The sequence below is a fragment of the Pelagibius sp. genome (genome assembly GCF_028281305.1).
Taxonomy (GTDB): Bacteria; Pseudomonadota; Alphaproteobacteria; order Kiloniellales; family Kiloniellaceae; genus Pelagibius.
Window position 1 is genome coordinate 1 of sequence record NZ_JANQKD010000011.1, and the last position, 56270, is coordinate 56270.

The 56270-nt window shown below is 64.5% G+C and carries 58 protein-coding genes (1 of these 58 running past the window's edge); 32 read left to right on the top strand and 26 right to left on the bottom strand.

Annotated elements, in window-relative coordinates; genetic code table 11:
- The 5 genes from Q0982_RS01865 to Q0982_RS01885 form a co-directional block, all read left to right on the top strand.
- On the top strand, nt 1-199 hold a 199-nt coding region (locus Q0982_RS01865; RefSeq protein ID WP_299391228.1), incomplete at its 5' end, for a flagellin.
- 104 nt (nt 200-303) lie between these two features.
- Nucleotides 304-693, top strand: coding sequence for a flagellar protein FlaG (locus tag Q0982_RS01870; RefSeq protein ID WP_299391229.1), 390 nt, complete (start codon nt 304-306; stop codon nt 691-693).
- 80 nt (nt 694-773) lie between these two features.
- On the top strand, nt 774-2498 hold the full coding sequence (gene fliD, locus Q0982_RS01875; RefSeq protein WP_299391230.1) for a flagellar filament capping protein FliD: 1725 nt from the start codon (nt 774-776) through the stop codon (nt 2496-2498).
- A gap of 52 nt (nt 2499-2550) precedes the next feature.
- A complete protein-coding gene (gene fliS, locus Q0982_RS01880; RefSeq protein WP_299391231.1) occupies nt 2551-3030 on the top strand; it encodes a flagellar export chaperone FliS in 480 nt (159 codons plus the stop codon).
- 220 nt (nt 3031-3250) lie between these two features.
- The gene (locus Q0982_RS01885) at nt 3251-5425 is read left to right on the top strand and encodes a tetratricopeptide repeat protein (protein WP_299391232.1); all 2175 of its coding nucleotides are present in this window, start codon (nt 3251-3253) and stop codon (nt 5423-5425) included.
- Nucleotides 5426-5556: 131 nt separating this feature from the next.
- Here Q0982_RS01885 and fliW read toward each other — a convergent pair whose 3' ends face one another.
- The 6 genes from fliW to Q0982_RS01915 all read right to left on the bottom strand — a co-directional run bounded on the left by fliW (nt 5557) and on the right by Q0982_RS01915 (nt 10904).
- Nucleotides 5557-6069: a flagellar assembly protein FliW gene (fliW, locus tag Q0982_RS01890; protein WP_299391233.1), complete on the bottom strand. Its 513-nt coding sequence runs from the start codon at nt 6067-6069 to the stop codon at nt 5557-5559.
- 56 nt (nt 6070-6125) lie between these two features.
- Nucleotides 6126-7046 (bottom strand): flagellin, encoded by a 921-nt coding sequence (locus Q0982_RS01895; RefSeq protein ID WP_299391235.1) that lies wholly within the window; start codon nt 7044-7046, stop codon nt 6126-6128.
- Between the two features lie 16 nt (nt 7047-7062).
- Nucleotides 7063-8946 (bottom strand): flagellar hook-associated protein FlgK, encoded by a 1884-nt coding sequence (gene flgK, locus Q0982_RS01900; protein ID WP_299391236.1) that lies wholly within the window; start codon nt 8944-8946, stop codon nt 7063-7065.
- Nucleotides 8947-8992: 46 nt separating this feature from the next.
- Entirely contained in the window at nt 8993-9454 is a 462-nt protein-coding gene (locus Q0982_RS01905) for a hypothetical protein (RefSeq protein ID WP_299391237.1), read from the bottom strand.
- A complete protein-coding gene (locus Q0982_RS01910; RefSeq protein WP_299391238.1) occupies nt 9451-9714 on the bottom strand; it encodes a rod-binding protein in 264 nt (87 codons plus the stop codon). Before Q0982_RS01910 ends, Q0982_RS01905 begins: the two co-directional genes overlap by 4 nt.
- An 80-nt stretch (nt 9715-9794) precedes the next feature.
- Complete coding sequence (locus Q0982_RS01915; protein WP_299391317.1) at nt 9795-10904, bottom strand: flagellar basal body P-ring protein FlgI; 1110 nt, start codon at nt 10902-10904, stop codon at nt 9795-9797.
- Between the two features lie 344 nt (nt 10905-11248).
- On the opposite strand from Q0982_RS01915, the gene Q0982_RS01920 reads away from it, so the two are divergent.
- Together Q0982_RS01920 and dksA are read left to right on the top strand one after the other, a co-directional pair.
- Nucleotides 11249-11662, top strand: a complete 414-nt coding sequence (locus Q0982_RS01920; RefSeq protein ID WP_299391239.1) for a flagellar assembly protein FliX — start codon at nt 11249-11251, stop codon at nt 11660-11662.
- 152 nt (nt 11663-11814) lie between these two features.
- Nucleotides 11815-12231 carry an RNA polymerase-binding protein DksA gene (gene dksA, locus Q0982_RS01925; RefSeq protein ID WP_299391240.1) on the top strand — a complete coding sequence of 139 codons (417 nt, stop codon included), beginning with the start codon at nt 11815-11817 and terminating at the stop codon, nt 12229-12231.
- A gap of 75 nt (nt 12232-12306) precedes the next feature.
- On the opposite strand, the gene Q0982_RS01930 is transcribed toward dksA, so the two are convergent.
- From Q0982_RS01930 to flgF, 5 genes are all read right to left on the bottom strand, one after another.
- Complete coding sequence (locus Q0982_RS01930) at nt 12307-13491, bottom strand: hypothetical protein (RefSeq protein ID WP_299391241.1); 1185 nt, start codon at nt 13489-13491, stop codon at nt 12307-12309.
- 134 nt (nt 13492-13625) lie between these two features.
- A complete protein-coding gene (gene flgH / locus Q0982_RS01935; RefSeq protein WP_299391242.1) occupies nt 13626-14408 on the bottom strand; it encodes a flagellar basal body L-ring protein FlgH in 783 nt (260 codons plus the stop codon).
- Between the two features lie 14 nt (nt 14409-14422).
- Nucleotides 14423-15457, bottom strand: coding sequence for a flagellar basal body P-ring formation chaperone FlgA (gene flgA, locus Q0982_RS01940; RefSeq protein ID WP_299391243.1), 1035 nt, complete (start codon nt 15455-15457; stop codon nt 14423-14425).
- Nucleotides 15458-15471: 14 nt separating this feature from the next.
- On the bottom strand, nt 15472-16257 hold the full coding sequence (gene flgG / locus Q0982_RS01945) for a flagellar basal-body rod protein FlgG (protein WP_299391244.1): 786 nt from the start codon (nt 16255-16257) through the stop codon (nt 15472-15474).
- Between the two features lie 14 nt (nt 16258-16271).
- Nucleotides 16272-17000: a flagellar basal-body rod protein FlgF gene (gene flgF / locus Q0982_RS01950; RefSeq protein ID WP_299391245.1), complete on the bottom strand. Its 729-nt coding sequence runs from the start codon at nt 16998-17000 to the stop codon at nt 16272-16274.
- 306 nt (nt 17001-17306) lie between these two features.
- Between flgF and Q0982_RS01955 the strand changes: the two genes are divergently transcribed.
- From Q0982_RS01955 to Q0982_RS01995, 9 genes are all read left to right on the top strand, one after another.
- A complete protein-coding gene (locus Q0982_RS01955; RefSeq protein ID WP_299391246.1) occupies nt 17307-17831 on the top strand; it encodes a flagellar basal body-associated FliL family protein in 525 nt (174 codons plus the stop codon).
- A gap of 56 nt (nt 17832-17887) precedes the next feature.
- Nucleotides 17888-18955 (top strand): flagellar motor switch protein FliM, encoded by a 1068-nt coding sequence (gene fliM, locus Q0982_RS01960; RefSeq protein ID WP_299391247.1) that lies wholly within the window; start codon nt 17888-17890, stop codon nt 18953-18955.
- Complete coding sequence (locus Q0982_RS01965; RefSeq protein ID WP_299391248.1) at nt 18956-19525, top strand: DUF6468 domain-containing protein; 570 nt, start codon at nt 18956-18958, stop codon at nt 19523-19525. It abuts the gene before it with no gap.
- 27 nt (nt 19526-19552) lie between these two features.
- A complete protein-coding gene (locus tag Q0982_RS01970; protein WP_299391250.1) occupies nt 19553-20242 on the top strand; it encodes a MotE family protein in 690 nt (229 codons plus the stop codon).
- A gap of 111 nt (nt 20243-20353) precedes the next feature.
- A complete protein-coding gene (locus Q0982_RS01975) occupies nt 20354-20743 on the top strand; it encodes a response regulator (protein WP_299391251.1) in 390 nt (129 codons plus the stop codon).
- Nucleotides 20744-20775: 32 nt separating this feature from the next.
- Complete coding sequence (locus tag Q0982_RS01980) at nt 20776-21435, top strand: protein phosphatase CheZ (RefSeq protein WP_299391253.1); 660 nt, start codon at nt 20776-20778, stop codon at nt 21433-21435.
- Nucleotides 21436-21492: 57 nt separating this feature from the next.
- On the top strand, nt 21493-22119 hold the full coding sequence (locus Q0982_RS01985) for a hypothetical protein (RefSeq protein ID WP_299391254.1): 627 nt from the start codon (nt 21493-21495) through the stop codon (nt 22117-22119).
- Nucleotides 22120-22123: 4 nt separating this feature from the next.
- Nucleotides 22124-22891 (top strand): flagellar motor protein MotB, encoded by a 768-nt coding sequence (locus Q0982_RS01990; protein ID WP_299391256.1) that lies wholly within the window; start codon nt 22124-22126, stop codon nt 22889-22891.
- 2 nt (nt 22892-22893) lie between these two features.
- Nucleotides 22894-26415 (top strand): hypothetical protein, encoded by a 3522-nt coding sequence (locus Q0982_RS01995; protein ID WP_299391257.1) that lies wholly within the window; start codon nt 22894-22896, stop codon nt 26413-26415.
- A gap of 12 nt (nt 26416-26427) precedes the next feature.
- Here Q0982_RS01995 and Q0982_RS02000 read toward each other — a convergent pair whose 3' ends face one another.
- The 6 genes from Q0982_RS02000 to csrA all read right to left on the bottom strand — a co-directional run bounded on the left by Q0982_RS02000 (nt 26428) and on the right by csrA (nt 29372).
- The gene (locus Q0982_RS02000) at nt 26428-26880 is read right to left on the bottom strand and encodes a hypothetical protein (RefSeq protein WP_299391259.1); all 453 of its coding nucleotides are present in this window, start codon (nt 26878-26880) and stop codon (nt 26428-26430) included.
- 75 nt (nt 26881-26955) lie between these two features.
- A complete protein-coding gene (gene fliP, locus Q0982_RS02005) occupies nt 26956-27717 on the bottom strand; it encodes a flagellar type III secretion system pore protein FliP (RefSeq protein WP_322096930.1) in 762 nt (253 codons plus the stop codon).
- Nucleotides 27714-28094 (bottom strand): flagellar biosynthetic protein FliO, encoded by a 381-nt coding sequence (locus Q0982_RS02010; protein ID WP_299391260.1) that lies wholly within the window; start codon nt 28092-28094, stop codon nt 27714-27716. Before Q0982_RS02010 ends, fliP begins: the two co-directional genes overlap by 4 nt.
- 24 nt (nt 28095-28118) lie before the next feature.
- Nucleotides 28119-28460, bottom strand: a complete 342-nt coding sequence (locus Q0982_RS02015; protein WP_299391262.1) for a hypothetical protein — start codon at nt 28458-28460, stop codon at nt 28119-28121.
- Nucleotides 28457-28924, bottom strand: a complete 468-nt coding sequence (locus Q0982_RS02020; RefSeq protein WP_299391263.1) for an EscU/YscU/HrcU family type III secretion system export apparatus switch protein — start codon at nt 28922-28924, stop codon at nt 28457-28459. The genes Q0982_RS02015 and Q0982_RS02020 overlap by 4 nt, the downstream gene beginning before the upstream one ends.
- 175 nt (nt 28925-29099) lie before the next feature.
- On the bottom strand, nt 29100-29372 hold the full coding sequence (csrA, locus tag Q0982_RS02025; RefSeq protein WP_299391265.1) for a carbon storage regulator CsrA: 273 nt from the start codon (nt 29370-29372) through the stop codon (nt 29100-29102).
- Nucleotides 29373-29533: 161 nt separating this feature from the next.
- Between csrA and flgB the strand changes: the two genes are divergently transcribed.
- The 8 genes from flgB (at nt 29534) to recA (ending at nt 36974) form a co-directional block, all read left to right on the top strand.
- The gene (gene flgB / locus Q0982_RS02030) at nt 29534-29941 is read left to right on the top strand and encodes a flagellar basal body rod protein FlgB (protein WP_299391266.1); all 408 of its coding nucleotides are present in this window, start codon (nt 29534-29536) and stop codon (nt 29939-29941) included.
- A 50-nt stretch (nt 29942-29991) separates the two neighbouring features.
- Nucleotides 29992-30399 carry a flagellar basal body rod protein FlgC gene (flgC, locus tag Q0982_RS02035; protein ID WP_299391268.1) on the top strand — a complete coding sequence of 136 codons (408 nt, stop codon included), beginning with the start codon at nt 29992-29994 and terminating at the stop codon, nt 30397-30399.
- A gap of 91 nt (nt 30400-30490) precedes the next feature.
- Nucleotides 30491-30799, top strand: coding sequence for a flagellar hook-basal body complex protein FliE (fliE, locus tag Q0982_RS02040; protein WP_299391269.1), 309 nt, complete (start codon nt 30491-30493; stop codon nt 30797-30799).
- A 55-nt stretch (nt 30800-30854) separates the two neighbouring features.
- Nucleotides 30855-31121: a flagellar biosynthesis protein FliQ gene (gene fliQ / locus Q0982_RS02045; RefSeq protein ID WP_299391271.1), complete on the top strand. Its 267-nt coding sequence runs from the start codon at nt 30855-30857 to the stop codon at nt 31119-31121.
- Between the two features lie 6 nt (nt 31122-31127).
- The gene (fliR, locus tag Q0982_RS02050) at nt 31128-31892 is read left to right on the top strand and encodes a flagellar biosynthetic protein FliR (protein WP_299391272.1); all 765 of its coding nucleotides are present in this window, start codon (nt 31128-31130) and stop codon (nt 31890-31892) included.
- Nucleotides 31893-31904: 12 nt separating this feature from the next.
- Nucleotides 31905-32987, top strand: coding sequence for a flagellar biosynthesis protein FlhB (gene flhB / locus Q0982_RS02055; protein ID WP_299391274.1), 1083 nt, complete (start codon nt 31905-31907; stop codon nt 32985-32987).
- 240 nt (nt 32988-33227) lie between these two features.
- A complete protein-coding gene (locus Q0982_RS02060; RefSeq protein ID WP_299391276.1) occupies nt 33228-35648 on the top strand; it encodes a PAS domain-containing sensor histidine kinase in 2421 nt (806 codons plus the stop codon).
- A 222-nt stretch (nt 35649-35870) separates the two neighbouring features.
- Nucleotides 35871-36974, top strand: coding sequence for a recombinase RecA (gene recA / locus Q0982_RS02065; protein ID WP_299391277.1), 1104 nt, complete (start codon nt 35871-35873; stop codon nt 36972-36974).
- A 229-nt stretch (nt 36975-37203) separates the two neighbouring features.
- Here recA and Q0982_RS02070 read toward each other — a convergent pair whose 3' ends face one another.
- Nucleotides 37204-37908: an invasion associated locus B family protein gene (locus tag Q0982_RS02070; protein WP_299391279.1), complete on the bottom strand. Its 705-nt coding sequence runs from the start codon at nt 37906-37908 to the stop codon at nt 37204-37206.
- 295 nt (nt 37909-38203) lie between these two features.
- On the opposite strand from Q0982_RS02070, the gene alaS reads away from it, so the two are divergent.
- Entirely contained in the window at nt 38204-40861 is a 2658-nt protein-coding gene (alaS, locus tag Q0982_RS02075; protein ID WP_299391280.1) for an alanine--tRNA ligase, read from the top strand.
- Nucleotides 40862-40872: 11 nt separating this feature from the next.
- Here alaS and Q0982_RS02080 read toward each other — a convergent pair whose 3' ends face one another.
- From Q0982_RS02080 to Q0982_RS02095, 4 genes are all read right to left on the bottom strand, one after another.
- A complete protein-coding gene (locus Q0982_RS02080) occupies nt 40873-41751 on the bottom strand; it encodes a mechanosensitive ion channel family protein (RefSeq protein WP_299391282.1) in 879 nt (292 codons plus the stop codon).
- 52 nt (nt 41752-41803) lie between these two features.
- Nucleotides 41804-42319: a peptidylprolyl isomerase gene (locus tag Q0982_RS02085; RefSeq protein ID WP_299391284.1), complete on the bottom strand. Its 516-nt coding sequence runs from the start codon at nt 42317-42319 to the stop codon at nt 41804-41806.
- A 75-nt stretch (nt 42320-42394) separates the two neighbouring features.
- Nucleotides 42395-43609 carry an NADP-dependent isocitrate dehydrogenase gene (locus Q0982_RS02090; protein WP_299391285.1) on the bottom strand — a complete coding sequence of 405 codons (1215 nt, stop codon included), beginning with the start codon at nt 43607-43609 and terminating at the stop codon, nt 42395-42397.
- A 200-nt stretch (nt 43610-43809) separates the two neighbouring features.
- Entirely contained in the window at nt 43810-44394 is a 585-nt protein-coding gene (locus tag Q0982_RS02095) for a TIGR00730 family Rossman fold protein (RefSeq protein WP_299391287.1), read from the bottom strand.
- Between the two features lie 221 nt (nt 44395-44615).
- Here Q0982_RS02095 and Q0982_RS02100 point away from each other — a divergent pair, with 221 nt between their 5' ends.
- From Q0982_RS02100 to Q0982_RS02110, 3 genes are all read left to right on the top strand, one after another.
- Nucleotides 44616-45161: a cytochrome c gene (locus Q0982_RS02100; RefSeq protein WP_299391288.1), complete on the top strand. Its 546-nt coding sequence runs from the start codon at nt 44616-44618 to the stop codon at nt 45159-45161.
- 261 nt (nt 45162-45422) lie between these two features.
- Nucleotides 45423-46250, top strand: a complete 828-nt coding sequence (locus Q0982_RS02105) for a cytochrome c (RefSeq protein ID WP_299391290.1) — start codon at nt 45423-45425, stop codon at nt 46248-46250.
- Between the two features lie 355 nt (nt 46251-46605).
- Nucleotides 46606-47523 (top strand): LysM peptidoglycan-binding domain-containing protein, encoded by a 918-nt coding sequence (locus Q0982_RS02110; protein WP_299391291.1) that lies wholly within the window; start codon nt 46606-46608, stop codon nt 47521-47523.
- Between the two features lie 58 nt (nt 47524-47581).
- Here Q0982_RS02110 and Q0982_RS02115 read toward each other — a convergent pair whose 3' ends face one another.
- Nucleotides 47582-48232, bottom strand: a complete 651-nt coding sequence (locus Q0982_RS02115; RefSeq protein WP_299391293.1) for a hypothetical protein — start codon at nt 48230-48232, stop codon at nt 47582-47584.
- 152 nt (nt 48233-48384) lie between these two features.
- On the opposite strand from Q0982_RS02115, the gene Q0982_RS02120 reads away from it, so the two are divergent.
- Complete coding sequence (locus tag Q0982_RS02120; RefSeq protein WP_322096931.1) at nt 48385-49071, top strand: phosphatidylserine decarboxylase; 687 nt, start codon at nt 48385-48387, stop codon at nt 49069-49071.
- 1 nt (nt 49072) lies between these two features.
- Nucleotides 49073-49888, top strand: coding sequence for a CDP-diacylglycerol--serine O-phosphatidyltransferase (pssA, locus tag Q0982_RS02125; protein ID WP_299391294.1), 816 nt, complete (start codon nt 49073-49075; stop codon nt 49886-49888).
- Between the two features lie 57 nt (nt 49889-49945).
- Here the strand turns inward: pssA and Q0982_RS02130 are convergent, their stop codons facing one another.
- From Q0982_RS02130 to Q0982_RS02140, 3 genes are all read right to left on the bottom strand, one after another.
- A complete protein-coding gene (locus tag Q0982_RS02130; RefSeq protein WP_299391296.1) occupies nt 49946-53182 on the bottom strand; it encodes an efflux RND transporter permease subunit in 3237 nt (1078 codons plus the stop codon).
- Nucleotides 53179-54282 (bottom strand): efflux RND transporter periplasmic adaptor subunit, encoded by a 1104-nt coding sequence (locus Q0982_RS02135; RefSeq protein ID WP_299391297.1) that lies wholly within the window; start codon nt 54280-54282, stop codon nt 53179-53181. Before Q0982_RS02135 ends, Q0982_RS02130 begins: the two co-directional genes overlap by 4 nt.
- Nucleotides 54283-54411: 129 nt before the next feature.
- Complete coding sequence (locus tag Q0982_RS02140) at nt 54412-54957, bottom strand: PadR family transcriptional regulator (RefSeq protein ID WP_299391299.1); 546 nt, start codon at nt 54955-54957, stop codon at nt 54412-54414.
- Between the two features lie 244 nt (nt 54958-55201).
- Between Q0982_RS02140 and Q0982_RS02145 the strand changes: the two genes are divergently transcribed.
- Both Q0982_RS02145 and Q0982_RS02150 read left to right on the top strand, forming a co-directional pair.
- Nucleotides 55202-55600: a flagellar basal body rod protein FlgC gene (locus Q0982_RS02145; RefSeq protein ID WP_299391300.1), complete on the top strand. Its 399-nt coding sequence runs from the start codon at nt 55202-55204 to the stop codon at nt 55598-55600.
- A 251-nt stretch (nt 55601-55851) separates the two neighbouring features.
- On the top strand, nt 55852-56270 hold the beginning of the coding sequence (locus Q0982_RS02150; protein ID WP_299391302.1) for a methyl-accepting chemotaxis protein. It continues 1645 nt past the right edge of the window; only the first 419 of its 2064 coding nucleotides appear in the window; its start codon is at nt 55852-55854; the stop codon falls past the right edge of the window.

Genomic DNA, 56270 nt, shown 5'->3' on the forward strand with positions numbered 1-56270 from the left:
CTCCCGTTTCGAGTTCCGCGGTCAGCAGATCGCCACCTCGCTGGAGAACATCGACGCGGCCAAGTCTGCGATCATGGACGTCGATCTGGCGGCTGAACAGAGCAAGCTGGTGTCCAGCCAGGTGCTGGTTCAGGCGGCAGTCTCGGCCGTGTCGCAGGCCAACCAGATCCCGCAGTCACTCCTGCGGGTCCTGCAGTAGGCCCCGAACCGGGTCCGGACCAGGACGGTCGGGGTGGCGCTCCAGGGTGCTCCCCCGACTGTTCCGGGACGGACGCCGAGCCCGCGTAAGGAGGGCTTAGGACAATGGACACGAAACTTTTGGTTTCCACCGCGCTGGTTGCACCGCAACGCAGTACTCCGGCATCCAGCGGCGACAAGAGCCCGAAGACCACAGCCGTTGGCACCACGAACCAGCCGGCGACTGTTGAAGCGCCCGGAACGGCACCGCGTAGTGATGCGGTGGAGCCGGCGGCTGGGACGACAGCCGCCAGCAAGGCGGTGCTGCGCCAGAGCGCACCGGACTCGGCCCTGACGACCTACCGCGATCAGGACAGCGGCCGGCTGATTGTTCGGGTTTATGATCGTGAAAGTGGTGATGTCGTGGTTGAATTTCCACCGGAGAAGGCATTCCGGTCAATCGAAGAGGCGCTGCCGAGCGCCGCGCCTGGCCGTAAATCGTCCGTGATTGTATAGTTTAACGTATTGATAACCAATAATTCTTAACGAATTTTGAGCGATTGGGGCAGTAGCATTGGACCGTTAGGAGGAGTCTGATGGTTGCAGGTACCCAAGGCACGGTTTCCTTTATCGGAAACTCACCGCTCCTGACCGGGTCATTCTCCGGTCTGGACACGGCGGCCATTATTGAGGCCTCGCTTGCGGTCAAGCGTATCCCCATCGACCGGCTCAACAACCGGATTTCCGACAACGATACGCGCGTCGCCGCCTTCAACGAATTCACGGCGCTGCTGGAAACGCTGCAGTCGAGCGTCAACGCTCTGCGCAATCCGCCCGGCTCCACCGGCATTCTGAGCAACATCTTCGAGCAGAAGTCCGCCTTCATCACATCGGACACTGCCACGCCGGCGACGGAAATCCTTGGTGCGACAGCGACGAACAACGCGTCGCCCGGGACCTATGAGATCGAGGTCCTGCAGATCGCCGAGGCTCACAAGATATCGGGCAGCACCCTGACCGATGTGACCACCGCCCTGGGCGTGACCGAGACTCTGACGATCAACCTGGCGGGCGCTGCGGCCGAGGAGACCGCGACCATCGACATCACGGCGGATATGACAGCGACGGACATCGTCTTTGCCATCAACGCAGTGACTGGAACCACCGGTGTCCGGGCTTCGGCGCTGAAGATCGCCGACAACGATTTCCGCATCGTCTTCACGGCGGAGGAGACCAACAAGGATATCGAGATCACCGGCGACAACGGTGGCGCCACGCTGAACGCCCTGGGTGTCTCTGCCGACAACGGCACGACCTATACGACTGTTCTGCAGCCCTCCCAGCCGGCGCAGCTTCGGCTGGATGACATCGCCACGATCATCGAGCGCGACTCCAACGAGATCGACGATCTGATCGACAACGTGACCCTTGATCTGTTCAAGGAAAGCGCGTCGTCCGGGACGACGATCACCCTGGAGATCGAGCCTGATCTTTCCGGCGTGAAGGCGCAGATCGAGTCCTTTGTGACGGCCTACAACGACGTCAAGATGTTCCTGAAATCTCAGCAGGTCGTCTCCGAGGAAGGGGAGGTCGATGCATCGGCGATCCTGTTCGGTGACAACCTGCTGCGCTCCCTGGGGCGGGACCTCGGGACCGATCTTGCCGATCTGGTGGACGGTGTAGATTCCACCGCGCTCGCGACCCTGCGCGGCGTTGGCATTGAGATTGCCGAAGACGGGACTCTGACCATCGACAACGGTACGCTGGACGCCAACCTGGTCGACAAGCTGGACGAGGTGCGCGGCGTTTTCGAATTCGGTTTTCAGTCGAGCTCCCCCGATATCCGCCTGATCGCCCGCAACGAACTGCTGAATGTCGGTGACTTCACCATCACCGTTCCGGCGGGCCCCATCGACGGCACCAACTTGCAGGTTGGCGGCGTCGATGCCTTCGAGGTCGACGGCGGCCTGCTGCGCGGGCTTGCCGGCACGGTCTACGAAGGCATGACTTTGGCCTTTAACCGCAATCCCGCCGAGCCGGCGGAGACGATCACTATCTCCACCTCGACCGGGGTCGCCGAGCGGCTCTATCAGCGTCTTGACAGCTACGTCAACCAGGGCGACGGGCTGATCACCGAGGAGGTGAACCGCCTGCAGGCCCAGAACGAGGATTTCGTCGATCAGATCGAATCCCTGGAGGCGCGGCTGGTGATCTTTCAGAACAAGCTGATCGAGAAGTACGCAGCCATGGAGCGTGCCGTAGCCGCCGCCGAGGCTGCCTCGAGCCAGCTTGAGGCTTTCCTCAAGGGCGGCGACGACTAGGCCGGCTTCGCAGAGGCTTTCCCATTCCTGATCATGCTTGAGGTTCGGTGACTTGACGCAGTCTTTCAACGCCCTTTCCGCATACCAGACCGCTTCCAAGATGGTCTCGTCCCTGGGCGCAGTGGTGCTGCTCTATGACGCGATGATCAAGGAGGTGGCCAACGCGAAAACGGCCATCGAAGAGGGGCGTATCGAGGACCGTTTCAACGCCACACAGAAGGCCTGCAAGATCCTGGTCGGCCTGCAATCGCACCTGGACTTCGAGAAAGGCGGGAACGTCTCGCTGATGCTCGACCAGTTCTATCATACGATCTTCCGCGATCTGCAGCAGGTCAACATGAAGAACTCGGTGCCGATCTGTGACGGTATCATCACCGCACTCAGCGAGGTGAGGGCGAGCTGGGCCGAGCTGGCCCAGAACGAGCAGCGCACCGGGTCGCCGGACGGCAAGCAACAGGCGGCGAAACCCGCCAAGCCTGCGCAGGAGCCCGAGCGTCCGCCAGAGGCATCCTCGCTCACGATTTCCATCTGACGCTCTGCCCCCCCCCGGTCGCCGCAACCGCCGGCAACGCCAAGAACCGAGTGGCTTTCCACCTGCCATGCATCTCGGAGCCGTCTTTCGCGACCGGAAAGTTAACGGCCGGAAAGGTTCTTTTAGTGAATCGGGGCTTAACTTGCCTGTTCACCCGGCGGTAACCGTGACCCGGCCCGCTTGGTAGTCGCAATTCTAGGCATCCGAAGAGCAGGACATCATGAGCTACGAGCAGGCAGCGCCAGACGCCAGTGCGGAGGTCAGTGAAGGACCCAAGGCCAAGGGCGCCGCCAAGAAGCGCCGGCGGGGCGAAGGCAAGGGTTCCCGGCCGCTGCGCAACGCTGAGAAGATGATCGATGCGGCGCGCGAGAAGATCGAGGCGAAGCGCTGGAAGGATGCCGCGAACCTCTTGAAGCGCGCCCTCAATGCCGACCGCGGCAACGGTGTCGTCATGGCGCTGCTGTCCCATGTGCACCTGAACCAGCGTAAGCTCGCCGACGTTCGCAAGCTGATGAAGCGAGCGCTCGAGGCGGCGCCGATGGAGCCGGAGGTTCATCGGCTTCACGGCAAGATGCTTCATGCCATCAACGAGATGGATGCTGCCGCCAACGCTTTCAGCCATGCCTTGCAACTCAATCCAGAGTACAGCGATGCCTACCGCGACCTGGCGGTCCTGCTGATCGACGCCGGCGTCCTCGACCAGGCGACCGAAGCCCTTATAATGACGGTCAAGCTGAACCCGCAGGATGCCGTCGCTTTCTACCATCTCGGCCTGATCAAGAAGATGCAGGGGCAGGAAAGCGAGGCCATCGACGCCTACAGCATGGCTGTTGCCCTCAAGCCCAACTACGCCGAGGCCCACATCAACCTCGGAAAGATCGCGATCGACCACGGCAAGCATGAGCTGGGGGAAAGGGCCTGCCGCAAAGCCATCGAAGCGGATCCAAGCATTGCCCAGGCCTATGTGAACCTGGGGATGGTCCTGCGCGAGCAGAAGAAACTCGAGGAAGCGCTGGAGTATGCCCGTAAAGGCGTCGAACTGGACCCGCGCAGCGGAGCGTCCCAGTCGAACCTCGGCAACGTCTACATGGACCTGCAACGCTACCGCGAAGCTTTGGCTTGCTTCCGCAAGGCGATGGAGTTCCAGCCCAGCTTCGCCACCAGCTATTTCAACTTCGGCAACGCCCTGCGTCTGCTCCACGATCTCGACAAGGCCCATGCGTCCTATGACCAGGCTCTGGCGTTGGAGGATGAGCGCGGCGAATTTCATCACAACAAGGGTCTGGTCTATCAGGAGCAGGGGCTGCACAAGGAGGCGCTGGAGAAGTTCCGCCTTGCCCACAAGCTGAAACCGGAACACATGGGCCTTGAGTTCTCGCTCGCCCGGTCTCTGTGGAACAACGGTTTCTTCGAGGAGTCCTGGGAGCACTTCGATGCCGGCCTGACCGGCGAGCTGCGTCTGCCGAACCGCCGGTTCCAGGTTCCCCGCTGGCACGGCGAAGACATCCATGACAAACGGATCCTCGTCTGGCGCGAGCAGGGTGTCGGCGATGAGATCGACTTTGCGCGCCGGTTCCAGCAGATTATCGACAAGGCGGGGGAAGTCATCATCGAGGCAGACAAGCGGCTCGTCGATGTGTTCCAGCGCAGTTTTCCGAAGGCCAAGTTCCTGCCGGAGCGTCTGGACGGCAAGAACGATTGGGAGCGGGAGGATTGCGACCTGCATTTGCCCGCCGGCAACCTGATGCAGTACTTCCCTCTCACCCAGCAAGAGATCGGTGTTGCCGGCACCTACCCGGAGGACGATATCGAAGCGGCTTTCGCCTGCCGGGAGCGGGGCAAGGACAGTAAAGGCTATCTGGTCCCGAACCCCGAGAGGTTCGATGAAATGACCGAGCGCCTTGCCGACATGCCGGAGGGGCCGAAGATCGGCATTTGCTGGCGCAGTAAGTTTTCCCACCGCGATCGCGACATCCACTATACCGACCTGGAGATGTGGGAGCCGATCCTGCGGATTCCCGGGGTGAACTTCGTCAATGTGCACTACGATCCTAACGAGGAGGAAGTGCGTGGTGTCGAGGAACAGTTCGGCATCAAGATTCACCGCTGGGACGATCTCGATCTGAGGATGGATCTCGACGGCGCCTTCGCCTTGACGGCGCAGCTCGACATGGTCGTTTCGACCTCTACCTCGCCGAACCGCATCGCCGATGCGGTGGGCACCGAGGTCTGGCTCATGATGGCTGGTGGTCGCTGCCTCGAGCAGCCGGTGACCGGCGACTACGGGCTGCCAAACCGCATGGTCTGGCAGCGCCACTGGACAGAAGAGTGGTCCGTCCTGATCGAACGCATTGCCCGGGCGCTCAAGGCGCGGGTCGAGGCGAAAGCCTACTGATCTTCCACCCGGCTGTAGCGTCGGACCCCGGGCTTCGGCGATGAACTGAGCTTCGGCGAAAAAGCGAAAGGGCCCGCAGTGAAGCGGGCCCTTTGGTCTTGTTCTGCCGGCCGGGCGGCGGGTGCGCCCGCTTAGAGCGTATGGCGCACGTCGTAGCGGTCGTTCGGCAGGATGTACTGCCAGGCAAGGCGGTTCGCCGTGTCGATGAAGATCGGCGCGCGCATGTTGACCGAGGTCTCGAAGCTGCTGCCGATCTTGCGGAAGGTCGCGATCAGCATGATCGCGCAATCGCCTGGTGCAATGCCGAGATGCTGCTGCGCGCTTTCGACATCCTTCGGCTCGATCAGGGCCGCGCCGGGATCGTAGGGCAGCACGATGAAGGACAGATCGGTCGGTTCCAGCGCCTGAAGCAGCATGAAGCTGGATTGGGTTTCGCTGGGGACCATCGCCAGACCGAAGGTCTGGTAGCCGACGAATCCGGGAATCGCCTTCGGGAAGGTCAAGGCCTGGGCCAGATCGAACTCGATGGTCCCGAAACGGGTATCGATCGTTTTCTTGTCATTCCCCGCGGACAGCGGTGCCGAGGCCATCGCTCCAGGGGACTCTGGTGCTGCCTTCTTGGCTGCCATGTGTTCGTGGGGCATGGTTAACTCCTTACTCGTGACGACGCTATTATCGCCGCCTTGTGGTTACGAAATCGCTATCTAAGGTAGTTTAAAAGACTTAAATCGCTGATCCTGGAGATCGCCAGATAGGAGCCCTGAAGCTGGACTTCGTCCTGGGCCAGGCGGGTCGTCGCCTCGGCGACGTCGACGTCCTCCAGCGTGGATACCAGGTTGGTGGCATAGGTCAGGTAGTCGTCGTGGCCGCTGCTGGCCGCCTCCAGAACCTTGCTGCTGGCACCGATCCGTCCGCGGATGTCGCTGAGGCCGTCGACCGCGGATTTCATCATCGTATAGGCCTGTTCCAGAACCGCGCCGTCCAGGTTGGCGCCGGCATAGTCCATGTAGGAGAGGGCCCGCAGCATCTCCTCGAATGCCGGCTCATCGGCGGTGATGCCGTAGCTCGTCTCGAAGGTTTCGTCGGCCCGCACCGACAGGTTCAGGTTGTCGCCCTGATAATAGTCGAAGTCTGCGGTGAAGACGCCCGGCAGGCCCGCCTGCGGGGTGTAGGCGACATCGGCCAGATCGACAGCGGGGGCGTCGGTCTGCGATCCGGCGAAGAGGTAGCGGTCTTCGTGCGAGGTGTTGAGCAGCGATTCCGCCTCGGCCAGGAAGGTCGCGGAGAACTCCTGCAGCGGGACGTCGTTGATGTTCTCGCCGGAGATCGCCGAACTCATAATTGCCAGCACCTCGGTGGCCCGTTCCACCATGATGGCAACCGAGGACTCCATGATGCCGAGCCGGGTCAGGGCCTGATCAATGTTGCGGTTGAACTGCTCCGTCCGGGCGACAGAGCGTTCGATGTTGACCAGTTCGCTGGCATCGGTGGAGATGCTGGAATACTGCTGCGCACGCTTGCCGCTGGCGATCTCGATCTGCCGTTCGGCGACGCTGCTCTGGGTGCGCATCGTATAGGACAGCGTCAGCTGGTACTGGGCGAAGTCTGCAACGCGAAACATCAGCGGGCTCCCATCCTTAGGTCAGGTTCAGAAGCGTTTCGAGCATTTCATCGACCACCTGTACGACCCGGGCCGAAGCGTTGTAGGCGTTCTGGAAGATGGTCATGTTGGCCAGTTCTTCGTCCATGTTGACCCCGGCCTCCGAGAGAAACTTGGCCTGGAGGTCCTCGAAGAAGAAGGTCTGGAAGTCCAGAGTGTCCTCCGCCGCCGCGGTGGCCGACGCGTTGAACGAGAGGACCACCCCCGCGTAGCCGGAAAAGGTCGTGCTGGTGGACGAGGGGCCGTTGGCAACGCTGTTGTAAGTGAAGTTCTCCCCGAAGGCGTTGGCCAACTGCTGGGCGATCTCGTTGTCGCCGGTCCCCAGGGAGAGGGCCGGAGGCGTGCCGCGCAGCATGCCCCGGGAGAGGTAAGCAGGATCGTCGACAAGCGACTGGCGAACCGCAATGGTGCTGGAGATCCCGGTTTGGCTGCCCTGGTTGGCGGCGGCGGGAATGCCGGTGCTCAGTTCCGGCGTTTCGAACATGTCGTTGAGGCCGAAGAAGTTGGAGAAGCCCAGGTAGGTTTCCTGCGCGGCGTCTCCGTCGGCGTCGAACTGGATGGTCGCGTCGCCGAAGTCGGCGGCCGGCCCGTTGTCGAGAATGGCCAGGCGAAAGCCCGGCTCCATCTTGATCTCCATGCGGTTGGCGTTCCAGGCGGCGGTGCCGTAGCCGGGTGCCGCCGTCAAATGGCCGTTGATCGCAGCGATGATCGCATTGGGCGTGGTGGCGCCGGCGGCGATGGTCAGCGGCGCGCTGACGGCGTTGCCGTTGGCGTCGAGGATGGCAAAGTTGACGTCCGAACCCAATGTCAGCGGGTCGGTCGGTGTGTTGATGACCCTGGTGCCGTACATCGCTGCCGGGTCGGCGGCGCCGGTGCCCTGGCCCATCGGTGTGTTGGCCCCGCGGTTGTGGACGCGGTTCAGGGCATCGCGCATCTGGCCGGCGAGCTGATCGAGCTGCTCTGTCATCGCCGGCAGGACGTTGTCGCGCATGTCGATCAGGGCTTCCAGCTTGCCGCCGCGGATTTCCGTGGTGATGTCGCTGGTCGGCGGCGGCGTGGCGCCGCCGTTCAGATAGATGCCGCTGATGGTCGTCGGGTAAGTCTCGTTGGCCGTCATGAAGGGCGTGACGGTGTAGGAGAGGGCTCCGAAGGAGGTTCCGGAGACCAGCGAACGGCCGGAGGACGTGAACAGCCGGATCTGGCCGAAGGAGTCCGTGAACTCCTGCAGTTCCATGTACTCCGAGATGGTCTTGACCGCCACGTCGCGCCGGTCCTGGAGGTCGCCGACCGGCAGGCCCTTGGTCGTGTTGTTCGCGATCTGGGCGTTGAGATCGGCAATGATTTCCAGCTCGGCGTTGATGATGTCGACCGCGGCATTGATCTCCGCGTCGGCCTGTGTCCGCAGGTTCTGGACGTTGGTGCCCATGTTGTTGAAGTACTGGGCCATCTCGACCGCTTCGTTGACGGCGTCGAAACGGTGGGCCGCCACCTCCGGGCTGTTGGCCACGTTTTCGATCGCAAGCGCGAGGTCGGTGATGGAGTTGCCCAGGGCGTTGTTGTTGCCCAGCGACCCGAACATGGCCTGCATGCGGTTGTAGTAGTCAGCCGTGACTTCTGCGTTGCCGAGCACCGTGGTCTCGGTCATCAGGTCGCGGCGCAGGAACTGATCGATGCGCCTGACGATCTGGGCGGTTTCGACGCCGTTGCCCTGGCCGCCGAGGACCCGGTTCTGCTGCTGGTGAACCTTGCGGGCATAGTCCGGCGTGTTCACGTTGGCCACGTTGCCGGAGGTGACCTGCAAGGCGGTCTGATTCACCTGAAGCCCTGCCAGGGCGCTGGAAAGAGCAATACTCAGCGACATCTTTGGCGTCTCTCTCTTTTGGTCTGCTGCGTGCCTTGGCTGATGTCTAAAGCTGCTGGTCGATCTGCACCGAAACCGGCGGCTGGCTGGTCGTGCGGCTGGCGCCGCCCTTGTTGGAATAGCCGCTCGCTTCGCTCTGGTAGCTTTGCACGGCGTTGACGATGGCCGTGGCGATGCGCTGGTTGGCGGCCCGCGCGGCATTGATGGCGGTTTCGTTCTCCGACATCACGGCGTGCATGCGCTCCATGACGTCGGTCAGCTCTTCGCGCAGGCGCGGGTCGATCAGCTCGGCAAAGGCGGGGTTGCTGCGCAGCGACTCGGTCTGTTTTTCATAGCTCTGGACCAGCGCAAGCTTGTGGTCCTGAAGTTCGCCGAAGTCACGGACCCGCATAGCCCGCAACAGCTCGACCTCGCGACTCATCACGGCCGTCAGGTCTTCGACCAGTTGGATGACCTGGCGCAGTTCCGCCGGCGATGGCGGCTGTGCGTCGGACTGCTGCTCGATCATGACTGCATCTCCTGCATCTTGAGGATTTCGCGCTGCACCGTTTCAGCGATGCCAACGCCACCGGCCTTGGCCACGGCCTTGCCGTACTCCTGAACCATCATCGATCGGTAGATCTCCTCGCCGGAGCCACCGCCGAAAAGGCCGTCGGTCTTCAGATCCTTGAACACCGGCGCCAGCATTTCCGAGATGAAGAGGGCCTCGAATTCCTCGCCGGCCTTCTTCGCCGCGCGCTGGGCCGCCTCCATGGTTTTCCCGGGCATCGTCTGGGCAGACGCGCCGCCTTGGGGCCTCGTGGCCTCCAAGCCGGCGGTGAAGGGACTTACGGGAGCCGGCAGCATGGTCAGAGCACCTCGATTTCGGCTTGCAGGGCGCCGGCGGCCTTGATCGCCTGGAGGATAGAAATCATGTCCCGCGGTCCAATGCCGAGGGCGTTCAGCCCGTTGACCAGCTCCTGCAGGCTGACACCGGCGGGCACGACCGCGAGGCGGTTGTCGGCGTCCTCGTCGATCTCAATCTCTGTGCGGTCCACGACTTCGGTGTTGCCGGTATTGGAAAAGGCGTTGGGCTGGCTGACCTGCGGCGTCTCGGTGATACGGATGGTCAGGTTGCCCTGGGCGATCGCCACGGTGCTGATACGCACGTTCTCGCCCATGACGATGATCCCGGAAGCCTCGTCGATGATCACCCGTGCCGGCTGATCCACCCGGATCGGCAGTTGCTCGATATCGGTCATCATGGCGACGGTGTCGCCGTTGTAGCGTGAGGGTATCGACACCCGCACCGTCATCGGATCGAGGGAGCGGGCAGCGGTCTCACCGGCGAAGCTGTTGATCGCCTCGGCGATGCGGCGCGCGGTCGTGAGATCGGGATTGCGCAGAGCAAGCTTGATGGAGCGCATCTGCTCCATCTCGAAGCCCAGTTCGCGCTCGACGATGGCTCCGTTAGCGATGCGTCCCGCCGTGGGGACGCCGCGTACGATGGTCTCGCCGTTGCCCGCGGCGCTGAAGCCGGCCACCGCGATGCCGCCCTGGGCGACGGCGTAGACTTCGCCGTCTGCGGCCAGCAGCGGCGTGACGAGGAGGGTGCCGCCCAGGAGGCTCTCGGAATCACCGATGGCGGAAACATGAATGTCGATGCGTGTGCCCTGACGGGCAAAAGGCGGCAGATTCGCCGTCACCATCACCGCCGCGACGTTATCGGTATCGAGATCGTCGTCCCGGGCGTTTACACCCATGCGTTGCAGCATGCCGATCAGGCTCTCACGGGTGAAGACGGCGCTGTCCAGGTTGTCGCCGGTGCCGTTGAGGCCGACCACCAAGCCGTAGCCCACAAGCTGGTTGTCGCGGATTCCTTCGAAGTCCACCAGATCCTTGATCCGCGACTGTGCCTGGGCCCCGGTAACGCCCGCAACCAGCAGAACGCAGACCGCCAGGCCGAGGCACCGCAGCATCCGTGCGGCAGCGCTGGCCGGCTGGGTCTTCGGCGACCGGGTCCCGTACAGGAGCGGGGACAGGAGCAGGGACAGGACTGGCTTCATCAGGTCGATCCGCGTCATGGGTTCTTTGTTCGGTCTAGGGAATGCGAATGCCGTGCCAACTGCCGGCCCCCTGGGATGCCGCCGGAAAATGGCGGAATTCCTGGGTTCTGCACCGCCGGCAGCGCGATGAGGCTGGCCGCCCGGCAAAAAGTGGACACCCTGGCCTGGGAAAATATTGCCGGTTTTTCAGTGGGTTAACCCGTTGTTAACCGCACCGGCGCAGTGTCGCAGCAGGATCAGCCAGTGTTGGACAGGCCATGAAGATTGACCGCCTCTCGGGGCCCCGCAGCGCGGCAAAGCGCAAAAGCACCGGCACCACTTCCGCCAGCGAGGGCGGCTTTGCCCGGGCCCTTGAGGGCTCCGCGCAGGAGGCCAGTGGGACCAGCGGCGGCGGGCCCGTTCAGGCGGTCAACGCGCTTCTCGCGATTCAGGAGGTATCGGACGCCACAGCAGGGCCCAGCCGCGGCCGGCGCCGGGCGGAAGATATTCTCGACCAGCTGGAAGACCTGCGCCTCGCGCTGATGTTCGGCGAGGTTCCGATAGCCCAACTGGAGCAGCTTGGCACCCTGCTGGCGCAGCGGGAAGGGGCGATCGAGGACCCAAAACTGGCTGAAATCGTTAACGAAATCGAGATCCGCGCGGCGGTCGAACTGGCCAAGCGCGGGCGCTGACCGCTTGGCGGGAAACCGCAAGAAAGCAGTGGTCGACGGCCCCCTGCCGGGACGTCCCGCCACAAGAAGATTTGATGCCTTCAAAGGCTTGCCGGGCAAGGCAAATTCCATATACTCCCGGCGCGATTTGGTACTCATTAACGGGACCAGGGATGACTGTAAAGCTGCCGAAGAATTATCGTCCCAGCGAGGGCGAGACGTTCATGAACCCGAAAATGCGTGAGTATTTCCGTCAGAAACTGCTGGCCTGGAAGGATGAACTGCAGCGCGAATCCGGCGAGACGTTGCAGCACCTGCAGGAAGTCTCTTTACACGAACCCGATATTGCCGACCGCGCCTCTCTGGAAACCGATCGTTCGCTGGAACTGCGGACACGCGACCGGGAGCGCAAACTGATCTCCAAGATCGATGCTGCACTGCGCCGCATCGAGGAAGACTCCTATGGCTATTGCGAGGAGACCGGCGAGCCGATCTCGCTGCGGCGCCTGGAAGCCCGTCCGATCGCGACCTTGTCCATCGAGTCTCAGGAGCGCCACGAACGCATGGAGCGGACCCATCGAGACGACTGAGGTCGCTGGCCGCTGAGGCGAAGTCAAAAGGGCCGCGTCGCTGACGCGGCCCTTTTTCTTTCAGCACCGCCGGTGTCACTCCGGCGTTGCGGCACCGGAAACCGGTGGTTTGCAGCCGTCGCCGAAGTTCGAGTGGCCATGGCCCGTCGAGGGCGTTGGACCCGCGGGTCTGGGGGCCACCGCCAGGACGAAGGGGTGGGAAACGGCCTCCTGTTTCGGGCAGCTGTTGTCGCGCACCCCAACCCGTCCGGTAACATGCCAACTGCCGCTGAGGGCATTGTAGCGGGCACCTGAGAAGTGGACCGTGCCCGTTGCTGTCGTTCGACGCCCGAAGTAGACCGCCACCAACACCTCTTTCGTGAAGTCGACCTGGGCCAGCGTCGAACGCAACTGGTTCTCGGTGAGCGCACGAGACAGCCAGGAAGCGCGGGCCTGGTCTTCTTTCGCAAATGTACGGCTTCCTGATCTTGCGGGACCATTGAGGCCAGTGAAGACTTGTTTCACGCCATCCTCCAACTCGGGAGGAAGACCGGCGAGAACCGACTGCTTGCCGGACAGCGCACGCTGATGGCTGCCTACCTCTCGTGCGATCCTGCTCATCTCCCGATAGAGGACGGTGAAGCGCGCAAAGTCCTCTGACTTCGCCGGAATGCCGCCGGGGTGACGCGACTGGATTTCCTTGGCTTCCCGCTCGAGGGTGGCGTAGCGCGGATTGACGGCCAGTGCGGCGTAGTCCTTGAGCTGCGCAAGCCTGTGCTCTGTGGTCTCCCGCGCGACCTCGGCATAGAGAGCATGGCGTTCGCTGGACCTGTACTCCCAACCGGGGTTGTAGCCCGGGTGAAACTCAGGGTTCCAGCTCTCCAGCTGCTGGAAGACCTGCGCTACAGCAGCCTGATCGCTGTACAACCGCCGGGGACCGGCCCCGCCCAGTCTTTGATAGATGACGCGATAGAGCTCAGCCACCGCAAGCTGGTCCTTATCGCCGAGTGGCTGCAGGAGCCGCATGTCTGTCTGACTGCGGATCTGGCCGGCGATCTGCAGAAACAGGGCATCGAACTCTCTGCCCTGCTCGGCACAGTCTGCTGCGGAGCTGAAAAGCTGAGGCCCGTTCAGTCTCTCCGATTCTTTGACCGCGGCGTTGCAGGGGATCAAAGCGTCATCCCAAAGGCCGCCCTGCCGCACGTCAGCTTGTGCGCAGAAGCCGGCAAGCCCGATCAACACTGCAAGAACCAGGGCGGCGGGGTTCCGGCGAGCGGCCATGAGGTTTCTCCCAAGGGTTGAGATCCTCGCAGTCTTGCTTGGCACAGCGGATAATGGAACAGGAAAAGGGGGCCGCGCCAGGACGCGGCCCCCTTTGTTGCGATCTGCGCAGTCGGTGCGAGGACAGGCAGCTATCAGAACGGCCAGATGATGTCGAAGACCTGCTGGCCGTAGCGCGGCTGCTGGACGTCCGAGATCTGACCACGGCCGCCGTAGGCGATGCGCGCCTCGGCGATCTGATCGTAGCCGATGGTGTTCTGCGAGGTGATGTCCTCCGGCCGGATGATGCCCGCCACCTGCAGTTCGCGCTTTTCGAAGTTGACCCGGACCTCCTGGCGGCCGGCCAGAACCAGGTTGCCGTTGGGCAGCACCTGGGTGATCAATGCGGCGACACGCAGGTTGATCGACTCGGTGCGGTTGACCCCGCCGCTGCCTTCGGAGGAGGAGGTGCTGTCGAGGTCGACCAGATCGGTCGGATCGACGGCTTCCGGCAGGATGTCGGCGAGGCTGGCCTCATAGCCCAGGAAGGCGCTGGCAGAGGAGTCCTCGGCGTTGGTGCGGCTTCGGGTCGTCGTGTTGTTGATCGCCGCGTTGTCCTGGATCTCGATGATCACGGTCAGGATGTCGCCCACGGTCCCCGCCCGCTGGTCCTTTAGAAAGGCGCGTGACCCCGGGCGCCAGAGCGAGTTGGGCTGGCGTTCCACCTCAATCGGTGCCGGCATCGGCAGGGAGACCGCATCAGGTCCGGCCAACGGCGCCGGGCTTTCGATGGCCGAGAGCTGCGGTTCTTCGCCGACTTCGGACAGCCGGGTCAGCATGTTGCAGGCGCTGAGCGACAGGCCGGCCAGGCCGAGCAGCAAGGCGCGGCCCAACAGCGCGGCAAGGCCCCGTCGGCGGGTGTTGGGGTTGGAGATCATGCTCTGCGCTCCCGTCAATTGCTCTGCGCGGTGGCCGCGGGGGTGACGACGACGTTCCCGGTGTCGATCACCACGGCGTTCACCACGCTGTTGGATTTGGTGTTCATGACCCTGACAACGTCGCCCTGGGCGCCGTTCTCCAGGGCGCGGCCCTGTACCGTGAGCTGCATGCGCTGGGTCTGAAGGCGGATCGTCACCAGGCTGTTCTTGGCAACGACCACGGGCGTCTGCAGGTCGGTGGTGCGGATCAGTTGTTGCGAGCGGATCGGCCGGCGCGGGCTCATGCCGAGCAGCGAGTCCTGGGAGCTGACCGTGCCGCGGGTCAGCCGATTCACAGGCATCGAGATCCACTCGATGTCGCTGGTCCGGATGACGTCACCCGGCCGAAGGTCGCGGCGCAGCACCGGGACGTCCGTCAGCATCACGGCCCGCCCGGTCACCGAAGCGCGGGCCACGGGCTCGCCATTGGCCGGCGCGATCACATGGGCAATGAAACGCCCGCTGGCGGAATCCAGCGACAGCCCGGTCACGGCGATGCTCGGGTCATCGGAACTGGGCAGTTGAAGCTCCAGGCTGGGGTTGTCCAGCGCCAGCTCCAACTGGCCGCTGAGACCGCGGTCGGCAAGGGCCACGCGCAGGGCCGTCTCGATCTGCTCGGTGCCGATGCGGTGGCTGGCGCGCCGCAGCGTGATGCGGTCGTAGCGCGAGCGTGGCTGCCAGTTGAGATCGTGAGCCCGGGCCACGGCCAGCAGCCAGCGTGCACCGATGTCCACCGTCGCGCCCGGGCTGGGTGCCCGGGCGACCGGGGTTTCCGCCAGCGCAGGCTCGGCGATGCCCTCGAAGAGGTCGCCCAGGCGCACCACCCGGTCGTGGATCATGGCCTCGACCTTGAGGGTGACCAGGTCTGCGACCGCATCTTCTGCAGCCCCATGTTCTGAGATAGGGGCCCGATCGGCCGCCCGGCTTTCGGGTACGGCCAGGATGGCCAGGGCGGCGAAAGCCGCCCAGAGGGCCTTGATCCGGAACGATTTGAATGGATGCCTATGCATCATGCTCTCCCGCCCTAGCGGAGCTGCGTCACGCTGCGCATCATCTCGTCGGACGACTCGATGACTTTCGAGTTCATCTCGTAGGCGCGCTGCGCGGTGATCAGATTGGTGATCTCGGCGACCACGTTGACGTTTGAGGTCTCAAGAGCCCCCTGGATGATCCTGCCGAAGCCGGCCGAGCCGGGGGTTGCCACCGTCGCCTGGCCCGAGGCCGCGGTTTCCAGCAGCAGGTTGTTGCCGATCGCATCCAGCCCGGCCTCATTGGCGAAGTTGGCGAGCTCGAGCTGTCCGACCCTCTGCGGCGCCGTCTGGCCGTCCAGGTCTACGTAGACCTCGCCGCTTTCGTTGATGGTGATCGACTGAGCGTCTTCGGGAACCGTAATGCCGGGCTGTACCACGTAGCCGTCGGCGGTCACGATGTCGCCGTCAGGGCTGAGCTGCAGGGAGCCGGCCCTGGTGTAGGCCGTCTCGCCGCTCGGCAGTTCCACCATCATCAGGCCGCGGCCGTTCACCGCCAGGTCCAGGGGGTTCTCGGTCTGCAGGATGTTGCCCTGGCCCGAAAGGCGGTAGATCGCCGCCGACTTGACGCCGAGGCCCAGCTGGACACCGGTCGGAACGATGGTGCCGGCATCCGAGGAGGCCGCCCCGACGCGGCGCAGGTTCTGATACAGCAGATCCTGGAATTCCGCGCGCTGGCGCTTGAAGCCGGTGGTGTTCATGTTGGCGATGTTGTTGGAGATGACCTCGACGTTCAGCTGCTGGGCCAGCATGCCGGTCGCGCCAATGTTCAGAGATCTCATGGCTTGTTCCTCTCCTATGCCCGTGCCGGGCTGCCAAGCGCCTGAATGGCGCGGCGCATGCGTTCGTGTTCGTCGTTGACCATGCGGCCGGTCGAGCTGTAGCTGCGCACGGTCTGGATCATCTTCGTCAGCTCGACGATGCCGGCCACGTTGGATCCCTCGATCATGCCTTGGACCACTTCCGAGCCCTCGGCTGCCAGGGCTTCCTGTCCGTCGGCGTCGTAGAGACCGTTGGCCAGCTTGACCAGGCTCTGCTGGTCTTCAAAGCGGACGAGGCGGATCTTGCCGACCGGCCCCTGGTCGGAGGAGACGGTGCCGTCGCGGGTGATGCTCACATCGCTCGTGTTGGGCGGCAGGACGAGGGGATTGCCGCCCTCGCCGAGAACCTTGTCGCCGGCGGCGGTGACCAGTTCGCCCTGGGCATTCAGGTGAAAGCTGCCGTTGCGCGTGTAGCGCGGGCCGAGCGGCGTCTCGATCTCATAGTAGCCGTCACCGGAAATCGCCGTGTCCAGCGGGTTGTCGGTGGCGGTCAGGTTTCCTTCGGTGAGATTGCGGACCAGGGCGATATCCTGGACGAAGCTCATCTTCTCGCCGGAGCCCGTGGACTCCAGGTGCTCGACGAAAAGCATGCTTTCGCCCTTGTAGGCGTTGGTGTTGAGGTTCGCCATGTTGTTGGCGATCACACTCATTTCCCGCCTCAGGACCATTTGGCGCGACAGCGCGATGTAACCGGCGTTTTCCATGTTCTTACCTGACACTCGTTGGGCAGTTGCGTTTGGGCAGTCGGTCGGCCGCAAGGGCCGTCGCCAGAACAGAAGCAAGCCCTGTGCCAGTCTCATAATTAAGCAATTTCAATAGGTTAAATGTCTTAACCGTGTTGGACCCGGTGCTCTTGCGCGGGCTCTTGGCAGGGCTTGCCCGGCAGATCTTGCCCGCGCCCCGATCCACTGGAATTGCCCGGAAACCAGCGCCTTTCAACCAAGTCTTAACCAACCATCCGTAGGCTCTTGGCAGTCGAAAACTCAAGATAACTGAATAGGTTGACCGCGATGGCCGATCAGGCTGCAACTTCGGACGCCGGTGATGTCGAGATCGAAGCCACCCCGAAAGGGGGCTTGAACGGCAAAAAGCTCGTTCTCTTCATCATTCTGCCGATCCTGCTGCTCATTGGCGCGGTCGCCGGCGCCTACTTCTCGGGGCTTCTGGACTCGCTTCTCGGCAAGGCGCCAGAGCCGGTGGTCGAGGAAGAGGTCGCGCCGGTCGAGAGCAAGGCGGTCTTCTACGATCTGCCGGAGATGCTGGTGAACCTCAATTCCAGCGGACGCAAGACGAACTACCTGAAGATCTCCATCAGCCTGGAACTGGCGCGCGAGGCCGACCGGGCTGCGATCGGCACCGTGCTGCCGCGCATCGTGGACAACTTCCAGGTTTACCTGCGCGAACTGCGTATCGAGGACCTCCGCGGCTCGGCGGGTCTGCAGCGTCTGCGCGAGGAGCTGCTGATCCGTGTGAACACGGCGGCACAGCCCATTCAGGTCCGCGACGTACTGTTCAAGGAGATGCTGGTTCAGTAACCGCAGCGCGTTGTGCTGCGGTCGATGAGACCCTACGACGAGGAAGTCTGAGGTAGATGGCCGACGAAGAAGCGATGATGGCGGAGTGGGAGGCCATGGCCGAGGAGGGCGAGGCCGAGGCCGACGTCGACGCCTCCGAAGAAGCCGCTCCGGCCGGTTCCACGCGGGTCCTCGATCAGAGCGAAATCGACAGTCTGCTGGGCGTTGCCGGTGCCGGTGACGACGAGGGCGAAGAATCCGGCATCCAGGCTATCCTCAACTCGGCCCTGGTCTCCTACGAGCGCCTGCCGATGCTGGAGGTGGTCTTCGACCGCCTGGTGCGCATGATGTCGACTTCGCTGCGCAACTTCACCTCCGACAACGTCGAGGTCAGCCTCGACAACATCACCTCGGCGCGCTTCGGCGACCACATGAACTCCATCCCTCTGCCGGCCATGCTCTCCGTGTTCAAGGCCGAGGAGTGGGACAACTACGGCCTGATGACCGTCGACAGCGCGCTGATCTACTCCATTGTCGACGTGCTGCTGGGCGGTCGGCGCGGAACGGCGGCGATGCGGATCGAGGGGCGACCCTACACGACCATCGAACGCAACCTCGTCGAGCGGATGGTTCATGTCGTGCTGGCCGATCTCTCGGCCGCCTTCGACCCGCTTTCGCCGGTTACCTTCCGTTTCGACCGGCTGGAGACCAATCCGCGCTTTGCCACCATCGCCCGGCCGGCCAACGCCGTCATCGTCGTCACGCTGCGAGTGGACATGGAAGACCGCGGCGGCCTGATCGAGCTTCTCATCCCCTACGCCACGCTGGAGCCGGTGCGCGAACTGCTGCTGCAGATGTTCATGGGCGAGAAGTTCGGCCGGGACTCGATCTGGGAAGGCCACCTGACTGCGGAGCTCTGGCAGACCGACATCAGCATCGATGCCGTGCTGGACCAGGTGGAGATGCCGTTGGGCCAGGTCCTGGAATGGATCGAAGGCAGTCAGCTGGAGCTGAACTGCACCCCGAATTCGAAGATTGAACTGCGCTGCGGCGACGTTTCCATGTTCAAGGGCCGCATGGGTCGGCGCAGCGGCCATATCGCAGTTCAGGTCGCTGACAAGATCGTGCGCGAGGGAGACTCCTAAATGACTTGGCTGCAGGACTACGGTCTTGTTTTTGATGTTGCGATCTGTGTCTTGCTGGTCACGACCATTGGCTATGCCATGGTGCTGAACCGCAAGCTGACCGAGCTGCGGCGTGCGCGCGGCGATATGGAAAAGCTGTTCGGCGAATTCTCCGCCGCGACCGGCCGCGCCGAGGGCGGACTGCAGGCGCTCAAGGAGCGCAGCGTCGAGGCCGGTGACGGCTTGGCCCGACGGGTCGATGATGCCTGCCGCCTGGCCGACGAGATGGCCTTTCTGGTCAAGAAAGGCCACGAGATCGCCGACAGGCTGGAGGTCTCCATCGCCGAGTCCCGCAAGGCGGAGCGGGAGGCCAATGGCGCCGTTGGCAGCCTGTCGAAGCAGCGGCTGCACCGCGCGCCGATGGACATCACCAAGATGGACAAGAAGCCCTCGGACGAGCCCCAGGCGCCGCCGCCGGCCGCATCGGGCAAACCGGTCGGTGGGCCGGTCAATGGAATCGCGAAGTTGGCGAAGAAGCGTCTCTCGCGCTCAGACAGCGAGCTGATGCGCACGCTTCAGGCGATGCGCTAGAAACCCTCTCGAGTTCAGGAATCGGCGATGCGTTTCAGGCTTCTGCCTCTGTTCATTCTGGTCGCTTGCCTTGCCATGACCGCCAAGCTGGCGGGCATTTGGCAGGATATCGGCGGTTCGCAGCCGGCCCTGGCGCAGGAGACCGCGGCGGGCGAACCGCCCCAGGCTGCCTCTCAGGCCGCGCCTGCGGCAGCCGGCGAGCCTGCTGCGTCTGCGGATGCCGCCACCGAGACGGCGGAAGTGCCCGCTGATCCGGTGCCGCCGGGTCAGATCACCGATCTTTCTGCCGATGTTTTCGACCTGACGGACGAAGAACTGGGGCTGCTGCAGTCGCTGTCCCAGCGCCGCGAGGAACTGGAACAGCGGGCCCGCGAGGTTGACGAGCGGGAAGTGTTGCTGAAGGCCGCGGAGCAGCGGATCGAACAGAAGATTCGTGAGCTCGAGGGGCTGCAGGAGTCGATCGAGGCACTCCTCGTCGAGCATGACGAGCAGACCGAGGCGCAGATGAAGAGCCTGGTCAAGATCTACGAGAGCATGAAGCCGAAGCAGGCCGCCCGGATCTTCGAGGAACTGGACATGGAAGTTCTGCTGGAGGTGGTCGAGCGGATGAAGGAGCGCAAGTCCGCACCGATCCTCGCGCAGATGAACCCGCAGCGCGCCAAAGCCGTCACGCTGGAACTGGCGCAGCGCCGCGAGCTGCCGGTTCCGCGCGAATAGCTGAAAATCAAGCCTTTTCAGCCTCTTTTACTGACTGTTAACGCCGATTCATTAGCTTTCCCCTCAGACCGTTTCGCACCTTCTGCGGGCCAGAATTCACGGGAGTTTGAGATGTCGACAGTCGACATGAGCATGCCGATCCTGATCGTGGACGATTACAAGACCATGCTGCGGATCATCAGGAACCTGCTGAAGCAGCTGGGTTTCAACAACGTCGATGAAGCCACCGACGGCAGCGCCGCGCTGCAGAAGCTGCGGGACAAGGAATACCACCTGGTGATTTCCGACTGGAACATGGAACCGATGAGCGGCATGCAGCTTCTGACCGAGGTGCGCGCCGATACCAAGCTGAAAGAACTGCCTTTCATCATGATCACGGCGGAAAGCAAGACGGAAAACGTGATCGCCGCCAAGGAGGCGGGTGTCAGCAACTACATCGTCAAGCCGTTCAATGCGGCGACGCTGAAGACCAAGCTCTCGGCTGTCCTCGGCAACTTCTAAGCACCCTGTATTCTTAGGTAAGGAGCCGCATTATGGCTGTTGCGGCGGTCAAAGAGAAAATCGCAGCGCAGCTCCTGGAGCTGCGGAAATCTGAGGGTGCGGTGGCACCTGAAGAAATTGTGGCCATTGTCGAGTCGATCGTTGAGACGATCGAGGGCGACATGTCCGCTGTCAGCCTGAAGGTCTATGCGGACATTGAGGCCTTGGCGCGCTACATCGACACCGCGCGCAGCGAGATTGCCGATCTCCGCCCGGACGACATCAACGCAGAGCACCTGCCCGCTGCCACGGACGAACTGACAGCCATCGTCGGCGCGACTGAGCAGGCCACCCACACGATCTTCGAGGCGGTCGAGGCAATCGAGGAACTGGCCGAGAAGATGCCGCAGGAAGTGGCCGACCAGGTCTCCGCGGCGGTGACGTCGATCTATGAGGCCTGCGGTTTTCAGGACATCACCGGCCAGCGGATCACGAAGGTGGTCACGGCCCTGCAGAAGGTCGAGTCCAAGGTCGATGCGCTGCTGCACGCCTTCGGCGACGAGACCTTCGCGGGTGAGCGGCCCAAGCAGCCGGAGAAGAAGACCACCGCGCCCAGCGGCGCGCCGGCGCGCCCGGACGAGGATCTCATGAACGGTCCGCAGCTTCCTGACGAGGCGATCAGCCAGGACGACATCGACGCACTCTTCGGGTGATCCCCGATGGCAGGTCTGCAGCACGATCCAGGCCGGGGGCAAAGCAACAGCCACATCATGGGCCTTCTCAGTTTGAAGGTGCTGCTGCTGGCTTTCTTCATTCTCTTGAATGCACTTGCAGAGTTTGAGACGGAGCGCAGCACCGCGGTGCTCGACAGCGTGCGCGAGGCCTTTCGCGGCGTGGTGCCGGCGCACGAGAGCATCAGCGAGGAGATTGCCGCCCTGGAAGTGCTGGAGGGCGCCGAAGACATCACGGAGGCGCTGGGACGGCTTTTTGACGACAGCCTGCCCGTTGTCGAGCGTGAGGCCCCTGGCGGCAGTCGCAATCTTCAGGTCGACATTCCAAGCGAAGATCTGTTCGCGCCGGGCAGCATCGTGATCAACGGCGAGGGGCTGGATCTGCTGATGGCCATCGCCTCGGTCCTCGACGATGCGCGCTTTGCGGATCAGGCCTACCGGCTTGATGTCCTATACGGTGTGAGCGGCGCCGGGGAGGAGCTTGGCAGCCGGCTGCTGGCCGTCCGCCGCGCCGGAGCGATGGTGCAAGCCCTGGAGAGCGAGGCGGTGCCGGCGGACCGACTGTCGGCGGGCTTGCTGCCGTCCTTTGCCGGCCAGGTGCGCCTCCACTTTATCCTGCCGGCGCCCGAAGATGCCGCTGCCGCTCCGGCGGTCGAAGGCGAATGACATCATGGCGCGCAAAGACACCAAAGCAAAGGACAAGGGCCGGGGCTGGCAGGGCCTGACCTTCGCAGTGCCGGTCTACCGGGGGCGCCCCGACGACGGCGGCCAAGCCTGGCTCCTGACGTTCACCGATCTGACGGCATTGCTGCTGACCTTTTTCGTACTGCTTTACTCGATGTCGACCATCAACAGCGATGACTGGCAGAACCTCATCGACGCGCTCTCGCCGAAGCTGCCCAGCGTTCAGGAAGTGACAGTGGCCCTGCCCAGCCAGGACAAGGATGCCGAGGCGATCGACCGCACGCCCGGTACCGACCTCAGCTATCTTGCCAGTCTCCTGAAGGACCAGGTGACGGAAGACCCCGTCTTGACGCGGGCGGACATCAGGCGCGAGGGCGAGCGCATTGTCTTCGCCCTGCCGGGCGACCTGCTGTTCGCGTCCGGCTCCATAGAACTGAGCGACCAGGGCAAGGCCGCGATCTTTGCGCTGAGCGGTGTCCTGCGCAATCTGCGCAACGTGGTCGAGATCGCCGGCTATGCCGATCCGCTGCGGCCCCGCCGGACCTTCGCAAGCAACTGGGAGCTCTCGCTGGCCCGGGCCACGACCCTCGCCGACATGATCACCACCGCCGGCTACAAGGGCGAGATCCTGGTGCGCGGCTACGGTCACGCCCGCTACGAACCGCCGGCGCAAGCCGGCGACCAGGCCGCGCGTATGGCCGAAGCCCGGCGCGTCGAGATCATCATCCACGCCTATGCGTCGGAGCGCCGCTGATCATGCGCTGGCTGCCGTCCCTCTGTCTGGTCTTCGCGCTTCTGCTGCTTCTGCCGCTTCCGGCTTCGGCCCAGGCGGCCGAGGAGATCACCCTGCGCGGCGGCCTGCACCCGGGTTATGGCCGGCTTGTCTTCGACTGGCCGCGCACCATCGACTACGAGGTCCGCATCGCCGAGGGCAAGCTGATCGTGAGCTTTGCCGAAGAGGCGGCCTTTGCCGGCAGCGTGGTGACGCGCGGACTGCGCGGCTATGCCGCTGCGCCCGATGTTGCCAAGGACGGCCGATCGCTCAGTTTCGATCTCAACGGCGACGTGGACCTCAAGCACTTTCGCCTGGGGTCGAAGGTGGTGATCGACCTGCGCCCGGCTGCGGTTGCCGCCAGGCCTGACGAAGGCGGTGAGGACCGCGCCGTGCCTGCACAGGGCGAGGCAGCGGCGGATCTGCCGCAGGTAAGGGTGCGCGGTGGCCGCCATGCCGACTACAGCCGCCTTGTCTTCGACTGGCCGGAGCCTGTCGAAAGCCGCGTGGAGGAGAGTGCGGACGCGGTGCGCCTTCGCTTTGAGAGGCCGGCACGCTTCGACATCTCGGCGGTGCGGCCGGAGGGTCTGCCCCAGGTGGCCGGCCTGACCGTGACGGAGACCGGCGTTACGGTGGCCTTGCCGCGCCCCTCGCGCGTGAAGCTCACCCGCAGCGGCAGCAAGACGGTTCTGGACATCTATGCCGCCGCCGGTCCGCAAGCCGCCAAGGACGGATCTGAGCCGAATCCGGCTGAGCGCGGGCAGATTCCAAAGAATGCGCCCGCAGCTTCAGCAGGTGTTGTCGATCTGAGCCCGCGCCCTGCCGAGACACCTCCCTCCGCCGCGCCGGCCGGGGAGGCCCCGACGTCGCTGGTGCCGGAATCCATGGGCGGGGCGGCTCAGGCGGCGCCCCGGGCGGCCGCTGGAGATCGGGCGCCGGAGAGCCCGAAAGCACCGGCATCGGCAGCCTCCGAGGGCGCAGAGAAGACGGCAGCCGGCCAGAAGGCCGCTGCCGAACCGGAGCAGGGGGATGCCGCTGCATCCGGCGCCGCGGACTTTGTCGCTGCGGCGACCGCGCGGACCAGGCCCATCGACGATGCGGCACGCGGACGCCTCCGGATCGATCTGGAGCCGGTGCTGACCTTCGAAAGCTCTTCGGCCCAGGGCCCCACGGCGGACCGCTTCGTTCCGGTCGTGCTGACGTTCTCCTGGGATCGCCCCACGGCAGCCGCGGCCTTTCGCAGGGGACCGAACCTCTGGCTGCTGTTCGACCGGCCGCCGCCAAGGAACCTGGTCAAGAGCCTCGCTGCCGGAGCGCCCCACCTGGGACCGGTCCGACTGATCGAGGACGGCGAGGCGACCGTCATTGTCATCGGTGCACTGCCGACAGTGGCGCCGCGCCTGACCCGCGAAGAGAACAGCTGGCAGGTTGATCTGCGCCCGCGCAACGCCCTGCCGCAGAAGGCGCTGGCAGCGCCGGTGGTGGAAAAGGGCGACTACGCCCGGGTCCGCTTCCCGCTCTCGGGCGCACGGCGGGGCTACTGGGTGACCGACCCCGATGCCGGCGACCGCATGGTCGTCGTTCCGACCCGTGGTGCGGGAATGGGGCTGGCGCTCGGCTACACCTATCCTCAGTTTCGCAGCCTGCCGAGCCAGCAGGGTGTGGTGTTGCAGCCGCTCACCTCCAGCCTGGAAGTTGCTGTCGTGCGGACCGGTGTGCTCGTCCGCGATGCGAACGGGCTGCTGGTCTCCGGTCGCGAGCAGCGCCGGCGCCCCGGTACGCCGGGAAGTGCTGTCGAAAGCCGACGCCTTTTCGATCTCGAGGCCTGGCGGCGCGGCAGCCTGGATGACTTCCAGCAGATCCGCGGCGATCTGATGCGCGCTATGGTCGGTGCGGACCGGGAACGCCTGGGTATCTTGCGCACCGATCTCGCCCGATTCTACTTCGCCCATGGCTTCGACAGCGAGGCTCTGGGGTCGCTTCGGGTGATCGATGAGGAGCATCCGCGGCTGGCGCAGGACCCGGTGCATCGCCTGATGCAGGCGGCCAGCCAGTGGCTGATCCAGGACTATCGCTCCGCAGCGGCCGGGCTGGCCGATGCGTCCCTGGCCGGTGAGCGCGAGGCGCTTTTGTGGCAGGCAGCCTTGGCGAGTGCGGCGGAGGACTGGGAAGCCGCGGCCAACGCCTTTGCCCTGACCGACGATCTGATCGACAGCTATGCACCGCAGGTGCGCCTGCGTCTGCGCCTGGCGGCCGCGGAAGCCTTCTTGAAAGCAGGCGACGACGGCGCCGCCTCCCTGCAGATCGGTGCCTTGCGGCGCGACGATCTCGGTCCGCGGGAAGAGGCGCAGATCAACGTAATCCAAGGTGCCATCCAGCTTCAGCGCGGGAACCCGGAAGAAGCACGCAGCCTCTGGAGTTCGGTGCGCGACAGCCGCCACCGCTCGTCGCAGGCGCGGGCGCGGTTGGCGCTGATCGATCTCGGGCTCGAGGATGGCTCGCTTTCGGCACAGGCGGCCATCGAGGAGTTGGAGCGTCTGCGCTTTGCGTGGCGCGGTGATCAGTTCGAGTTCGTGCTGCTGCGCCGGCTGGCCGATCTCTATGCCGGCCAGAACCGGCACCGCGAGGCCCTGCACGCCTTGCGGCAGGCGGTGACCAGCTTCCCCGACAGCCCCGGCGCGCGTGCGTCCGCACAGCGCATGCGGGAGATCTTCGCCGACATCTACCGCGGTCCCGGCGATCCGGCGGTGCCGCCCCTGCGGGCTCTGGCCCTCTATCAGGAGTTCCGGGAACTGACGCCGGCAGGTCCCGCCGGGGACCGGATTATTGCGGCTCTCGCCGACCGTCTGGTCGAGGTCGATCTTCTGGACCGGGCCGCCGAGCTCCTGGACGGGCAGGTCCGATACCGCCTGGAGGGCGAGGACAAGGCGCGGATCGGTGCGCGCCTGGCTTTGGTGCATCTTCTGGACCGCAAGCCGGAGGCGAGTCTGGCGGCGCTGGACGCCAGCGACATCGAAGCCCCCGGCGAGGAGTTGAGGCTGCAGCGCCAGCAATTGCGGGCGCGGGCCTTCGCCGAGCTGGACCGCGCCGAAGAGGCGCTGAAGATGCTGGCAGGCGATGAAAGTCTGGATGCGGAGACCTTGCGGGCCGACATTCACTGGCGCCTGCGGCGCTGGCCGGAGGCCGTCTCGTCACTGTCCAACCTCATCCCGCTGCTGCCGCCGCGGCGCCCCATGACCGTCGATGAGAGCCAGCTCGTGGTTAACCTCGCCGTTGCCCTGATGCTTTCCAATCAGGCCGTCGAGTTGGAGGACCTGGACCGGCGCTACGGCGCGGCCATGGCCGAGGGCCCGCACAGCGACACCTTCACACTGCTGGTCGGCGATGGCGAGAAGGCGGCCATCACCTCCATCGCCGACGAACTCAGCAAGGTCGGTCGGGCCCAGGACTTCATGGCCAATTACCGCGAGCGCATCCGCGACGGCGAACTCAGCCAGGTGAACTGACCGCGAAGGGATCTAGGGCTCGGGCCGCAGGCTTCTGAACCCGCCCTCGCTCCAGACCACCGCCTCGTAGCAGCGCCGAAGATTGGTGCCGCCGCAGTCGCTTCCATGGACTGCCAGAAGCAGAACCGGCTGGCCGTTCCAGTCGACAATCCGCCAGGCTTTGGCAAGGAACGTCCGCGCGGCTCCGTCGGCCACGACGGTGATCGTGCAGCCGCCGGTCCCGCAGAACAGCGATGCGGCCGAGGAGCAGGTGAAGGCCCGGCTGTCGATGATCTCCTCCGGTTGGCCGTCGCCTGTCAGGTCCGCCTGGACGACCGCGTCTTCCCCCAGTGTTAGCGCACCGTTTTCGAAGGACCGGCAGTCGTCCCGGGCCTGCGCAATGATGCGCTCGGCGGTTTCGGCGGCAAGGGCCGGCGCCGGAAGCCAGAAAACCGCGCTGATGAGAAGGATTCTCAGCCTTTGCATGTCCGTTCCCCAATCCGTCGGCAGGCGCTCTTGAAGATAAGGCAGCCTGACCGGCGGACCAGGGCGAAGGATCAGTCAGCCGCCGTAGCTCTGGACCAGGCTGCCGGCGACCATGTACCAGCCGTCCACCAACACGAAGAAGATCAACTTGAAGGGCAGGGAGATCATCACCGGCGGCAGCATCATCATGCCCATGGACATGAGGATGGAGGCCACCACCATGTCGATGATAAGGAAGGGCAGGAAGAGGAGGAACCCGATCTCGAAGGCACGGCGCAGTTCGCTGATCATGAAGGCCGGGATAAGCGCGCGCATGGGCGTCGCCTCGGGATCCTCCACCGCCTCGGTATCGGTCAGGTCGAGGAACAGCTGCAGGTCCGATTCGCGGACGTGGCGCAGCATGAAGTCGCGCACCGGCGCCTGGGCGCGGTCCAGCGCCTCGAACTCCGTGATCTCCTCGGCGATGAGCGGCTCCAGAGCCTCGTCGTAGACCGCCTCCAGGGTCGGCATCATCACAAAGGCGGTGAGGAACAGCGCCAGGCTGACGATCACCGAGTTCGGCGGCGTCTGCTGCAGGCCGATGGCGGTCCGCAGGAAGGATAGGACGACTACGATCCGGGTGAAGGAGGTCATCATCACCAGGATCGACGGCGCCAGCGAGAGGATGGTGATCAGCGCGACAAGCTGGATGATGCGCCCTGTCGTCGTCCCGGCGGTCTCGGCTCCGAGATCGAGAGTCAGAGCCTGGGCCAGCGCGGAGTCCGGCAGCAGCAGGGCCAAGAGGGCGGCCAGGGCGGATGCGATGGCGGTAACTCGCCGGGCGGTGCCGGCGGTCACGACACGGCTCCGCGCAACTTCGCCGCGACCCGGGCGAGGGGGCCGTTGTCGGCGGTTTCCGCACTCGGCACTGCTGGTCGCGCGGCGATGCTGCTTTCGCTCGCCGGCCGGGCGGGGATAGCGCTCTCGATCAGCAGGTCGCTGCCGTGACCCAGGAGCACCAGGTGTTCGCGGTCGTCGCGGCGGATCAGAACGAGCTTGCGTTTGGCATCGATCGGGCGCACCTCGACCAGATCGAGGCGGCGCGGCCCATTGGACTTGGTGACGGCCAGACGGTCGCCGAGCCCGGAACGCCGAACCAGCGCCGCCAGGCCGGCGATCAGGACCAGAACAAAGCCCAGCGCCAGGAAGAAGCGGACATACTCCGCAAGATCCATCCGAAGTCTCCGGAAGCGAGGCGATCAGGGCTTGTTCAATTTCTGCGTGGCATAGGCGGAAAGCGCGCGCCGGCGCTCGCTCGCCGCGCCCAGCAGCTGGGCCAGCTCGCCCAGGCCGGCGCGCAGGTTCTCACCCAGATAGTTGATTTCTTCCAAGAGGCCCATGAGGCGCGGTCGCAGGTCCCGGGTCTGCTCGCGCGGAAGCGCTTCAATCGAACTGCAGAGCCAACGGACATCTTCTTCGATCGGCGTCAGGTCGACGATGGAGCCCTTTGCCAGCGTCTGCCGCGCCGACCTCAGCCGCGCTGCCAGAGCGCCCACTTCCGATTCGATGACGCCCGGCTGGGCAAGCTGGTTTCCGGTCATTGGCGGTTCTCCTCGGCTGTAGGCGTCGCCCCGGCGCCCGTGTCACTTTGGTTGTTACTGTCGGATTGTTCGTCGCTATCGGTCTGGTAGAGGTAGCGCAGGATCTCGGCGACGCCGGCGAGCGCGGCCAGCGGGATCTCGCTCTCGACCTCGACGACCGAGAGGATCTCCGCCAGATCGCTGTCCTTGCGGACCTTGATCCCCCGCTCAAAGGCGATCTGCAGGATCTGTTCGGCGACCGCACCGCGGCCCGAAGCCGTCACTCTCGGCGTACCGCCTGGTGCACCGCCCGGCGCACCCCCTGGTGTGCAGCCGCGTGCGGCGGCTGAACCCATGCGGTCAAGCGCGCCGGCGTTGACGTTCTCCAGGGCGATGGCGAGGCCCGCGGGTTCCGCAGAAGAGGTTCCAGCCGTGCTGGTGCCTCTGCGGGCCTTTGACTGCTCCAGTGGCCGGTTTTGTGTCACGCCGCGGTCCGTCCTGCCGATCCTTGATTGCCCCGCTTCCACCTGTTTGGTTGTGGTGTGGCGAGAAGGGGCCGCGGAGTTTCCCCCGCAGGTTCAGCAATAGTGACCGATCATGCTTAATGATTGGTTAGAAGACAGGCCAAATTCGTGAAAAAAGCCGAATGACTTGAGCGGCTTAGGAGCCTGTCTCCGTTTTTGGGGGAGTGGAGGGCGGTGATGGCGGACTGCCGGCATCGCGGATGGCATCGGCCAGGGCGTCGCTGCCGACTGCCGCGGCGGCCCGATTCTCTTCCTGAATGCGCTCGAATATCTCGCGCCGCAACACGGTCGCGGAACTGGGGAAGGTAAACCCCAGCTTGATCGACTTACCGCGGATATCCACCACGGTCACCTCGATGTCATCGTTGATGATGACGGACTCGCCGATCTTGCGTGTCAGATAAAGCATCGCCCTTTCGGCTCCCCGGCCCCCCGACCATGGTTAATGGATACAATTTAGCGCGTTTTACGGATTCTTAACAAGGCAGGCTTGATCATAGAGCGTAGACGCCTGTGGAACCGGGGGTTTCCTAGGGTACCGCCACTTGTCGATGCTGGCACGGGGACGTCATGGACGGGAAACCTGGACTCTTCAGTTTGCTCGCCAAACGTATGGATTGGCTCGGTCAGCGCCAGAAGGTTCTGGCGCAGAACATCGCCAATGCCGATACGCCCAAGTTTGTGCCGCACGATCTGAAAGCGCAGGAATTTCGTCGGCTGATTGAGCGGCAGGCAATGCCGATGCTGCGGCCGGAGGCGACGCAGGCCGGGCATATCCAGACCTCCAGCCTGGGCGACAGCCACCGCAGCACCGAGCAGAAGGAGCGCTACGAGACGGCACCTTCGGGCAATGCCGTTGTCATCGAAGAGCAGCTCGTGAAGGTGGCCCAGACGCAGAGCGACTTCAATGCCATCACCAACCTCTACCGTAAGCAGGTTGCGATGATGAAGATGGCGCTGCGCGGGCGCGCCCAGTAGCGGCGCCCGGTAGCGGCGGCCGTTGAGCCAGAGCAGGAGGCCTGAGCGACGTGGATCTTGATAAGTCTCTGAACATCTCGGCAGCGGGCATGCGCGCCCAGGGTTCGCGCCTGCGGGTTATCGCCGAGAACATTGCCAATTCCAACTCGACGGCGCAGACACCGGGCGGCGAACCCTACCGCCGTAAGCTGGTCACCTTCGATAACGTGCTCGACCGGGCGCTTGGCGTCGAGACGGTGCGGGTCGACTCCATCGTCAATGACCGCGGCTCCTTCGGCCGCCGCTTCGAGCCCGGTCATCCGGCCGCCGACGAAGACGGCTACGTGCTGACGCCCAACGTGAACACCCTGATGGAGATGGCCGACATGCGCGAGGCGCAGCGCAGCTACGAGGCCAACCTGAAAGCCATCGAAACCTCGCGCGCCATGCTGCAGAAGACCATCGACATCCTACGCTAAGCGTCATTCATTCATCGCGCCGCCAGGAGGGCGGCGTCGACAGCCAGGACGGCCACCGGGGGGCGGAACAAGCGCCCTTAAGGAGTGAGCCATGATTACCAATCCGAGTGGTGCCATCCAGGCCTACGACAAGATGCTGCGCCAGGGCGGCGCATCCGGCCTGGAAGCGCGTGACACGGGCGGCGCGGACTTCTCTTCCATGCTGCGCCGCGCCGCCGAGCGTGCCGCCGAGACCGTGCTGGAGGGCGAGAACCAGACCCTCCAGGCCGCAGCCGGCACAGCAGACCTGAACGAAGTGGTGATGGCCGTCTCAAAAGCGGAAATGACGCTGGAGACGGCGGTGACCCTGCGTGACAAGGTCGTCCAGGCCTATCAGGAAATCCTCAGGATGCCGATCTAGCGCGGCGGGGTTACATGCGGACCGCTTGTCCGACCCCTCCGAGGAGGCAGAGCGCGTGAACGGCACCGAAGCCATCGAGATCGGCCGCGAGACGATCTACGTCATGCTGAAGGTCGGCGCGCCGGTCATGCTGATGGCGCTCGCCGTCGGCCTGATCATCGCCCTGTTTCAGGCGCTGACGTCGATCCAGGAGATGACGCTGACCTTCGTGCCGAAGATCATCGTCATCTTCGTCGGCGTCATGCTGCTTCTGCCTTTCATGCTGACCAGCCTGACCACCTTTTCGCAGACGCTGTTCGACCGCATGATCGCCCTCGGCTAGGTCGCCATGCTCGTCGAGTTGCTTCCCAACCAGATTTTCGCACTGCTGCTGATCTTCACGCGGATCGGCACCGCGCTGATGCTGCTGCCGGGCTACGGCGAAAGCTACATCTCGACCCGCATCCGCCTGCTGCTGGCGCTGGTCATCTCGGTGGTGATCCACCCGGCGATCGCCCCGGGCCTGCCAGCGCTCCCGGCCAGCGCGGCGGCGCTTTTCCTGTTGGTCTTCGGCGAGGCCTTTATCGGTCTCTTCCTGGGCTCGCTCTCGCGCCTTCTGATGGCGGCGCTTTCCATCGGTGGCATGATCATCGCGACGGTGACGGGCCTGGCCAACGCGCTGACCAACGATCCCACGGCGGCCCAGCAGGGCTCCATCGCCGGATCCTTCCTCTCGACCCTGGCGCTGCTGATCATTCTGCTGCTCGACCTGCATCACCTCCTGCTGCGCGGCGTGATCGACAGCTATCAGCTTTTTCAGCCCGGCGCGCCGCTCTTCGTCGGCGACATCTCCGAGATGATCTCCCGGGTCGTGGCGAAAGCCTTTCTGCTGGGCTTTCAGATCGCATCACCCTTCGTCGCCGTCGGCCTGATCTTCAATCTCGGCCTCGGCCTGCTGGCCCGGCTGATGCCGCAGATGCAGGTCTTCTTCATCGCCATTCCGCTGCAGATCCTGGTCGGCATGGCTATCCTCATGATCGCTCTGCCCGCGATCATGGGCTGGTTCATGACCGGCTTCCAGGAGACGACCCTGCCGTTCGTCGGACGGCCTTAGGAGTCCCGGACCATGGCGGGTGAAGACGACGACTCACAAAAAACAGAGGAACCGACAAGCAAACGCCTGAGTGACGCGCGCGAGAAGGGCCAGGTTGCCCGCTCGCAAGAGGTTTCGCACTGGTTCATGATCCTGGCGCTGGCCATCGTCGTGGGCCTCTTCTCCGAACCCATGATTGCGGACATCGGCGGCCTCATGCGCCCCTACCTGGAACAACCGCACCGCCTCTCGCTCGACACCGGCATGCTGCAGGAGGTGCTCAGCGGCACCGCCATCGACATCATGAAGGTTTCCGCCATTCCGCTGGCGATCATCCTGCTGGCCGGTCTTCTGGCCGGCACCATCCAGAATGGCGTCATCGTCACCGCCGAGCAGATCAAGCCCAAGCTCTCCAACATCGGCTTCAAGCGCGGTTTCAAGAAGATGTTCTCCAGCCGGGCGCTGACAGACTTTGCCAAGGGGCTCCTGAAGCTGGCGATCGTCAGCACCGTGGTTGCGATTATGGTCTGGCCCGACCGCAACCTGGTGCTCGACATGCCGACCATGGAGGTGCAGGACCTGCTGATAATAGTGCGCTTCGAGGCCGTGAAGGTGGTGATCGGCGTGCTCTCGGTGATGACCATCGTCGCGCTGATCGACGTGCTCTACCAGCGCTACCAGCACCACAAAGAACTGCGCATGACCAAGCAGCAGGTGAAGGACGAGCACAAGCAGACAGAAGGCGATCCGATGATCAAGGGCCGTCTGCGGCAGATCCGCGCCGAGCGGGCCCGCAAGCGCATGATGGCCGCCGTGCCGGAGGCCGACGTGGTGGTCACCAACCCGACCCACTTTGCCGTTGCGCTGAAGTACGACCAGGCGACCATGGAGGCGCCCAAGGTGCTGGCCAAGGGGGCTGACAACATCGCGCTGAAGATCCGCGAGGTGGCGGAGGAGAACGACATTCCCATCGTCGAAAACCCGCCGGTCGCCCGTGCCCTGCATGCCTCCGTGGAGGTCGATCAGGAGATCCCGCCCGAGCACTACAAGGCCGTGGCGGAGATTATCGGCTACGTCATGAAGCTGCGCCGCGGCCTGGCGCATCAACGCCGCTAAGCGCCCTGCCTGCGCCGGAAGCCCCGGTCAGCGCCCCCTCAAGCCCCCCAAGCCCTGCCAGGCCCCCTCTGTGGCCCCGGACTCCATGATCCTTGCCGAGGACTCGGGCGCTGTGGTTAATCTTGGTTAACCATTGGCGGCTAGGATCGCGCATATGGCTGAGGACTGTCCGAAGAGCCCAGCACAGGCGGCGTGCGGCCGGCCGTGCCGCCGGAGTAGGGGCCGGGGAGGAGTTCGCTAGTGCTGGAACTGCTGTTGTTTGCCCTGGGCGGCGTCCTGGGGGCGCTGGGCGGTGCGGCGGGTGCCTGGTACTGGCAACAGCGCCGCAGCCTTTGCCGTGCGGTCTTTGCCGCCGTGCCGAAGCCCTGGCAGGTCGTTTCGCCCGAGGGCAGGAGTCTGCTCGCCAATCCGGCCCTGGAAGAGTTCTTCGGCGGCGATCCGAGGCCGATTCCCGTGCTGCTTGCCGAAGAGGTGAAGGATGATCCGGAGGCGCGCCAACAGCTGACCCGGCTGGAGGAGCAGGCCCGCAGCGGGCTGGCAGGGCATTGCGAAATCCGCGTGCCGGCGGGCGGCAGCGGGCCGCGCAACGGTGCAGGACCGGCTCCAGAAGCAGAGGCGGGCCGGGGTGCGAATGCCGCTTACGACTGGCGCTTCGTCGCCGCCTTTCCGTTGCCGGAGCACCCGGGCTGCACCTATTGGATGGTGGACGACATCACGCCGCAGCGTCAGATGGAACAGATCATGCGCCAGGAGCAGGAGCGTTTCGTCGACCTGCTGGAGAATGCCCCGGTGGGCTTCTACTCCTGTGACGCCGAGGGCCGCTTCCTCTTTGCCAACCACACACTCTGTGAATGGCTGGGTCTCGCCCAGAACGATTTGGAGCAGGGCCGCATCCGGCTGCACGACGTCGTTCAGGAGGGAGCCTTGCAGGAGGGAGCCTTGGACGGCGCGGCGCCCTTCGACCCCTTTGGCGATGACGGCCGCACTCAGGGCGAGGTGATCCTGAAAGGGGCTGGAGGCGAAGGCTTCCGCGCCGCCGTGCGTCAGGATGTCGTGCGCGATCAGGATGGAAAGGTTCTGCGCACGCGCTCGGTCGTGCGCGATCTGTCCCGTGAGGAGGCGATGGCCGCGGCGCTGGAACAGTCCGAGCGCCGGTTCGAGCAGCTCTTCGCCAAGGCCCCGGCCGGGATTGCGGTGATCGATCCGCAGGGCGTGATCCAGGAATGCAACGACGCTTTTGGCCGCCTCATCGGCAAGGCAGCGCTCGGCCAGCGCGGGGTGTCCCTGTTCGAGCTGTTGGCGGAAAGCGACGTGGCCGGCCTGCGCGCGGCGCTGAGCGCTTCGGCCGAGCGGAGAGACAAGCACCTGGCGGCGCCCATCGAGGCCCACTTGAAGGGTGAGGAGGGGCCGGTCTGCGCGCTCTATGTGAACCGCACGGAAGCCAGCGACGGCGCGCTTGACGGCTTTGTCGTGCACTTTATCGACAGCACGGAGCAGAAGAATCTGGAGCGGCAGTTCGCCCAGTCCCAGAAGATGCAGGCGGTCGGGCAGCTGGCCGGCGGGATCGCGCATGACTTCAACAACCTGCTGACCGCGATGATCGGCTTTTCCGACCTGCTGCTGCTGCGCCACCGTCCGGGCGACCAGTCCTTTGCCGACATCATGCAGATCAAGCAGAACGCCAACCGCGCCGCCAACCTGGTGCGCCAGTTGCTGGCCTTCTCGCGGCAGCAGACCCTGCAGCCGCGCCTGCTCAACATCACCGACATTCTTGCCGAGCTCTCGCACCTGCTGCGCCGGCTCATCGGTGAGAACATCGAACTGAAGATGAACCACGGCCGCGACCTCGGCGTGATCAAGGCCGACCAGGGCCAGCTCGAGCAGGTGATCATCAATCTGGCGGTCAACGCCCGCGATGCCATGCAGGGGGGCGGCGTGCTGACGATCCGCACCGAAAACGTGCAGGTCGAAGAGGAACGCAAGATCAAGGACGAGTCCATGCCGCCGGGAAGCTATGCTTTGATCGAAGTCGAGGACAGCGGCTGCGGCATTCCGCCGGAGAACCTGGACCGCATCTTCGACCCCTTCTTCTCCACCAAGGAGGTGGGTGCCGGTACCGGGCTCGGCCTCTCGACGGTCTACGGCATCGTCAAGCAGACCGGCGGTTACGTTTTCGTTGAGAGCAAGCTCGACGACGGCACTGTGTTCTCCATCTATCTGCCTCAGGCCGCCGAGGAGGAGGTCGCCGAAAGCATGGCCGACGCAGAGGCGCAGGACCGCCGCGACCTGACCGGCGCCGGCACCCTGATGCTGGTGGAGGACGAGGATGCGGTGCGCGCCTTCAGCGCCCGGGCCCTGCGCAACAAGGGCTACAACGTGCTGGAGGCGAACTCCGGCGAGACCGCCCTGGAGATGCTGACGGGTGAGGGCGAGCCCATCGACCTGCTGGTGACCGATGTCGTCATGCCGCGCCTGGACGGGCCCAGCCTGGTGAAGGAGGTGCGCGCCCAGCGTCCCGACCTGAAGGTCATCTTCATCTCAGGCTACGCCGAGGACAACTTCCGCAAGCGCCTCGACGAGGATGCCGGCATTCACTTTCTGCCCAAGCCGTTCAGCCTCAAGCAGCTGGCCGGCAAGGTGAAGGAAGTGCTCGGCGAATAGGGCCGGGCCCCGGCTGATCGGGAAGGGGGCTGGCGCGCAGCCGGCCTCCGCGTGGCGCAGCCGGCGCAGAGTCCGGCTCTCCTGTATTTTAGGCAAATTCGCCCTAAATTTTCCCGTTTGTTCTCATTTTGGTCCATTTCTCGTTTGGAAGATGAGAACAAATATGGTACATCAAACCCGCGTTGCAGTCGCTCGGACCCTATGAGATAAGGAAACGACTTCATGGTTCAGAACGCTTTGCGGGTGGTGGAGACAGACTCAGTGGATAAGAAAAAAGCCTTGGATTCCGCGCTCAGCCAGATCGAGCGGGCCTTCGGCAAGGGCTCGATCATGCGCCTTGGCGAGAACGAGGTGGTGGAAACCGAGGTGGTCTCGACCGGATCTCTGGGCCTGGACATCGGGCTGGGGATCGGCGGGCTGCCGCGCGGCCGTATCGTCGAGATCTATGGGCCCGAGAGCTCCGGTAAGACGACCCTGGCGCTGCATGTGGTGGCCGAGGCCCAGAAGGCCGGCGGCACCTGCGCCTTTGTCGATGCCGAGCATGCTCTTGACCCGATCTATGCCAACAAGCTGGGCGTCAATGTCGAAGAGCTGCTGATTTCCCAGCCCGACGCGGGCGAGCAGGCGCTGGAGATCGCCGACACCCTGGTGCGCTCCGGGGCGATCGACGTTCTGGTCGTGGATTCGGTTGCGGCCCTGGTGCCGCGCGCCGAACTGGAAGGCGACATGGGCGATTCCCTGCCGGGCCTGCAGGCCCGGCTGATGAGCCAGGCCCTGCGCAAGCTCACCAGTTCGATCTCCAAGTCCCAGACCCTGGTGATTTTCATCAACCAGATCCGCATGAAGATCGGTGTGATGTTCGGCAATCCGGAAACCACCACCGGCGGCCATGCGCTGAAGTTCTATTCCTCCGTGCGCCTCGATATCCGCCGCATCGGTGCCATCAAGGACAAGGATGTGGTGGTCGGCAACCAGACCCGGGTCAAGGTTGTGAAGAACAAGATGGCCCCGCCTTTCCGCGTGGTGGAGTTCGACATCACCTACGGCGAGGGCATCTCCAAGACCGGCGAGTTGCTGGATCTCGGGGTGCAGGCGAGCATCGTCGACAAGGCCGGCGCCTGGTTTTCCTACGACGGTCAGCGCATCGGCCAGGGGCGCGAGAACGCCAAGACCTTCCTGAAGGAGAATCCCGAGATTGCCGCCCAGATCGAGCACCGGGTGCGGGAGAACGCGGGCCTCGTCTCCGCGGCCATGCTCGAAGGCGGGCCCGAGGGCGAAGGGGCCACCGACAAAGGTGCCGTGAGCGAAGAGGCCGCTTCGTCCTGATCGCCGTCTCCGGCTGCTTTGCGACAGGGGCCAAGCAAGTAAGAAGGCCCCGCGCAAGCGAGGCCGTGTCGACAAAAAGCGGGCCCCTCTCGGGGCCCGTTTTCTTCTGCTCTGCGATGCCTTCGCGGTCCTGCGATGCGCGCCCTACGATGCGCGCCCTGCGAAGTTCGCCGGCTCTCCAGTGCCGGCCGGGCCCATCGCTTTGGGGCCGATCGCTTTGGGCCGGTCCTTATCGAACCTTGGCGTAGCCGGCCGTGAAACCTTGCAGCGAGAAGGGCACGTTGATCGCCCCGCCGGTACTGGACTGCACCGATACCATGGCCTCGTTGCCGGCCCTGAAGGCATTCACAAGGCTGTCGTTCAAGGGCATGTAGGCCCGGCAGCCATCGCGCCGGCAGACCTCGAAGGCCTGGCTCGAAATCTCACGGCCGTCGACGCTCACCCGAATGCCGTTGGCAAGGGGAATGCCCAGCGGCATGGCCACAAGCATGGAATGCTGTGGGTTGGAGCGAAACGGCCCGACAGTCACGATCAGGATCGGCTGCTGCGTGTTGGGCTCCAGAAAGCGCTGCGAGATGAAGCAGGACTGGTCCGAGGCGGGCTGACTGCCAGCGGCCGCCGGGTCGTTCGGGACCGTGCAGATCAACTGCCAGCGCCCGAAGCTTTCGCCGGTCGGCTCTAACCTCTGCTGGGGCGGCGGGCCCGGAACCAGCCCCGGTGCCGGCTGCTGTTGCTGTTGAGCCTCTGCTGCCGGGGACAGCAGGCTGGCGGCCACGAGCACGGTCAGGAACGCCGCGAAGGGGCGGATCAGCCCGGTCGGGACGCTGCAGGAAGCCTGCTGGACAGGGGAGGACGGGGCAGCGGAAGACGAGACGGCGGTTGCAGCGGCTGGCTGGGGCCGGCGGAAACCGCCGAGGACGGATTGCAAAGCCATGAGGGCGGGCGTTCTCCAGACGAATGGTACTCTGCCCGGCTACCGCAGCCGCCGGGCGATCTCCCCTTCACATAATCGGACGCCGGCGAAAATGCCAGCGCTAAGCCTGAGGCGTCGCGGCATCGTGAGGGTTCTTGAGGTCTTTGGCGGGTTTCCGGCGGGCGGGCTTTCGGTGGACAGGTCCTGAGGGCCGCGCTACAACGCCCTGCCCTGTGGCCCAGGCTGCCGGCTCTCCCGATGAAACCTGGAGAAGTTCTAACTTGAGGCGCAAGCCTCTGGCGAATAAATATAGACCATGAGCACTGGCAACGAAATCCGGACGGCGTTTTTGGACTATTTCGGGCGTAACGGCCACGAGATCGTCGACTCCTCGCCGTTGGTCCCCCGCAACGATCCAACGCTGCTGTTCACGGCGGCGGGCATGGTGCAGTTCAAGAACGTCTTCACCGGCAACGAGACGCGGCCCTACAGCCGCGCGGTCACCTCACAGAAATGTCTCCGGGCCGGGGGCAAGCACAACGACCTGGAAAACGTCGGCTACACCGCCCGCCTTCACACCTTCTTCGAGATGCTGGGGAACTTTTCCTTCGGCGATTACTTCAAGGACCTGGCCATCGAGCTGGCCTGGAACCTGGTCACCAAGGAATTCGGCCTGCCGCGCGACCGTCTCCTGGTGACGGTCTATGCCGAAGACGATCAGGCAGCGGAGCTCTGGAAGAAGATCGCCGGTCTGCCGGAAGAACGCATCCTGCGCATCGCCACGTCAGACAACTTCTGGGCGATGGGCGACACCGGGCCCTGCGGGCCCTGTTCGGAGATCTTCTTCGACCACGGCGAACACCTTCCCGGCGGCCCGCCGGGCAGTCCCGATGAGGACGGTGACCGCTTCGTCGAGATCTGGAACCTGGTCTTCATGCAGTACGAGCAGGTCGATGCGCAGACCCGCAACGACCTTCCCAAGCCGTCGATCGACACCGGCATGGGGCTGGAGCGTATCTCCGCGGTGCTGCAGGGCAAGCACGACAACTACGACACCGATCTGCTGCGTGCCATCATCGAGGCTTCGGCGGAGTACTCGGGACAGGCCGCGGACGGTGAGCACGCGGTCTCCCACCGTGTGATCGCCGACCACCTGCGGGCCAGCGCTTTTCTGGTCGCCGACGGTGTGCTGCCGTCCAACGAGGGGCGTGGCTACGTTCTGCGCAGGATCATGCGCCGGGGGATGCGCCATGCCCATCTGCTCGGCTGCAAGGACCCGCTGATGTGGCGGCTTGTGCCGTCGCTGGTATCGATGATGGGTGTTGCCTTCCCCGAGCTGGCGCGCGCCGACGCCCTGATCACCGAGACCCTGAAGCTGGAGGAAACTCGCTTCAAGGACACGCTGGGCCGGGGCCTGAAGCTCCTGGAAGAGGAAACCGACAAGCTGAGCGCCAACGGCGCTCTCGACGGCGAGGTCGCCTTCAAGCTCTACGATACCTACGGCTTTCCGCTCGACCTTACTCAGGACATCCTGCGGGGCCAGGGACGCAGCGTCGACACCGCCGGCTTCGATTCCGCCATGGAGCGGCAGCGGGCCGCGGCCCGAAAGGCCTGGGCCGGCTCCGGCGAGGCGGCGACCGAGACCCTCTGGTTCGAACTGCGCGAGCGCTTGGGCGCAACCGAGTTTCTCGGCTACGGCACGGAGTCCGCGGAAGGTCAGGTGGTTGCCCTGGTGGTCGACGGCCAGGACGTCGCGGAGGTTTCTGCCGGCCAGAACGTTCAGCTTCTGGTCAACCAGACGCCTTTCTATGGCGAGTCCGGCGGACAGGAAGGGGACCGCGGCGCGATCTTCAGCGCGTCCGGCGGCGAGCTGCATGTCAGCGACACCCAGAAGAAGCTGGGCGACCTCCACGTGCATATCGGTGTCATGGCCCATGGCAGCCTGAAGGTCGGCGATGCTGTCGAACTGCGGGTCGACGGAGAGCGGCGCAGGGGCCTGCGGATTCATCACTCCGCCACCCACCTTCTGCACGAAGCGTTGCGGCGGCGTCTGGGTAACCATGTCACCCAGAAGGGATCCCTTGTCGCCGAGGACCGGTTGCGCTTCGACATCAGCCATCCCAAGCCGATGACGGCAGAGGACGTGCAGGTCGTCGAGGCCGAGGTCAACGCCCGCATTCGCGAAAACGCCGCCGTCGAAACCCGCTTCATGACCCCCGATGAGGCCATCGAGGCCGGGGCTCTCGCGCTCTTCGGCGAGAAGTACGGCGACGAGGTGCGGGTTCTCTCCATGGGCGGGGAAGACCCGGTCAAAGGCGGGCAGCAGTTCTCCACCGAGCTCTGCGGCGGCACCCATGTCGCGCGCACCGGCGATATCGGCTACTTCAAGGTTACCGGGGAGACGGCCCTGGCTTCGGGTGTGCGGCGGATCGAGGCCCTGGCCGGCGCAGCAGCGGCGTCCCATGCGGCCGGGCAAGCGTCCGCCCTGGCCGAGGCGGCCGCCCTGATGAAGGTGGCGCCGGAAGATCTCAACGGGCGTATCGAGGCGCTGCTGGAAGAACGCAAGCGTCTCGACCGCGAGGTTGGCGATCTGCGGCGCAAGCTCGCCACGGGCGGCGGCGGCGCTGCCAACAGCGACACCCGCGAGATTGCCGGCTTGAAGTTTGCCGCAAGAGTGCTGGAGGGCATTCCGCCGAAGGACCTGAAACCCATGGCCGACGACCTGAAGAAGCAGATCGGCTCCGGCGTGGTGGTTCTGGTTGCCGTCAACGACGGCAAGGCCTCGCTGGTGGTCGGTGTGACTGACGATGCCACCGCCAAGGCGAGCGCGGTGGACCTGGTCAAGGTCGGCTCGGCGGCCTTGGGCGGCAAGGGCGGTGGCGGCCGGCCGGACATGGCCCAGGCCGGCGGCCCCGACGGTGCCGCCGCGGCCGAGGCCGTCACGGCGATCGAAGCGGCCCTCGCCGCCGGCTAGATCACGTCCGGTTAATCCGGCGCGCCCGGCCTTGGCGGGTAAACGGCATCGTCCTTTGCCCCGTCTTCGGAGACGACATGCACCTCCCGCTGGGGGAAGGGGATGGTGAAGCCCGCCGCTTCCAGCGTCAGCTTCGAAGCCTTCGTCAGGTCGAACAGCAGCGGCCAGTAGTCGTCCTTGCCGCACCAGCAGCGCAGGTTCAGGGTCACTGCGCTGTCGGCCAGACTGTGCACCAGAACCTGCGGTGGCGGATCGCCCAGCACCCTGGCGTCTCCGGTCAACAGTCCCATGAGGACATCCTGGCCCCTGGCGAGATCGTCGCTGTAGCTGATGCCCACCAGCAGATCCAGCCGCCGGGTCGGCAGCCGGCTGTAGTTCATGATGGACGCGTTCCACAGACGGGCGTTCGGCACGGAGCGGTAAACACCGTCGAAGGTTGTGAGTTGGGTCACGAAGAGGCCGATCTCTTCCACCGTGCCGGCCTGACCCTCGGCATCGATGTAGTCGCCAACCTGGAAGGGGCGCAGGAACAGCAGCATCATGCCGGCGGCGATGTTCTGCAGAGTGCCCTGCAAGGCCAGACCGATGGCGATTCCGGCGGCCCCCAGCATGGCGATGATGCTGGTGGTCTGCACGCCGAACTGGGCGAGCACGGCGACGAGGACGATGATCAGGATCGCATAGCGCACGGTGTTGGCGATCACCGGGCGCAGGGTACGGTCCATACGCGGCGTGCGGTCGAGAACCCGCAGGATCGTCTTGCGGACCCAGCCGGCAAGAACCCAACCGATTGCCAGCAGGACGATCCCGGCCAGCAAGTCCCAGGCATAGACGAGCAGCTGGTCGCCCAGCCGGCTCAGGGTCGCGATCTGTGCGGCGTCCAACTCCATGGCAGGGATCCGCTAAGGCCCCGCGGCCGCAAGGGGCGGGGGGCCGGCGGCGTCAATCGACGTCGGCGGCGACGCGCAGGGTGATGATCTTGTCGGGATCGCGCACCGTGCCGCTCTGGTCGCCGCGCGGTGCCTTCTTGATCATGTCGATGAACTCCATGCCTTCGACCACGCGGCCCCAGACGGTGTACTGCTTGTCGAGAAAACGGGCCGGGGCGAAGGTGATGAAGAACTGGCTGTTGGCGCTGTTGGGGCTCTGCGAGCGCGCCATCCCGACTACGCCGCGCTCAAAGGGTTCGGCCGAAAACTCGGCGGGAATGTCGGGCAGGTCGGAGCCGCCGCGCCCGGTTCCGGTCGGATCGCCGGTCTGCGCCATGAACCCGTCGATCACCCGGTGAAAGACGATGCCGTCATAGAACTCGCGCCGAACCAGGGTCTTGATCTGTTCGACGTGCTGGGGCGCCAGGTCGGGCAGCATCTCGATCCGCACCACCCCATCCTTCAGTTCCATGACCAGGGTATTCTCGGGGTCCGACTGGGCGCCGGCATCGTTGCTTGCGAGGGTCATGGCGAAAATTCCAATCGCGAGAAGTGAAAGAAACGATCTCATTGCAAAAGCTCCAGCGCGCAGGGTTTTGGCAGGCTAGCTCATGGCCTTTTGCAGGTTTTCATCCAGCTTGTCCATGAATTCGTCGGTTGTCATCCACTTCTGATCGGGGTCGATCAGCAGGGCGAGATCCTTGGTCATGGAGCCGGATTCCACGGTTTCGATGCAGACACGTTCCAGGTCGCCGGCAAACTTCACGACCTCCGGCGTCTCGTCGAAGGTGCCGCGGAAGTGCAGCCCGCGCGTCCAGGCGAAGATCGAGGCGATGGGGTTGGTCGAGGTCGGTTTGCCCTGCTGATGCAGCCTGTAGTGGCGCGTCACCGTCCCGTGCGCGGCCTCGGCCTCGATGGTCTTGCCGTCGGGGGTCATCAGCACGGAGGTCATGAGCCCGAGGGAGCCGAAGCCCTGGGCCACGGTGTCGGACTGCACGTCGCCGTCGTAGTTCTTGCAGGCCCAGACATAGCCGCCGGACCACTTCATGGCGGCGGCCACCATGTCGTCGATCAGCCGGTGTTCGTAATGGATACCCTTGGCCTCGAAGGCAGCCTTGAACTCCTTGTCGAAGGTCTCCTGGAAGATGTCCTTGAAGCGCCCGTCATAGACCTTGAGGATGGTGTTCTTGGTCGAGAGGTAGACCGGCCAGCCGAGGTTCAGCCCGTAGTTCAGGCAGGCTCGGGCAAAGCCGCGGATCGACTCGTCGAGGTTGTACATGCCGATTGCAACGCCGGCCTCCGGGAAGTCGAAGATGTCGTAGGTGGTCGGCTCCCCACCGTCGGCGGGCTGGAAAGTCATGGTCAGCTTGCCGGCGCCGGGCACCTTGAAATCAGTGGCCCGGTACTGGTCGCCGAAGGCGTGACGGCCGATGACGATCGGCTGGGTCCAGCCCGGCACCAGGCGCGGGACATTGCTGATGATGATCGGCTGACGGAAGATGGTGCCGCCGACAATGTTGCGGATCGTCCCGTTGGGTGAACGCCACATCTTCTTCAGCCCGAACTCCTCCACCCGCGCCTCGTCCGGCGTGATGGTCGCGCACTTCACGCCGACGCGGTGTTCTTTGATGGCATTGGCGGAATCGATTGTGATCTGATCGTTGGTCTCGTCGCGCTTCTGGACGGAGAGGTCGTAGTACTTCAGATCGACGTCGAGGTAAGGCAGGATCAACTTGGCCTTGATCTTCTCCCAGATGATGCGTGTCATCTCGTCGCCGTCGAGTTCGACGATCGGGTTTTTCACCTTGATTTTGCCCATCTGGAGTCTCCGGAGGTACTGAGGGTGGGAAGAAGGCTCGCCGGCTGCCCGGGAAGGCTGGCGCGCTGCGCCGCAACATAGCAGGCTGTCCGCAGGGTGCAAGGGAGCCGCCCCAGCCTTCGCCGAGGGGCCGGAGGCACCCGCGGGCGCAGTCGGCGGACCCGGCCGCAGCGCGGGCGCCGGCCCCGGCCGAGGCGCGGCTACATCTGTTCGATCTTGTCGGGGATCGCGGGACTGGGGGCCTTTGCCGCAGCCTCCAGAACCTCTTCGACGCTGTCCACCACCTGAAACAGGCCGTCGGTGGGTCCCCTGAGGTAGCCTTCCTCGATCTGATGGTCGATGAGGCGCAGCAGAGGGTCCCAGTAGCCGTCGATGTTGACCAGCAGGATCGGCTTGTCGTGCAGCTTCAACTGGCGCCAGGTGATGATTTCGAAGGTCTCGTCCAGGGTGCCGAGCCCACCGGGCAGGGCGCAGAAGGCATCGGCCCGTTCAGCCATCAATTGCTTGCGGCTGTGCATGGAGTCGACCACCAGGTATTCGCTGGCATTGCGCAGGCCGACCTCGAGCGCCTCCAGGTGATGGGGAATGATCGCCACAACCCGTCCGCCCGCCGCCAAGGCCCCTTCGGCGACGGCCCCCATCAGGCCGACACGCCCGCCGCCGAAGACGATGTCGACGCCGCTTTCCGCGGCCAGGCGTCCCAGCCGCTGGGCGGCACTCAAGTGGCTTTCGCGGACCCGGCCCGAGGACCCGCAGTAGACGCAAAGTGCGGATAGTTTCGTCATCACAAACCCGTTACCGGCCGAGGGCCCTTAATGGCACAATTGAATTTGCCCCCTGATGCGGTAGTGTGACCCTGCGTCACAACCGCGTGATCGCCTTCTAGCACAGCCCGGCGGCCGGCCGCCAGCGATGGCCGTCTGCCGTGTTTGTGGAAAAGAGGTGAACTCACCTGCGCCGCTCGCAGGACGCAAGACAAAGGCCCGAGTAGTCAAAATGGGGCCGGGTGACAACAATCAAGGAGCAGATCAAGATGCTACGGAAGTCGATTCTTGCAGCAGGGGCTTGCGCAGTTGCCGCGGGCGCCGTGCTGATGTCGAACAGCGTGGTGCCGACCTCCCATGCGAGCGACCTGCAGGTTGCCGACGCCCATGAAATGGCGGCGGTGAAGCAGCGCCAACAAACGATGAAGGACGTTGGCGGCAACATGAAAATCATTGCCGAGTTCGTGAAGGCCTCCAAGGGGTCGGCGGCTGAAGCCTCAGCAGCGGCGGCCAAGATCGGCGAACTGGCCACTTCGATCCCCGAGATCTTCGAGGTCAAGGCGACGCTTGAGCAGATGGACACTGTCGGCAAGAACCGGTCAAAGCCGGAAATCTGGTCTGACTGGGATGGCTTCCTCGAGCGTGGCAAGGTGTTGGAGGACGAGGCCGCGAAGATGGCCGCCGTGCTCAACAGCGGGGATGCGGGCACCATCCAAGCCCAGTTCGCCACCTTTGGGAAAGAGGGGTGTGGCGGCTGCCATACGACCTATCGCGGCCCCGAGACCTAGATTTCAAGATCGGGCTTCAGAAAGCGGGGCCAAGGGACGGTGGGCGCGGGGCGACCGCGTCCGCCGTCACCGCGCGAACGTCGGTCTCAACCGCGACGGTTGGTGAGCATGGTATCGAGTGCAGGCAGAGTGCAGGCGCTGCTGCGCCGCTTGGCGTGCGGGGCAGTCTGCGGCGTTGCGGCTGTGTGGTCGGCGCCGGTGGCTGGCCAGTCCGCAGAGCAACCGGCGGTTTCGCCAGAAGACGTACTATCAGAAGACGTATTGGTAGAAGATCTATCTGAAGACGCGGCGGTCAGCGACGCCGTTCAAAGAGGGGCTTACGTCTTCCGCGCTGCCGGCTGCCACAGCTGTCATACCGACACCAAGGGCGGTGGCGCACCGCTGGCCGGTGGCCGCGCCTTGAAGACGCCCTTCGGTACCTTCTACAGCCCCAACATCACGCCGCATCCGGTCTACGGTATCGGTGCCTGGAGCGACGAGGATTTCGAGGCGGCTCTCCGTCACGGGGTTTCGCCGGACGGCGATCCCTACTATCCCTCCTTTCCCTACACGTCCTACACCGGGATGAGCGACGAGGACATCGCGGACCTGCAGGCCTATCTCTTCGCACAGGAACCGGTCGAAACCCAGAACAAGCCGCATGACCTCGACTTCCCCTACAGCCTGCGCTTCACGCTGGGGCTCTGGAAGACCATGTTCTTCGAGGCCGGTGCCTACCAGGAAGACGACCAGAAGGATGCGGCCTGGAACCGGGGCGCCTATCTGACCCGGCACCTCGGGCACTGCGGCGAATGTCACAGTCCGAGAGGCTTTCTGGGTGCAGTCGACGACAGTCTGGAACTGGCCGGCAACCCGGAGGGCCCGGACGGCGGCAAGGTGCCCAACCTGACGCCGGCGGAGAACGGCCTCGCGGGTTGGAGCGAATCCGACATCGCGGGCGCGCTCAAAATCGGGATCACACCGGAGGGCGACTTCCTCGGCGACTCCATGGGCGAGGTGATCGAGCATGGCACCAGCCATCTCAGCGACGACGACCTGACTGCAATAGCCATATATCTCAAGAGCTTACCGGCCAATAGCGGACCTTGATCCTAAGCCGGCCGGCATTGCGCCCCTGTGCCCCGCGTACTAGGCTGTTTCGCAGGGACAGGAGGCTAGGGGTTTGAAAAGGCTTGTACTCGGTCTGGGCGTGGCCGCCGTCGCGGGGGCAGCCCTGATAGGATACCTGCAGTTTGGCGGCGAGGACGCGCCTCGGCCCGTCGCTGGAGGCACGGCTCCGTCCGAGAGCGCCGCTGAACAAAGCCCTGAATCGGTGGAGGCAGAAACGGCGGGCAGCGGATCGGAGGGGGCCGCCAGCCCGGATCCTGTGACCCCGGCTGCCGGCGACGGGTCTGTTGCGCAACCGGCAAAACCGGAGGTCAAGCGCCGAGAGCAGCAGGCCGCCTTGCCGACGACAGCTACGGAAGAGGCCGCAGACGGCACGGCGCCGACTTTCGATGTGGTCCGTGTGGAGCCCAGCGGCGAGGCGGTCATCGCCGGGCGCGCCGAGCCCAACAGCGAAGTGAAGGTCACCCTGGGTGCCGATGGGGCGGTGGGAACGACGAAGGCCGACAGCAGCGGTGCCTGGGCGATCGTTGCTGAACGACCGCTGGCGCCGGGCAGCCACGAGATCGGGATCGAAGCCACGGCGCCGGGCGGCGGAAAGCAGCTCTCCGAGGACCTGGTGGTGGTCATGGTGCCTGAGCCCGCACCAGCTTCACCGGCGCCGGGCGCCGAAGGGGCCGCGCCGCCGCAGACCGGCGAGACCGCCGCAGCAAGCCCGGGCGAAACGCCCCCGGTACTGGCGGTCCTTACTCCGCGGGGCGGGGGGGCCAGCAAGGTGCTGCCGCAGCAGCCGGAGGAGGGCATTGCCGCCGGCGGCCTGGTACTGGATTCCGTGGACTACGACGAAACGGGCCGGGCCATCCTCGGGGGTCGGGCCGCGCCTGGCGCGCGGATGCTGGTCTATCTCGACAACAAGCCCATCGGCGAAGCGATTGCCGACGCCGATGGGCGTTGGGCCCTGTCACCCGCATCGCCGATCCTCGAAGGGCTGCACGACCTGCGGGTAGACCAACTGGCGGACGACGGATCTGTTGTGGCGCGGGTGGAAACGCCGTTCTCGCGGGAGCCGGCCCGGCAGATCGCTGACGGTGAGGACTACGTCATCGTACAGCCGGGGAACTCTCTCTGGCGGATCGCGCGCCGCACTTATGGTCAGGGCCTGCGCTACTCTGTGATCTACCAGGCCAACGCGGACCAGATCCGCGATCCGGATCTGATCTATCCGGGCCAGGTCTTCGCCCTTCCCAGAGTGAACTGACCGTTGCTGAACTGCTAGCGGGGTATCCTGCGGCGGAGCCTCTCGGCCCTCTTCTCCGTCAGGTCGCTGCTTCGGCGGCGCTGTTTGCTGCGTCGGCGCTGTCGGCGGTGTCGGCCGCTGCGTCCTCGTCCGCGGTCTTGGCGTCGGCAGTCTCATCGACCGGGGCCTCATCGACCGGGGCCTCATCGTCCGGGATCTCATTGTCGCCGATTGCAGGACGCGGCAGGGCGACAGCTTCGCCGAGAAGATCGAGATAGGGCTTGCAGGCGGCGACGATGCAGGCGGCGGTGGCGATCACGTTGACCGGCGTGCGCGGTGCCGGGGACGCCAGTTCGGCCGTCAGAACCATGTCTTGCTGATCCGAAAGCATGATCTGGCCGCAGCCGAGACGGTCCGTGGCGGCTATGACCGAGCGAGCCAGCCGGCGGCCCTCGGGCGATTCGGCAGTGTAGGGCAGCTTGCCAAGGTTTGCTTTCAGCCGCAGCGGCGCGGAACGATCCGCCAGTTCGGCCTCGAAGCGGATTCCGCAGGCGGTAAATGTGAAGAGCAAAGGCTGGTCGGGGTCACGGCGGCTAATGTGACCGTCTTCACCCAGCTCGATGGATCCCACCTCCAGCGGCAGTCCGGCGTCGGCCACTGACTTGACCGCCGACTTCCCGTCGTCCTTCGAGGTCGTGGATTCGCTTGGCTCGTTCCCCGGGGCGTCCAAGGCAATATCTCCCGCATCAACAAGCCCCAAGGCTAGCAGTTCGGCTTTAACGATCGGTAAAGCACCAGTTTCTCAGAATTTTCGGCTGTTTGAGGGCCGGCGGCTGGTCTATTACTGCTTTACTGATTCAGGACTGGGGGCAGGACAACCGCGTGTTCAGAAGCGTATTGGTTCCAATCCATCGGGCCGGCTGGCCCTTCATTGCGGCGGCGCTGGCTGCGGCGATTCTGCTGGGCTTGCTGTGGGAGCCGCTGTTCTGGCTGGGTCTCTTGGCCGCGGCATTCTGCACCTACTTCTTCCGCGATCCGCCGCGGGTGACGCCGACGCGGCCGGGTCTGGTCATCGCTCCGGCCGATGGGCTGGTGCAGATGATCGAAAGGGCGGTGCCGCCGCCGGAGCTGGAGATGGGAGGCGAAGCGCTCACCCGGATCTCGATCTTCCTCAACGTCTTCAACGTGCACATCAACCGGGTTCCGATCGACGGCAGGATATCGGCCGTTGCCTACCGGCCGGGCAAGTTTCTCAATGCGGCGCTCGACAAGGCCTCGGTCGACAACGAGCGCATGTCGCTGAAGGTCACGACCTTCGACGGTGTCGACATCGCCTTCGTGCAGATTGCCGGCCTGGTCGCGCGCCGCATTGTCTGCAATGTCTCGGAGGATCAGCCGGTGCGTGCAGGTCAGGTCTTTGGCCTGATCCGTTTCGGCAGCCGTATGGACGTCTATCTTCCCGAGGGCGTGGCACCGCTGGTGTCGCTCTATCAGACGACCATCGCTGGCGAGACGGTGCTCGCCGACCTGCAGTCCGGAGAGCCCGCACGCCAGGGAGAGGAGCGCTAAGGTGGCGCGCTTGCGCAGACGGCGCGTTTCGGCGCTTTCGATCAACCGGATGATCCCCAATGCGCTGACGCTGCTGGCGCTCTGCGCCGGGTTGACGGCAATCCGGCTGGCGCTGCTGGACCGATGGGAGGCGGCGGTGGGGGCCGTGGTGGTAGCGATGCTGCTCGACGGGCTGGATGGCCGTATCGCCCGCCTCATGGGGGCGACCAGCGAGTTCGGGGCGCAGCTTGATTCGCTGTCGGACGTCATCGCCTTCGGTGTGACGCCAGCGGTGGTGATCTATCTCTGGACGCTCTCCGATGCCGGGGGGCTCGGCTGGGCGCTCTGTCTGGTGTTTGCCGCGTGTTGTGCCCTGCGTCTGGCGCGCTTCAACGCCGCTCTGGGAGAGGACAGTCCGCAGCCCCTGGCCGGGCGGTTCTTTGTCGGTGTGCCCGCTCCGGCCGCTGCCGGCCTTGCCTTGCTGCCGTTGACCATGAGCTTTGTCTTCGGCGACAGCATTCTGCGCAGCGATCTGCTGAACCTCCTGACCCTGCTGGGCGTCGCCATCCTGATGGTGAGCCAGGTCCCGACGTTCTCTGCCAAGCGTCTGAAACTGCGTCCGCCCCAGCGCCGCATTGCCATGGTGGGGCTGGTCCTGTTTGCCGCTTTCCTGATATCCGAGCCCTGGATCACCGTGACCCTGGTCGGTCTGCTGTATCTGGCCAGCATTCCCGTGGCCGCCGTTCAGTACCGCAAGGAGGCTCGTGCGCTGGCTCTTGAGCAGGAAAGCAGCGACAAGCCCGCGGCTGCAGCGGACGACGAAGAAAGCCCCGACTAGGCATTTGCCCGCTGGGTGCCTTTCCGTCAGGCCGGTCTCCGGTCCGGGTCTCTCGCTTTACTCCGCAGCCTGCGGAACGCCGGGGCTGCCCTTCCCGATTTCGCCGGTGCCGCTTTCCGGGTCGGATTGCGGCGCGTCGGGAGACCCGCCGCGGCGGCCCCGCCTGCGCTCCAGCATGCCTTTCAGATTGTCGCGGAGCATAAGCGCGCTCGGGGTCACGAAGAGGGTGAGCAGCGTTGCGAAGGTGAGCCCGAAGACGATGGCCGTGGAGAGCTGACGCCACCACTGGGTCGAGGGCGCGCCGACCTGGACGGTGCGGGAAAAGAAGTCGATGTTGGTTGCCAGGACCATGGGCATGAGCCCCAGGATCGTGGTGATGGTGGTCAGCAGCACCGGGCGCAGGCGCTGGGCGCCGGTTCGCAGGATGGCTTCCCTGGTGTTTGCCGTCGTCGCGCGCAGCCGGTCGAAAGTATCGATCAGCACGATGTTGTTGTTCACGACGATGCCGGCCAGGGCGATAACGCCGATGCCGGACATGACGATGCCAAAAGGCTGATTGGTGACGAGCAGACCGATCATCACGCCCACGGTCGACATGATCACCGCAGTGAGGATCAGGAAGGCGCTGTAGAAGCTGTTGAACTGGGTCACCAGGATGATCGCCATCATGAACAGCGCGACACCGAAGGCCTTGCCGAGGAAGTCCGAAGCAGCCTTCTGTTCCTCGTCCTCGCCCTTGAAGGTAATCGCCAGCAGGGGGTCGAAGTCCTGCTCGGCAAGCCAGCTTCGGATTTCCTGCACCTTGTCGTCGGCCAGGAGGCCCTGCGCCACGTCGGCCTTGATCGTCATCGCACGGCGGCTGTCGGTGCGCTTCAGCAGGCCGACCCGGGGTTTCGCCTCGCGGGTCACGAAGTTGGAAATGGGGATCAATCCGGAAGAGGTCTGAATTCGGATCAGATCGAGCTGCTCGATGTTGCGATACTGCTCGGGCAGGCGCACAACGATGTCGATTTCCTCGGTGCTGTCGTCAGGCCTATAGTCGCCGAGGTCCATGCCGTTGGTCAGCATGCGCACATAACTGCCGATCAGGCTGACGTCGGCATCGAACTTCGCGGCCTGGGCGCGATCGACCGCCAACTCCCACTCGATACCGGGAATCTGGGCACCGTCTTCGATGTCGACGAAGCCGCCGATTTCGGTCATCGCCCGGCCGATGCGCTGCACCGCCGGTTCAATCAGGGACGGCTGGGCGGAGGCTACCTCGATCTGCACCGGCTTGCCGACCGGGGGCCCCGACTCTTCCTTGCGCGCCTCGACGAAAACACCGGCAAAGATCGCGCTGCGTTCGCGGACCTCATTGAGGACCTCATCCGCCGGCCGGCGTGAGAACCAGTCGGTGAACTCCACCGTGATCTTGCCGATCACGTCTTCCGCCTCGTCGCCGCCCTGGGTGCCGGAGGAGGCCATGGACTGCGCGCTGATGGCATGGAACTCGCCGTACTCGCGCTGCATGGCCAGGACGACACTCTCGACCTGGCGGACCAGTTCGTCGCGTTCCTCGACCGAGAGGTTGCCGCGGGCATGGAGCTGCAGCACCGCGTTCTGCGGCTCCACGTCAGGGAAAAACTCGACACCGCGGCCGAAGGTTGCGTAGGCCATCTGAACGCCGACCAGCAGCGCGACGGCAAAGAGCAGGATCTTGGCAGGGTGCCGCAGGACAAAGCTGAGCACGTTCAGGTAGGTGCCGGTGAAGCCGCCCACATCCTTCAGATCGCCGGTTTCGCCGGCAGCCAGCGCCTTCATCGTCTTGGGGTCGGCGGTGCCGCCCGGCTTGCCGAAGACCGAGCCCAGGGTCGGCACGAAGATCAGGGCCATCATGAGCGACGCACTCAAGGTGGCGATCAGGGTGATGGGCAGGTACTTCATGAATTCGCCGACCACGCCGGGCCAGAACATCAGGGGCAGGAAGGCGGCCAAGGTGGTGGCCGTCGCGGCAATGATCGGCCAGGCCATACGCTTTGCGGCCAGCGCATAGGCTTCTCGCTTCGGCCGGCCTTCGCTCATCTTGCGGTCGGCGTACTCGGTGACGACGATGGCACCGTCGACCAACATGCCGACGGCCAGAATCAGCGCAAAGAGGACGACGATGTTGACTGTCAGACCGCCGATGGCGAGCACCAGGATGCCGGTCAGAAAGGAACCCGGAATAGCGATGCCGACCAGCAGCGCGGAGCGCAGGCCGAGGGCGGCAACCACCACCACCATAACCAGCAGCACTGCGCTGAGAACGTTGTTCTGAAGGTCGAGCAGGTTGTTGCGGATGTCGGTCGACTTGTCCTGACTGTAAGTGACGGAGACAGTCTCAGGCCACGTCTTCCGCGCCTCTTCGACCACGGCACGCACGTCCTCGATGGTCTCGATGATGTTCTCACCGGTGCGCTTGGAGACCTCCAGGGCCAGTGCCGGCTCGCCGTTCAGCCGCGCAAAGCCGTCTGAGTCCTTGAAGGTGCGTCTGAGGCTGGCGATGTCGCGAAAGCGGACGACGGCATCGTCGTTCACCTTGACCGGCAGATTGATGATGTCCTCGACGGTCTCGAAAAGGCCGGGAACCTTCACGGCGAAGCGACCCTGGCCGGTGTCCATCGATCCCGCAGCCACGACGCGGTTCGATTTTGAGACCATCTCCAGGATGTCGGTGGCGTTGAGATTGTAGCTCTCCAGCGCCAGTGGATCGATCACCACTTCCACCAGTTCGTCGCGGTCGCCGGCGATTTTTGCTTCGAGGACGCTGGAAAGGCTCTCGATCCTGTCCTGCAGGTCCCGTGCGATGCGCAGCAGGGTCCGCTCGGGCGCGTTGCCGGAAAGCGAAACGGTCAGGACGGGGAAGAGGGAGAGGTTGATCTCGTGGACCGTCGGCTCGTCGGCGTCGTCAGGCAGTTCCGGCTTGGCGAGATCGACTTTCTCCCGGACGTCGATCAGGGCCTGGTCCGCGTCGAAGCCGGCGTCGAACTCCATCACCACATTGGCGCCGCCCAGGTAGGCGGTCGACGTCATTTCCTTGACGCCCTCGATCGCCCGCAACTCCTTTTCCAGCGGCTTGATCAGAAGCCGCTCTGCGTCCTCCGGCGAGATACCGTCGTGGGTCGCCACAACATAGAGCGTCGGAATGTTGATGTCGGGGGAGTCTTCCTTGGGAATGGAGACATAGGCCACGCTGCCCGCAACGAGGATCAGAATCAGGGTTGAGATAACGGTCCGGCTGCGCGAGATGGCAGCGTCGATGACGGCCTTCACGACGCTAGATCCTTCAGCCGTTCCTCAACCTCGGACTCCGGCACCGCCTTCACCTTTTCGCCGGGGCTTACGTACTCCTGGCCAACGGTGATCAAGGTCACATCGTCCGGCAGCCCGGTGATCCAGATGCCCTGGTTGTCGGTGTCGACAATCTTGGCCGCATGAAAGACGACACGGCCTTCCCCGTCCACGGCCTTCACCCCGATCAGTCCGCTGTCTGAGAGGGTCAGGATTGCGGGCGATACGATGTGGGCCTGCGTTTCGGCGAGGGGCAGGGCAATCTCGGCGGTCATGCCATCGGCGATGCGTCCGTCCGGGTTCTCGACCTCGAGCTCGACGCGGAAGGTTCGGGTCGCCTCGTCCGCGACGGTGGAGATGTGCCGGATGTGCCCGGTCACCTGGTCGCCGGTCATCAGCCGGGCGGCCCCCGTGTTGCCCAGTTGCAGGCGCTGGATATCGCGTTCGTTCACCTGGGTGACGATCAGCATCGGGTTCAGTTCGACCAGGCGCGCGATGGCGTCGCCGCGGTCGACGTAGTCGCCGATCTCCATCATCCGCTCGTCGACGATGCCGTCGAAGGGCGCGCGGATTTCGGTGTAGGCCAGTTCGACCTCGGCAATTTTCACCGCCGCTTCCGCCGCCTGCAGAGAGGCCTCTGTGGCAGCGACCTGGGTCTCCGCGCGGAACCCTTTCTGGGAGAGTTTCTGGTCGGCCTCGTATTCGATCTTGCGCTGGGCGAGCAGGGCCTTGGCTTCTGCCAGACGTGCCGGCCGGTCGCCGGCAGACAACCGCGCGATGACGTCCCCGGCCGCGACCACGGTGCCGTCATCGACGGCCAACTCGATCAGGCGTCCATCGGTCTCGACCTTGATCTCGACCTTGCGGTTGGCTTCGGTGCGGCCGCGCAGCAGATCGACGATGGCATGGGTCTGCGCGGTCGAACTGCGCACCCGCACGCTCGGCACTTTGTCGAGTGCGGCGAGGTCGGCCGGCGGCTTCTGCGCTTCCGGCTCGGCGCCGCTCTCGCCAAGCTGGCCGGAGGCGACCCAGGCCGTCGCCGCAACGGCGAACACAAGTGCCAGGATAAAGGAGCGTTTCATCTTGCCGTAGTCTTCTGTTCTAAATGTCTCGTTGCGCTTTCGGGGGTTATACGCAGGAACGCGGCTTAGTGTTTCCCTCCCCGTGGGTTGCGGCGTTGTTTCTTTGTCTCGGCCTCTCGCGGCGACTCCTCACTCAGCCACCAGGGCGGCCGGATGGGCGATTTCGCCCAGAAGAGCCTCGCGGTTCGTTTCCAGATACTCCGCCGCCGCGCGGTAAACCGCGATCCCCATGCCGCGCACGAAGCAGGCCCCCGAGGGCCCCATGTTGTTGGCGGCGCAGTCTTCCATGCGTTCGAGGGATTCCCGATACCAGGCGATACGCTGATCGATCAGCTCGGCGACGCGCGCCGGCGGCAGGCACTGGGCGAAAAACAGGATGAAAAGGAAGTCCGAGCGCACGCGGTCGGCATCCGGTTCGACCAGCAGAGCCTCGGTAAAGGCGTCCTCGCCCTGCGGTGTGATGGAATAGATCTTCTTGTCGGGACGCTTCTCCTGCGCCTCCGCCCGGCAGGCCACCAGACCTTCCGCGCTCAACGCGTTCAACGCCGGATAGATCGATCCGAAGCTGGCTTGGTGGAAGTGGCTGAAGGGGCCTTCCGCGAAGGCCTTTTTGATTTCGTAGCCGCTGGCCTCTCCGCGCGAGAGGACCCCCAGGCAAAGAGTCTTAACGTCCATGGCAAACTTCCGGCTGGCTGGGTTGTGACGGCCAGTTTGTTATATCGGCCCGAGATATATCAATTCAATATATACAACGGAGACCACAACGGCTTGTACAACGCTGTCTGCAAGGCCGCCATGCGGCGGATGCAAGGCTGCATTTGCCACAAATGCCGGAAAAATTATCAACAATATCAAATATTTGCACGAGTTCTCCGAGCCTAGTAAAATCAGGCAAAGTCAAATTCGGCATGGCAGGACCATGATTCAGGGTTTCTCGATTTCGGTCTCCGGCCTGATGGCGCAGAGCAAGCGTCTCGCCGTTTCGGCCGACAACGTGGCGAACATGCGCAGCCGCGGGGTCGATCCGGAGGGGCCGGCAGAACAGCCGGGCGCGTACCGGCCCAAGCGCGTCGTCGACGTGACCGCCGGAGGCGGCGGTGTGCGCGGCGAGGTGCGTCCAATCGCACCGGCTTCGGTCGAAACCTATGAGCCCGGCAGCCCGGATGCCGATGCCGAGGGGCGGGTCAACCGTCCGAACGTCAACCTGGCCGAGGAACTGGTGACCCAGATCCAGGCGCGGCGGGCCTACGAAGCCAATGCCGCCGCTATCCGGACCCAGGACGAAGTGACCGAAAGCCTGCTAGACATTAAGTCCTAGCTCTGGCCCGCGCGGCCGGCGTGCGACGCCGAAGATGGTCAGCGTTCTTGGTGGATGAAACCGGGCGCATCCGGACGCCTATCGGTTGTAAATCCCTAGAGTTTCAGAGGCCCCCAAGACGACAGGCGCGGCTTCGCCCTGGGCGTACCCCGTTGGCCTATTAGTATGTTCTAAACAGATTTTAAGGTTGCGTAATCATTTTGTGCAGTATTGGTCGGCGTTTGTGATGTTTCCACAAGGGCCGGACCACGATGGTTGATCTTCTCAACAGATTTAAAATCCGCACCAGGATCGGTGTTGCCTTGGCGGTGCCGCTGCTTGGCCTGCTGGTGCTCGCTGCTATCGCCGTTGGTGGACAATGGCGCATCGCGGGCGAGATGGACCGTCTTGACGCCCTGGCCAACCTGGCGCCTGAGATCTCGGCCATGGTCCATGAGCTTCAGAAGGAGCGCGGCGCCTCCGCCGGCTTTATCGGCAAGAAGGGGCAAGGGGCTTTCGCCGAGAGACTGACCACTCAGCGTCAGGCCACGGACGCCCAGTACGAGCAGTTTGCTGCGGCCATCGATGCATTTGACACCGCTGCTTACGGCCCGGTCTTTCAGGGGAAACTCAAGGCAGCCCTGGACATGGTGTCCCAGTTGCAGCAGCAGCGGGCCGCGGTCAGCGCTCT

Excerpts from the sequence above, each read along its gene's own strand:
- recA (WP_299391277.1), top strand. The coding sequence starts at position 35,871 with ATGGTTCAGAACGCTTTGCGGGTGGTGGAGACAGACTCAGTGGATAAG.
- Q0982_RS02015 (WP_299391262.1), bottom strand. The coding sequence starts at position 28,460 with ATGACCGGAAACCAGCTTGCCCAGCCGGGCGTCATCGAATCGGAAGTG.
- alaS (WP_299391280.1), top strand. The coding sequence starts at position 38,204 with ATGAGCACTGGCAACGAAATCCGGACGGCGTTTTTGGACTATTTCGGG.
- fliM (WP_299391247.1), top strand. The coding sequence starts at position 17,888 with ATGGCCGACGAAGAAGCGATGATGGCGGAGTGGGAGGCCATGGCCGAG.
- Q0982_RS01915 (WP_299391317.1), bottom strand. The coding sequence starts at position 10,904 with ATGCTGCGGTGCCTCGGCCTGGCGGTCTGCGTTCTGCTGGTTGCGGGC.
- flgK (WP_299391236.1), bottom strand. The coding sequence starts at position 8,946 with ATGTCGCTGAGTATTGCTCTTTCCAGCGCCCTGGCAGGGCTTCAGGTG.
- flgA (WP_299391243.1), bottom strand. The coding sequence starts at position 15,457 with ATGCATAGGCATCCATTCAAATCGTTCCGGATCAAGGCCCTCTGGGCG.
- Q0982_RS01995 (WP_299391257.1), top strand. The coding sequence starts at position 22,894 with ATGCGCTGGCTGCCGTCCCTCTGTCTGGTCTTCGCGCTTCTGCTGCTT.
- Q0982_RS01895 (WP_299391235.1), bottom strand. The coding sequence starts at position 7,046 with ATGTTTCGCGTTGCAGACTTCGCCCAGTACCAGCTGACGCTGTCCTAT.
- fliD (WP_299391230.1), top strand. The coding sequence starts at position 774 with ATGGTTGCAGGTACCCAAGGCACGGTTTCCTTTATCGGAAACTCACCG.
- fliR (WP_299391272.1), top strand. The coding sequence starts at position 31,128 with ATGCTCGTCGAGTTGCTTCCCAACCAGATTTTCGCACTGCTGCTGATC.
- Q0982_RS02090 (WP_299391285.1), bottom strand. The coding sequence starts at position 43,609 with ATGGGCAAAATCAAGGTGAAAAACCCGATCGTCGAACTCGACGGCGAC.
- Q0982_RS01985 (WP_299391254.1), top strand. The coding sequence starts at position 21,493 with ATGGGCCTTCTCAGTTTGAAGGTGCTGCTGCTGGCTTTCTTCATTCTC.
- Q0982_RS02135 (WP_299391297.1), bottom strand. The coding sequence starts at position 54,282 with ATGAAACGCTCCTTTATCCTGGCACTTGTGTTCGCCGTTGCGGCGACG.
- Q0982_RS01885 (WP_299391232.1), top strand. The coding sequence starts at position 3,251 with ATGAGCTACGAGCAGGCAGCGCCAGACGCCAGTGCGGAGGTCAGTGAA.
- Q0982_RS02080 (WP_299391282.1), bottom strand. The coding sequence starts at position 41,751 with ATGGAGTTGGACGCCGCACAGATCGCGACCCTGAGCCGGCTGGGCGAC.
- Q0982_RS01955 (WP_299391246.1), top strand. The coding sequence starts at position 17,307 with ATGGCCGATCAGGCTGCAACTTCGGACGCCGGTGATGTCGAGATCGAA.
- flgB (WP_299391266.1), top strand. The coding sequence starts at position 29,534 with ATGGACGGGAAACCTGGACTCTTCAGTTTGCTCGCCAAACGTATGGAT.
- flgH (WP_299391242.1), bottom strand. The coding sequence starts at position 14,408 with ATGATCTCCAACCCCAACACCCGCCGACGGGGCCTTGCCGCGCTGTTG.
- Q0982_RS01910 (WP_299391238.1), bottom strand. The coding sequence starts at position 9,714 with ATGCCCGGGAAAACCATGGAGGCGGCCCAGCGCGCGGCGAAGAAGGCC.
- Q0982_RS02085 (WP_299391284.1), bottom strand. The coding sequence starts at position 42,319 with ATGACCCTCGCAAGCAACGATGCCGGCGCCCAGTCGGACCCCGAGAAT.
- Q0982_RS01930 (WP_299391241.1), bottom strand. The coding sequence starts at position 13,491 with ATGGCCGCTCGCCGGAACCCCGCCGCCCTGGTTCTTGCAGTGTTGATC.
- Q0982_RS02070 (WP_299391279.1), bottom strand. The coding sequence starts at position 37,908 with ATGGCTTTGCAATCCGTCCTCGGCGGTTTCCGCCGGCCCCAGCCAGCC.
- Q0982_RS02095 (WP_299391287.1), bottom strand. The coding sequence starts at position 44,394 with ATGACGAAACTATCCGCACTTTGCGTCTACTGCGGGTCCTCGGGCCGG.
- Q0982_RS02145 (WP_299391300.1), top strand. The coding sequence starts at position 55,202 with ATGATTCAGGGTTTCTCGATTTCGGTCTCCGGCCTGATGGCGCAGAGC.
- fliW (WP_299391233.1), bottom strand. The coding sequence starts at position 6,069 with ATGCCCCACGAACACATGGCAGCCAAGAAGGCAGCACCAGAGTCCCCT.
- Q0982_RS02140 (WP_299391299.1), bottom strand. The coding sequence starts at position 54,957 with ATGGACGTTAAGACTCTTTGCCTGGGGGTCCTCTCGCGCGGAGAGGCC.
- flgF (WP_299391245.1), bottom strand. The coding sequence starts at position 17,000 with ATGGAAAACGCCGGTTACATCGCGCTGTCGCGCCAAATGGTCCTGAGG.
- dksA (WP_299391240.1), top strand. The coding sequence starts at position 11,815 with ATGACTGTAAAGCTGCCGAAGAATTATCGTCCCAGCGAGGGCGAGACG.
- Q0982_RS02010 (WP_299391260.1), bottom strand. The coding sequence starts at position 28,094 with ATGGATCTTGCGGAGTATGTCCGCTTCTTCCTGGCGCTGGGCTTTGTT.
- Q0982_RS01990 (WP_299391256.1), top strand. The coding sequence starts at position 22,124 with ATGGCGCGCAAAGACACCAAAGCAAAGGACAAGGGCCGGGGCTGGCAG.
- flhB (WP_299391274.1), top strand. The coding sequence starts at position 31,905 with ATGGCGGGTGAAGACGACGACTCACAAAAAACAGAGGAACCGACAAGC.
- fliE (WP_299391269.1), top strand. The coding sequence starts at position 30,491 with ATGATTACCAATCCGAGTGGTGCCATCCAGGCCTACGACAAGATGCTG.
- Q0982_RS01870 (WP_299391229.1), top strand. The coding sequence starts at position 304 with ATGGACACGAAACTTTTGGTTTCCACCGCGCTGGTTGCACCGCAACGC.
- Q0982_RS01970 (WP_299391250.1), top strand. The coding sequence starts at position 19,553 with ATGCGTTTCAGGCTTCTGCCTCTGTTCATTCTGGTCGCTTGCCTTGCC.
- Q0982_RS01980 (WP_299391253.1), top strand. The coding sequence starts at position 20,776 with ATGGCTGTTGCGGCGGTCAAAGAGAAAATCGCAGCGCAGCTCCTGGAG.
- Q0982_RS01920 (WP_299391239.1), top strand. The coding sequence starts at position 11,249 with ATGAAGATTGACCGCCTCTCGGGGCCCCGCAGCGCGGCAAAGCGCAAA.
- Q0982_RS01905 (WP_299391237.1), bottom strand. The coding sequence starts at position 9,454 with ATGATCGAGCAGCAGTCCGACGCACAGCCGCCATCGCCGGCGGAACTG.
- flgG (WP_299391244.1), bottom strand. The coding sequence starts at position 16,257 with ATGAGATCTCTGAACATTGGCGCGACCGGCATGCTGGCCCAGCAGCTG.
- Q0982_RS02000 (WP_299391259.1), bottom strand. The coding sequence starts at position 26,880 with ATGCAAAGGCTGAGAATCCTTCTCATCAGCGCGGTTTTCTGGCTTCCG.
- Q0982_RS01975 (WP_299391251.1), top strand. The coding sequence starts at position 20,354 with ATGTCGACAGTCGACATGAGCATGCCGATCCTGATCGTGGACGATTAC.
- Q0982_RS01965 (WP_299391248.1), top strand. The coding sequence starts at position 18,956 with ATGACTTGGCTGCAGGACTACGGTCTTGTTTTTGATGTTGCGATCTGT.
- csrA (WP_299391265.1), bottom strand. The coding sequence starts at position 29,372 with ATGCTTTATCTGACACGCAAGATCGGCGAGTCCGTCATCATCAACGAT.